Source organism: Nonomuraea sp. NPDC050556, assembly GCF_044457355.1.
GTDB lineage: Bacteria > Actinomycetota > Actinomycetes > Streptosporangiales > Streptosporangiaceae > Nonomuraea.
Genome location: NZ_JBITGU010000004.1, coordinates 110,573 through 165,093 on the forward strand (window position 1 = coordinate 110,573; position 54,521 = coordinate 165,093).

A 54,521-nucleotide genomic window follows, 5' to 3' on the forward strand; every position below is an offset into this window, starting at 1 on the left:
TTTCGCGGTTTTCGTGTTTCACCGCCTGGTTGTTCGGGTTGCGGTGGTGGGTGGGATTCTCATTTCCCCCGGGGGGGGGGGGCCGGCCGGCCCGCCCCCCCCCCGGCGACGGGCCCGTCGAACCCCTCGGCGGCGGCCGCGATCGACTCCTCCTCCGAGACGCCGGGCTGCAGGTGGGTCAGCAACAGGCTGCCGACCCCGGCCCGTGCCGCGTCCCGCCCCGCCTGCCTGGCCGAGGACAGGTATCCGGCGTTCTCCTCTGGCACCTCGACGGGAAAGGTCGCCTCAGCCAGGTAGATGTCCGCGTCCCTGGCCAGCTCCCACAGCTCGGGCGCCGGGCCCGTGTCGCCCGTGTACGCCAGCACCTTCCCGCCGCCGCTGAGCCGCAGGCCCAGGTTGGGCCGGTGGTGCGGCAGCAGCCACGTCTCCAGGTCGAAGGGCCCTATCCGGTACGGCTCGCGCGGCGCCATGGAGTGCAGCACCAGCCCGGACGTGAACGCCCCAGGCCGGTCCAGCGCCAGCACGGCGTCGAGCGCGCCCGGCGGCGCGTAGACCGGCAGGGGCGGGCACGCCGTGTCGCCCCAGACCCGCGCCCGCAGCAGCGGGTTCAGATCGGCGCAGTGGTCGGGGTGCCCGTGGGTGACCAGAACCGCGTCCAGCGTCTCGACGTCGACCAGCGGCATCGTGCCGTAGCCCGGGTCGATGAGGACGCGGAAACCTTCCAGCTCGACCAGGTAACCGCTGCACGCCCGGTCGGCCGTGGGCCAGGCGCCGCTGCCGCCGAGCGTCGTGAGCTTCATGCGCGGATCCCGTCGAAGACGATACGCAGCGCTTCAGGCGCGCGCGAGACTCCCACGATCAAGGCGATCAGCTCCTCCACGGTGACGTCCTGGCGCACCTCGCCCGCCTCCTGGGCCCGGCGGAGCAGCCTGCCGAAGGCCTCGGGCAGCATGCCCCGCCCTTCCTCCAGCGCGTTCTCGACGTCGACGCCGGCGGAGGTCAGCGCGTCGACGTAGGCCATCTTGGTCGCGGACACCCGCACCAGAGTCTCCATGAACGTGCGCAGCGCCGCTCCCGGATCGTCCGCGGCGAGCAATTCGTCCGCCTGGTCGACGAAGCCCTTCATGAGCGCCACCAGGACCGCCCCTACCAGCGCCTCCTTGGTCGGGAAGTGCCGGAAGACGGTGGCGATGCCGACGCCCGCCGCCCTTGCGACGTCCTCGGTCCTGGCCGAGACGCCCTGCTCGGCGAAGACGGACTGCGCGGCGGCGAGCACCTTCTCGCGGTTCCTGGCCGCGTCGGCGCGCATCATGCGTTGACAAACGGAGTCGCCGCTCCGTATTTTCTAATCGGAGTCACAACTCCGATTCTACGCAGAGGAGCCTTCCCATGTCAGATGCCAGAGCGGTCGTCGAGCAGTTCTTCAGGGCCGGGGTGACCAGCGACAGGAAGGGGCGCGCCGACCTGTTCACCGAGGACGGCGTGGTCGAGTTCCCGTTCGCGCCCGCCGGGATGCGCGCCCGCTACCAGGGCAGGGAGGCGATCGAGTGGCTGTTCACCACGCTCGGCCGCCGGGCGGACGAGGCCAATCTCAAGATCGACGAGAGCGGCAGCACGATGACGCTGCACGAGACGACCGACCCCGAGGTGGTCATCGCCGAGTTGGACCTGAAGCTCGATGCCGACACCCGGCTGCCCTATATCCAGGTATTTCATGTAACAAATGGCCAGATTTCACTCTTCCGGGACTACTGGGGCCCCATCACGGCAGATTTCACGGCATCATCGCTGGCGTGATGCTGCTGACCCAGACCGAGGTGGAGCGCCTGCTCGACGCGGCCGCGTACATCGACCTCATCGAGCGGGCCTTCGCCAGGACCGACAACCTGCCCAGCCGCCTGGCCCACCTCGACAGCCCGCCGGGCGAGTTCCACATCAAGGCGAGCGGGCACGGCGGCGTGGTGGGCGTCAAGATCGGCGCCTGCTTCTACGACCGGCCCAGGACGCTGGGGCTGCCGAGCATCGTCGGGGTGATCGCGCTTTTCGACGGCGAGAACGGCCAGCCGCTGCTGTTCCTGGAGTCGGCCACGGTGACCCGGCTGCGCACGGCGGCCGCCACCGCGGTAGCCGTACGCCACCTCGCCCTTGAGGGCGCGGCCACGCTCGCGGTCATCGGAACGGGGGCCCAGGCCGCCAGCCACATCGCGGCGATCCGCGAGGTCCGCCCGATCGGCGAGGTCCTGGTCTGGTCCCGCGACCCCGACAAGACCCGAAGTTTCGCCAAAAATCACGATGTACGGCCAGCCGCAACCGTGGCTGATGCCACGAAAAATGCGAACATCGTGGTGACGCTCACTCCCTCCACCACCCCCTACCTGGGCCTCGACGCCGTCCGGCCAGGCGCCCTGGTCGCCGCGGTGGGCTCGGACGCCCCGGACAAGCGCGAGCTGCACGACGACCTCCTCGCGGGCTCCGCGCTGGTCACCGACGTCACCCACCAGTGCGCCGAGGTCGGCGAGCTGCACCACCGCCCGGACACCCCGGTCAGGGCGGAACTCGGCGACGTCATCCGCGGCGTCAAGCCGGGCAGGCTGAGCCCCGACGAGATCATCGTGTTCGACTCCACCGGCACCGCCATCCAGGACGTCGCCGCCGCCGAGGCCCTCTACCAGTCAGCCCTCAGGGCAGGCGTCGGCCGCACCCTCCCCCTCTGGGACTGAGCGCGCACTCAACACGTCCTCAACACGACCGGATGCACCCTCGGGTCAACAACAACCACGAAGGGGTGCACATGAACGCACGCACACTGGTCGTCGTCGGAGCCGCTCTCATGATCCCCCTGGTCGGAGCAACAGCCGCCCAGGCCACCACCACCCAGCGGGGTGGGTACGGCCAGCAGATCGCGGTCTCCACCCACTACTCGGACGAGGTGGAGATCTGCGGCCGCAACCAGCGGCTGGAGTGGAAGTGCAGCCCCCACTTCAGGACCCCGGGCAAGGGCTACACCAAGCTGCGCGGCTGGTGGTGGCGCGGCCCGGTGACGATCAAGGGCTACAACGACAACAGCTCCAAGGTCCGCACCATGAAGTGCTGGGTCCCGCAGGAGAGCCGGAGCGACTGGAAGGAATGCGACGGCCGCAGCGGCAAGCGTCTCTAACCGAGCTCGGCATAGGCCAGGGAGAGCAGCCCGCGGAGCAGCGCGCCGCCCACCCGGTCGTGCTCGCCCTCCACGGGCAGCCCCTCGGCCACCCTGGCCCGGTAGATCTCCCGCTCCCGCTCGTCCGGGTACGGCTGCGCGGTCAGCGCCGCGACCACCCTGACGTCCGCGCCCTTGCCCGGCACGACGGCGACGGCGTGGGTGCGCAGGCAGATCTCGTCCGCCCCGCCGAACCAGCCGCACTTGACCCCGGCGCCCGGCGCGCCGATCGCCTCCCGCGCGCCGTACGTCTGGTCGGCCGGCACCTCGGTCATCCACGTCAGGACCGTCTCAGCAGTACGGTCACCCGCCAGCGCCGCCTGCGCGAACACCGCGTAGACCTGCGCCACCTCGGCCGCCGACACCTCGACCGAGCCGAACCGCGACGGGTCGCCGTTGGGCGGCGACCAGCGCACGCCGGTGCGCGCGGCGAGCGTGTCGAGCAGCACGCCGGGCCCGACCGAGAGCCACAGCGCGATGGTGTCGGTGTTGGACGACACCAGCACGGCGGGCTCGGCGTGCTCGCGCCAGAACCCCGCGTCGCCCACGTGCTCGGCGGCCGCCCACGCGTAGAGGGGCTTGAGCAGCGAAGCGCACCGCATCCTGGCCACGCCCGAGCCCGCGCCGACGGTGCGGTGCGCTGGCGAGCCGTAGCCGCGGCTGATTCCCGCGACCTGCGCGCTCGCACCCGACTGGAGACCGCTCAGCAACTGGTCGAAACTCACGGTAGTCAGGGTACGGGCCACCGGGCGCGGCCAGCACAATAGGCGCATGGCTCCACGACCCTGCCCATGCGGGCTGCAGAAGACCTACGCCGACTGCTGCGGGCGTTTCCACCGGGGCGAGGCAGCCGCCACCACGGCGGAGCTGCTCATGCGCTCGCGCTACAGCGCCTTCAGCGTCGGCGATGAGGCCTACCTGCTGCGCACCTGGCATCCCGACGTCCGCCCGCAGCGGGTGGGCCTGGACAGGAAGGTGCGCTGGACCGGCCTGGAGGTGCTGGAGACCACGGGCGGCAGCCCCTTCCACACCGAGGGCACCGTGCACTTCCGCGCCCACTCCAGCGACGGCGTCGTGGAGGAGAACAGCAAGTTCACCCGATTCCAGGGCGCGTGGGTTTATTGCGGAACGTAGTCTTCCTCATTGGGGTTTAGCGTGGGTGTCATGCAGAAGATGACCTGGTCCCAGGTGTGTGCGCGCCGCCTCCAACGGCACTTCCTCGACGTACCGGCAGAGAAGGCTCCGGCGGACGTCGTCAGGGCCATGGCGGCCACGCACGCCCAGGTGATGTCGGCCGCCGAGCTCGGCGTCGGGCTGCGCATCGAGGGCGCCACCCGCCAGGACCTGCGCGACGCGCTGTGGCGCGACGAGACCGTGGTCAAGACGTTCGGCCCGCGCGGCACCGTGCACCTGGTGCCGTCGGCGGACCTGCCGATGTGGCTGGGCGCGCTGACCGAGGCGCCGTCGCCCCACCCCATCACCTTCATGACGCCCGAGCAGGCCGACGAGGTCGTCGAGGCGGTGCGCGACGCGCTGCTGGACGACGAGCTGACCATCGACGAGCTGGACGACGCCGTGGTGGGGCGCACAGGGGCGTGGGCGGGCGAGCGGGTCATGCCCGCGTTCCAAACCTACTGGCCGCGCTGGCGCCAGGTCATGCACCTGGCCGCGCACCGGGGCGCGCTGCGCTTCGGCGCGGGCAGAGGGCGCAAGGTGACCTACCGCGGCCTGCCCGGCTTCGCGCCGATGGAGGGGCGGGCCGCGCTCCGGGCGCTGGTCCCCCACTACCTCAACGCGTACGGCCCGGCCACGCCCGAGATGTTCGCCCACTGGCTGAACGCCCCGCGCCCCTGGGCCAGGGAGCTGTTCGCCGAGGTGGACCTGCACCAGGTCGAGGTGGAGGGCGTCGCCGCGTACAGCACCGACCTGGAGGTCACCGACGCCGAGCCGCGCGGCGTCCGGCTGCTGCCGTACTTCGACAACTACTCCTACGTCGTCGGCAACCACCCGCGCGAGCTGCTCTACCCGGGCGCGGCGACCGAGCGGCTGCGCGGCAACTTCCAGGTGCTGCTGGTCGACGGCGTGGCCGCGGGCCTGTGGCACCACAAGCGGTCGGGCAGGAAGATGACGGTCGTCGTCGAGCCGCTGCGCTCGGTGGACATGGACCAGCTCGACGCCCAGGTGACCCGGGTCGGCGAGATCCTGGAGGCCGTCCCGACGTGGTCGATCGGCGAGGTGACCGTGGGCGGGCACGCTTAGTGGTCATATGACAACATAGGGTGATGATTGCTATCCCGCCCCCACCGCCAGCGGTGGAAACGTGCATCGCCTCCTACTTCGACGGCAAAGGAGGAGGTACGGCCAGCGGTGAGATATCCGACCCGACGTCGATGACCACGGCACACAAGACGCTGCCCTTCGACACCCTGGTCAAGGTCTCCAGGGCGAACGATCCCCTGCACCGCTCGGTCGTCGTGCGGGTCAACGAACGTTTCAGCAACCCGGCGCACTGCCTCGTGCTGTCCAAGGCGGCCTTCGAGAAGCTCGCCCCGATCAGCATGGGTCTGGTGAAGGTGACCCTGTCCGTGGTCCCCGCCGGGAAGGCGGGGGCAGGCACTACCACCGATACGCCGGACGACCTCATCGAGGAAGAGCCCGCCGCTTCCTAGCCTGAGCCCATGATTGCCTTATGGGGCGTCCTGACGTACGCCCTCACCATCGCGGGGATCCTGTGGCTCAGGGCCACGGGACAGGGGCCGCAGGACCTCTCCCCCGCCGTCGTCCTCATCGCGATCTCGCCCTCGGTGGCCGCCGTGATCGTCACGGCGGCCACCGGACAGCTGCGCTCGCTCGCTTCTCGCCGGGCAGCACTGGGCTGGTACGCCCTCGTCCTGGTGGTCCCCGTCGGCCTGGCGCTGACCTTCTGCGTGGTGTCCGGCCAGGGCGTGCAGGCGATCGAGCTGGCCATGCTGGGCCCGCTGCTCACCGGGGCGCTGGGCGAGGAGCTCGGCTGGCGCGGGTTCGGCCAGCCGAGGCTCCAGAGCCGGTACGGCCCGCTGTACGCGGCCCTGGTCGTCGGCGCGCTGTGGACGGTGTGGCACCTGTGGCCCACGCTCTCCGGCATGGAGGCGTTCTCCGCCGCCGACGTCGCGTCGAGCGCGGTGCGCCTGATGGCCGCCTCGGTGGTCTACGCCTGGCTCTACAACCGCGCGGGACTGCTGGTCGTCATCGCCGCGCACGTCGGCCACAACCTGGCCGTCGACCTGGTGCCGCCGCAGCCGGCGCTGGGGACCGTACTGGCTCTGCTCTACCTGGCGGCGGCGGTCGCCGTCGTTCCCTCGCTGACCCGTCAGAGGGCCCTGTCGGCGGGGCCGTCGTAGTTGTCCGGGCCCTGCATGGCCAGGTCGAGCGGCTGCACCATGTGCGAGTTGGTCGAGGCGCGCCAGCCCTTCTCGCGGGTCATCTCCTCGATCGAGTGCGCGCACAGCGACAGCGAGCGGCACACGATGAACAGCGCCTTGAGCTGGAGCGGCTCGTAGCCCATGTCCAGGCCGATGCAGCCCATCGAGCCAGGGCCGTTGATCCAGATGCGGCGGCCGAAGACCTCCTCGGTCGCGTCCTCCATCGCGCGGGCGATCTTGACGTAGCGGCCGGTGACGCCGAGCTTGTCCGACAGCTCCATCAGGCGGACGGTGCGCGGGTCGCGGATGTGCTGGGCGTGGTGGAATCCGGGCATGCGCTCCTTGACGGCGCGCATCTCCGCCACGGTCAGCCGGGCCGCCTCCTGGTCGCTGATGCCCTCCTCGTCGGCGCGCTTGGCGACCGCGAGGAACAGCTCGGCCGGGCGGTCGGCGGTGCCGTGCAGCTTGCCGATGCCCGCGACACCGGCCGCGACGGCCGAGTTGAGCTCGGCGCCGCCGGAGGTCGCGAAGCGGACCGTGGCCGACGAGGGGGACATGGCGTGCTCGGCCATGTTCACCATGATCGCGTCGGTCATCCTCCCGACCTCGGGGGTCGGCAGCTCGCCCTTGAGCACCAGGTGGAAGTGCTCGGCGAAGGAGATGTTGCCGGTCAGCTCGTTGACGTCATAGCCGCGGACGACGATGCGGTCCTTGTTCTTCCACGCGATCGCGGTTTCCCAGGCGAACGGCTTCTTCTCGGTCAACGGGATTTCCTTTCGGGAAAGTACACGCACGCCGGGTCGATCTCCTCGCGCAGGAGGCGGATCTCTTCCGGGTCCGGGAGAACGACAGTGTCCAGTGAGTCACGAAATTTCGGCGTAAAGCCGGTGTTGGCCAGCACGTCTTCGACGGACGCGCCCGGCATGAGGGCGGTGACCTCCAGCGCGGAGTCCGCCGCCTCCATCACGCACAGGTTGGTGATGACCTTGACCCGCAGCGGCCCGAGCCCGGCCTTGGCCCGCTCGCCGGGCCCGCCGAGGAACCCGGGGCTGGTGACGTACTCGCAGCGGGCAGGGAAGCGCCGCCGCTCGTGGTCGGTCAGGATGACGACCTGCCCGCAGTGGCTGGCGATGTCATTGGCCCCGCCGCTGCCGGGCAGCCGCTTCCCGGCCACCCACGTCGAGTTGATGTTGCCGTACTCGTCGACCTGGGCCCCGCCCAGGAAGCCGGTACGCACCAGCCCGCGCTGCACGAGCCCGCCGAGCGCCTCGAACAGCGAGCCGTGCCTGGCCGCCCCGTGCATGAGCCGCGGGTCGACCACCGAGACCGGCGTCGGCATCACCTTGGGGAAGATCACGCCGGACTCGATCACCAGCTTGGCGTCCGGCGCGTGCGTCTTCTGCGCCAGCGTCGCCGCCAGCAGCGGCAGCCCGGTGCCGACGATGACCAGGTCACCGTCGCGGATCTGCCGCGCGCCTTCGACCACCAGCAGCTCGCGAGGGAGCGCAGCGTTCATACCAGCCTCCCCATCTGCTCGACCAGCGCCTCGCGCAGCGCCCCCGAGGCGTCGCGGTTCTTCAGGTACTCCTCGAAGGAGCCGCCGAGGTTGGCGGAGATCCACTCGCGCAGCGCCTCGTCGGAGACGCGCCCCAGCGCCTGGTACTCCTTGATCTCCGACTCGGCGAAGTCGTAGGCGCGGTAGACCGAGGTCGGAAAGGCCCCGAACGGCTGCTCCACCAGGGCCGTGACGTACGCCTCAGGGATGGTCACCTGCTCGGGCCGGTCGGCGAAAGCTCCAGCGGGCAGGATCTCCTCCGCGGACACGATGGTCACCCGGGCGGCGCGGACCATGTCCACCTCGTGCGAGGTGACCCCCTCAATGACGATATTTCCGCTTAAGTCGGCGCGGTTCGCGTGGATCAGCGCCACGTCGGGAACCATCGCCTTGAGCTGCACCACCGGCTTGTTCTCGAACGGATCCACCGCCTCGACCGCGACCCCCGCCTCGACCATGTCGCTCAGCAGGTCGCTGCCCAGCAGGCTCCGCGTCGGCAGGTACGGCAGGCCCAGCGCCCCTGCGGCGAACCGGGTGGCCATCGCCAGGTGCGAGTGGTCGCCCACGGTCACCGTGCCCCGCTCGACCGCCCGCCGCCAGGCGAACAGCGTGCCGTACCGCTCCAGGTTGCCGGTGCCCTGCTCGGTGCGGGCGACCAGCCCGGCGGCGACCAGCATGTCCAGCGGCAGCGACAGGTTGCAGCCGACCACGGTCAGCCCGCCGATCCCCTGCCTGATCACCTCGTGGACCAGCGTCATCGGGCACCGGTTGATGTTCTGCCCGCCCATCCCGACCACCGCCCCTGCCCCGACATGGCGGGACACGGCCTCGGCGGCGGTCAGTAGCTTATGCACGCGGACCGCCACTCGGTGTAGAAGTCCCAGACCTGCGGCGAGCACTCCGGTGGCCCGAACTGCGAGAGCTTGGCCCCCATGTGCGGCAGGTGCGAGTAGGCGCCCACACCCGGCCGGTTGACGTGCAACATCCCGGCCTCGAACTGGTCGATCGCCTCGAAGATGCGCGCGGGGTCCTGCGTGAAGATCGTGCCGCTCATGCCGTACTTCACCGAGTTCGAGATGCGCATCGCCTCGTCGAACCCGTCGCAGTCGATCACCGAAAGCACCGGGCCGAAGATCTCCTCCTGGGCGATCTCGCAGTCCCAGGGCACGTCGCGCAGCACGGTCGGCTCGACGTAGAAGCCGTTGCCTGGAGCGCGCCCGCCGCCGACGGCGACCTTGGCGCCGACCTCCTGGGCCGCCTTGATCGCGTCCAGGCAGGCGTTCATGCGCGCCTCGTTGATCACCGGCCCGATCTCGGAGTGCGCCCGGCCCACCTCGACGATCAGCAGGGAGAGGAACTCCTCCTTGACCGAGCGGTCCACGACCACCCGCGAGGTGGCGCTGCACCGCTGGCCAGACTGGCCGAACGCGCCGAAGGCGGCTGCCTTGGCCGCCTTCTCCAGGTCGGCGTCGGCCAGCACCAGCACCGCGTTCTTGCCGCCCAGTTCGAGCTGGGTGCGCATGAGCCGGGGCGCGCCGGCCGTGTGGATGTTCAGGCCCACGGGCAGCGACCCGGTGAAGCTGATCCCGGCCACGCGCGGGTGCGCGACCAGTGCCTCGCCCGCGGCGATGTCGCCCTGGACCAGGTTGAGCACGCCGGCGGGCACGCCCGCGTCCACGAACGCCTCCACCAGCAGCGCCGAGGTCAGCGGGGTCAGCGGCGACGGCTTGAGCACCGCGCCGCACCCGGCCAGCAGCGCGGGGGCCACCTTCCACATCGGGATCGCGAGGGGGAAGTTCCACGGCGTGATCAGGCCGACGACGCCGATCGGCGCGCGGAAGGTGTAGGAGAACGTGCGCGGCTCCTCGGCCGGCAGCGTCTCCCCCTTCAGCCGCCTGCCCTCGCCCGCGGTGAAGTCGAGAATGGCCAGCGCGCGCTTGACCTCGCCGCGCGCCTCCTTCAGCAGCTTGCCCTGCTCGCGGGTGATCGCCTGGGCGAAGTCCTCCGCCCGCTCCTCGATGAGCCGCTCGGCGGCGCGCAGGTACTCGGCGCGCTTGATGGGCCCGAGCGCCTTCCACGCGGGCATGGCGGCCGACGCGGCCTCCACTGCCAGCTCTACGTCCGCTCCACCGGACTCGGCGAAGTCCCCGAGGTGGTCGGAGAGGTCGCCGGGGTTGATGTTCGGCCGGGTCTGCCCGCTCTCGGGGGCACGCCATTCGCCGCCGATGTGGTTGAGCAGGTAGCGACTCGGGATCGTCGCCATCGAGTTCCTTCCAGTCATGTTCGTGGTACGGCAAAGCCTCACCGTTAGGCACGTATCGGACAAGTGGGATAACGCCGATGGGCCCGATAGGCAGCCCCTATATGGGTTTGCCTATACCCGCGATAGACAACTCACGCATTGGCCCCGCCACATGCCTGCACTAGACATGCCGGGAACAGACCTGCAGGCAGCGCCGCCGGAGTTCGCTTCGAGTTAACCCGATGGAAACCATCAAGGGCCACTATTCGGTGCGAAATCACGCGAGAAGGGTCATTTAATGAAAAACCTCCGTTTCGGGGTCATAGCGGTCGCATCCCTCTTCGCCCTCACCGCCTGTGGCGGCTCCGGCGCCGGCGACTACGACTGGAAGGCCGCCCCGGACGCGGCCAAGATCGCCGAGCAGGGCAAGGACCTCCCGACCTACGGCCTGGCCCCCGACTGGGCCAACTACGGCGAGGTCGTCAAGGCCTTCTGCGCCAAGAACAACGCGACCTGCGACCACAAGGACACCGACATGTCCTCGGCCGAGGAGATCGTCAAGTTCGACGCGGAGAAGGACAAGCCGGTCGGCACCGCCAGCGACATCGGCCTGATGTGGGGCCCGATCGCCGAGCAGAAGGGCGTCGTGCCCGAGTACCTGCCCCCGTCGGCGAGCAAGCTCAAGGACTGGCAGAAGGGCAAGGGCGGCTGGGTCGCCACGTTCGTCGGCGCCCCCTCCTTCGTCGTCAACACCGACAAGGTGCCCAACCCGCCCAAGAGCTGGGCCGACCTGCTCAAGCCTGAGTACAAGGGCCTGATCGCCACCAAGAACCCGGCCTCCTCGGGCACCGGCCAGGCCATGGTCGTGGCCGCCGCGATCGCCAACGGCGGCAGCGTCGACAACCTCGCCCCCGCCTACGACTACTTCAAGAAGATGAAGGACGCGGGCAACATCAGCGCGGCCAAGATGAGCGAGGAGACGCTGGAGAAGGGCGAGGCCCCGATCCAGATCAACTACGACTTCAACGGCATCGCGCAGAAGGCGGCGCTGAAGGCCAAGAACGTCAACGTCGAGGTCATCATCCCGTCCGACGGCTCCGTCTGGTCGCCGTCCGGCCTGATCATCAACAAGTACAACACCGCCAAGGGCGACTTCCTCAAGGGCTTCATCGACTACGTCCTGAGCGACGAGGCGCAGATCCTGTTCGCCAAGTTCGGCGCCAGGCCGATCCGCGCGCTCAACGGCGACCTCCAGGTCCCGGCGGACGCCAAGGCCAACTGGCTGCCCGACGCCTCCTACGCGCCAGTCAAGGAGATCGAGATCACGAAGATCAACGTGGAGTCGATCGTCGCCGACTGGGAGGCCAAGGTCCTCGCGTGACGACTCGTACCACCAGAGCGGGCAGGTTCCTCACGAACTGGGGGCCTGCCCTGCCCCTGCTCGTCTTCGCCTTCGTCATGCTGGTCCTGCCCGCGCTGCGCCTGGTGCACGACACCTTCGCGCTGCGCGACGGCAGCTACGGGCTGGGCAACATCACCAAGGTGATCGACAACCCGGTCGACAGGCAGAGCATCGTCGGCTCGCTGGCGCTCGGCTTCGTGCAGGCCACCATCGCCACCGCGATCGGCGCTCCCGCCGCCTGGCTGATCACCCGCATGAAGCTGGGCGGCCGGGCGTTCTGGCTGTCGCTGATGAACGTCGCCTCCAACTTCGCCGGCATCGGCCTGGCCTTCGGCTTCGTGGCACTGATCGGCTCGACCGGCATGCTCACGCTGCTCACCGGACTGGAGTTCCCCTCCGTGGGCTCCTTCAGCGGGATGAACATCGTCTACCTCTACTTCAACGTGCCGATGTTCGTGCTGCTCACGCTGCCCGCCCTGTCGGTGCTGAAGGACGACTGGCAGGAGGCGGCCGCCGTCTGCCACGCCAGCCGCTGGCAGTTCTGGCGCCACGTGGGCATCCCGGTGCTCTCGCCGTTCGTGGTGGCCGGGTGGCTGCTCATCTTCACCTGGACGATCGGGGTGTACGCCGTGGCGTACGCGCTGGCCTCCTCCCCCGGTTCGCAGAAGCTCATCACGCTGCAGATCGGCACCACGCTGGAGTCGTCGGTGTTCGGCCTGGAGCGCGCGGCCGTGCTGTCGGTGCTGCTGATGATCCTGGCGATCGGCTCGACCGTGCTCTACCGCCTGTCGCTCAGGCGCGCTGCGAGGTGGCTGTGAAAAGGACCTTCCTGGGGCTGCTGGCCGTCTACTTCGGCCTGCCGCTGCTGGCCGCCCTGCTCTACTCGATCGCGACCCGCTGGACCGACACCCCGCTGCCCGACGGCTACACCCTGGAGCACTGGGGCAAGCTGGTGAGCAAGCCGGACGTCGCAGGGGCGCTCGGCCGCTCCCTGCTGCTGTCGCTCGTGGTCGTGGCCATCGACATCGTGCTCGTCGTGCCCGCCGCCTACTGGTCGGTGGTGCACAACCCGCGCATCGGCTCGGTGGTGCAGACGGTCGCGGTGATCCCGTTCGCCATCCCGTGGGTGGTGGTCGGCGCGGGCATCCAGCTCGTCACAGGGTCGCTGGTGCCGCAACTCGGGCAGACCTTCCTTCTGCTGGCCCTGTCGACGGCGGCGATCGCGTTCCCGTTCATGTACTGGGCGGTGGAGAGCTCGCTGGTGGCGGCGGGAGCCGTACAGCTGAGTGAGGCCGCGTCCACGTGCGGCGCGAGCCCCGCGCAGACGCTGGTCAGGGTGATCCTGCCGGCCATCCGCGGCGGCGTGATCTCCGGCTCGCTGCTCGTCGTCGCCACCGCCATGAACGAGTTCGCGCTCGCCAAGATCCTCGTCGGCGTCAACTACGAGACGCTGCCGCTGTGGTCGGCCCGCCAGTTCGTCTCGCGGACGCTCAGCGACCCCAACGCCCTCGCCGTCATCACCGTCTTCACCTTCGGCTTCCTGTTCGCCATGTCAGCACTGGTCGTGCGTCTCGGGCGGGGCCGGGTCAGCACGATCGGAAGGACCCTTCGATGAGCCACGTCGTCCTCAAGGGCATCACCAAGCGCTACGCCGGGCACAACGCGCTCAACGGCGTGGACGTCAGCGTCGAGCAGGGCGAGATGCTGGCCCTGCTCGGCCCGTCCGGCTGCGGCAAGACGACGCTGCTGCGGTGCATCGCGGGCCTGACCGAGTTCGACAGCGGCACGCTGTCGATCGGCGGCGTCGACATGACCGGCGTGCCGGTGCGCAAGCGGCCCATCGGCATGGTCTTCCAGTCCTACGCGCTCTTCCCCAACCTGACCGTGCGCGGCAACATCGCCTTCCCGCTGACCGTGCGCAAGCAGCCCAGCGAGGAGCGGGTGGCGGAGATGCTCGACCTGGTCGGCCTGTCCGAGCTCGGCGACCGGCTGCCCAACCAGCTCTCCGGCGGCCAGCAGCAGCGCGTCGCCCTGGCCCGCGCGCTGTCGCCGCGCCCCGAGGTGCTGCTGCTCGACGAGCCGCTGTCGGCTCTGGACGCCCAGGTACGGCACCGCCTGCGCGACGAGGTGCGCCGCATCCAGCACCAGATCGGCATCACCACCGTCTTCGTCACCCACGACCAGGCCGAGGCGCTGGCGATCTCCGACCGGGTGGCGGTGATGAACGCGGGCAACATCGAGCAGTGCGCCCCGCCCGCCGAGATCTACACCGCGCCCTCCACCCGGTTCGCCGCCGGATTCGTCGGCAACCGCAACACCCTGGAGCTCGGTGCGGTCAATGGCCGGGTGACAGCGGGCGGCGCGTTCGACGTGGAAGCGCCGAGCGAGCGGGTGCTGTGCATGTTCCGCCCCGAGGACGTGGAGCTGTCCACCGACGGGCCAGGGGCGAAGGCGGTGGTCGACGTCACCGTGTTCCTCGGCGCGACGACCCGCGTCTACCTGCACTCGCAGCTCAACGGGCATCCGGCGTCGGTGTTCGCGGACATCTCCTCGCGGGCGGCGGCCAAGCTCGCCCCCGGCGACGAGGTGCGGGTCAGGGTCGCCGACGACCACGTGCAGGTCTTCCCCGCCTAGAGCCCGTATCTGAACCACACGAGGGCGAGCGCCACCGGCAGCAGGCTGACCAGCCCGAGCCCGGTGGCCAGCCGTCGTTTCCCCGAGGCGCTCTCGCTGGTGAGGTAGGCCGCGATCGCGCCCGCCGTGGCGAAGGCCGTGCACGCGGCCAGGACCTCCACGACCCGCGACGGCCAGGACGGCAGCGCCTCGCCCGCCGCTCTGATCACCAGGAGGACCGCCGCCGCGACCACAGCCGTGCGCACGCTCTTGACCAGCGGGATCGCCGCAGCGAGCACGGCAAGGGTGACGATCGCCTGGAGGCCGACGGAGTAGGCGAGGCAGTCCCAGTCACCACAGCCGACGGCCCGCCTGGTCAGCCGTACGGCAGGCCACCAGAGCAGGCCGAGTCCCGCATACACCCCCACAACCCGCCAGACCCCCATCCATCCATCATGCGTCAGCGGGCGCGGGATTCGTCCTCCAGCGCCTCCGCCTCCCTCCCCAGGGCGCGCAGGGCGACGGCCCGGTTGCCGTACAGGTCGGGGTGGGGGTCGAGGTCGATCGCCCGGGTCAGATCGTCGATCGCGCCCAGCGGGTCACCCAGCTCGAACCGCGCCGCCGCCCGCCCCGCCCACGCGGCGACCATCTCGGGCGCGGCATCGAGGACCTGGTCGAACACGGCGACCGCCTGGGCGCCGCTCTCCAACTGCCCGAGCACGGCCAGCAGGTGGGGGTTGCCCGGCGCCTGTCCAAGCCCGGTGGCCACGTCCGCGCGCGCCTCCTCGTCGCGGCCCTGACCGGCCAGCAGCCCCGCCCGGTTGATGCGGGCGTCCAGGTAGGAGGGGTCCAGGTCGAGCACGTGCGTCAGGTCGGCCAGCGCCCCCTCCACGTCGTCGACGGCGATCCGCAGCTCGGCGCGGTTGTAGTACGCCTCGGGCAGCGGCGGCCCCACCCGCATCGCGCTCTCGTAGTCGGCCAGCGCCTCGTCGGTCATGCCGAGCTTGAGCCAGATGTTCCCCCTGTCCAGGTAGTGGTCGGGGAACATCGGGTCGATCGCGATCGCGGCCCCGAAGTCGTCCAGCGCCTCCTTGGTGTGCCCCATCGCCGCCAGCAGCTGCGCCCGGTTGGCCAGCAGCACCATCCGGTGCACGGGATGGCGCTCCCCCAGCTCGGCGGCCAGGTCCAGCGCGGACTCCACCAGCTCCAGCGCCCGGTCCAGCCGCCCGCGGCGCATCTCGATCAGCGCCAGCGCGTTGCGGTCGAAGCCCAGCTTGAAGGCGCGCACGGCCGGGTCCGGCAGCAGGGTGGAGATGGCGATCGCCTCGTTGATCCAGCCCGTCGCCCGGCCCAGGTCGCGCTGCGCCGGGTCGGGGTGGCGGGCGTCCAGCATGGCCGTGCCGTACGCGGAAGCGGCGTGCATCGCGGGGTCCTGGCTGGCCCGCCGTACCTGCTCCCAGAGGGCGGCCGCCTCGTCGCGGCGGCCGAGCCCGCCCAGGGCGGTGGCCGTGCGCTGGGCGAAGCGCCACCACGGCTCGGTGCCCGGCTCGGTCCTGGCCAGGCCGAGCCGGCCCAGCTCGGCCACCGCGTGCAGGAACCCCTCCCGCACGCAGCGGTCGACCGCGGTCCACAACTGTTCGGCGCCCCTGGTGTCCTCGGGGTGCTCGGGGCCGCCGTCGTAGACGGTGATTTCCAACCGCTCGGGCGGGATCCTGCGCATGAGCACCCGCAGCAGCTCGACGTCCGTGGGATCGGCGGCGGCCGCGTTCATCACGACCAGCGCCCTGCCCCAGGGCACCGCGGCGGCGACGAACTCGGCCAGCCCGTTGGCCAGCCGCAGCGTCCTGCGCGGCGCCGGGACGAGGATGCGCTCGTCCTCGGGCAGGTGGGCGTCGACGGTCACCCGGACGGCCGGCACCCGGTCACGCAGGCCGGGTGCGGCCGCTCTGATCTCGATGTCGTGAGCTCTCACGAGATCCGGGGAACGTTCCAAGGCCGCTGGAACCAGGTGGCGGAGGAGCTCCGCTCCGACGGTGTAAGGACCGTCGATGCGCCGATGAGCGTCGATCACCGGCGCGAGCAGCCTGGTGGCCTCATGGAGGGCTGGCGGCTCTCCGTGAACCCACTGATGCGACCTGGCGGTCACCCCTTGTGGATGACGCTTGCCGTTCCAGTGAGCTTTGCCGTTCCGGGTTTGCGGACGACGATCCTCTTCATGGTGTTACCTTTTTCCCTCGGGTAATTCACCATTATTCGGACATGCCAACGAATATCAAGATTTAGACTGAATAAGTCAGTAACCGGACAGGCTGAATTGCGTTTGCGGTAACGGATTTATGGGGTCCGAAACCGGGACATCGCCGGAGATCTTTCCTCCATCAGCGCACAGAGGCACTTGACGTGACAGCAGCCGTCCTGCTTCTTGGATCGCACGATGCGCGTCGCCCGATCCATCATCCGGTCGAAGGTCGGCTCCTTGACCGACTTGGGCTCCTTCCACGGGCAGTCGACGACGTCGGCGCAGGCGCTCCTGGCGACGACGGGCAACGGCAGGGCGTCGGCGCACTGCACCTGGTCGTCGCGCTTGTCGCGCAGATCGGCCAGGCGCCTGCGGGTCAGCTCCAGCAGCCTCCTGTTGGCCTCCGGCGGCGGCCCGCTCAGCGGGACCTCGGAGGACGGCGGCGAGGCGCCTCCTTTCGACGGTACGGCCAGCAGCATCGCCGCCGCCATGAGCCCGCCGCCCACGAACAGGCTCCAGCCGAGCGGCTCGTGGAAGAAGACCACCGCGATGGCCGCCACCCACAGTGGCTGCGACGACATCAGCACCGCGCTCGGCACTGCGGGCACGTGCGCCTGGCCGAAGGACCTGGCCAGGAAGCCGAGCGCGCACGAGACGACCGACAGGTGCGCCAGGATCACCCAGTCACCCAACGAGCCCGGCGTGCTGATGCCGCCGGGCAGCGCCATGAAACCGGTCAGGACGCCGATCGTGCCGAGCTGGACGACGGTGACGGAGTAGGGGTTGTACTGGTGGCTCCGCGAGCGCGTCATGCGCGCCAGGAGGATGGTGTGGCCGGAGTAGAGGGCCGCTGCCGTCAGCGTGCCGCCCAGGGCCACGAGCGAGATGTGGTGGTCCTCCACGCCTTTCAGCAGCGTGAACATCGTCATGCCGGCGAGGGCGAGAATCACGCCCGCCCAGACGCGGACCGGCACCTTGACCTTGAACAGGAACAGCGCCATGACCGGGGTGATGATGACATTGCACCCGACGGCGAATCCGGAGACCGAGGAGGGCAGATCGGACAGGGCCAGCGCCTGTGCCGTCTGACCGACCCCGAACATGACCCCCAGCAGAACCCCGTTGAACCAGGTGCCCCGTGAAAGCCCCCGAAGACTGCGCGGGCGGATCAGCCAGAGGGTGAGCGCCGCGATGAGGTAACGCTCAGCGAGCAGATCCTCGACGGGTAAGCGGTGGATGAGATCTTTCATCAGCGGGAAAGCCGACCCCCAGGCGGCGCTGACGAACAACAGAAGCACTGCTCCCGTGAGGGGTCTGGGAGCGTGGACTACTGCCATGCAACGAGCATCCCACTACAATTCGCAGCCACCGGAGCACCGTGAGGAGCCGGAGAGGATCCTCTACCACTCGGAGGGAAGGGGCTCACTCACGGGGTCGCACAGCCCCTACCGGCACCAACACCGAATCGGCCATTCCCACCAAATCGCCACCATCCCGTTGGCACTCCTTACTACCGGTAACACCGGATTGTTGCAGAACAACCGGCGGCCTCTCCCTCCTCACGATGCCCATCCGTCGCGTCCTTCCGGGTGCGGCGAACCGCAGCCGGGGCCCGTCCACGGTTCGCCGTTGCGGACAGCAAAACGCCCAGAAGTGGTCAAGCCGCTTCTGGGCGCGCCGTTACGGTGAGTTAGCGGGGAGCTCGGTGAGCGTCTCCCTGGATGGAGGGGACCACGGACGGCGGGTGGCGCTTCTGCCGGCTCCGCCGTACAGAAATCGCTTGGTTACACGCGGTAAGGGGTGGCGGTTACGTTGAGCCGTTTCTCGCCGTAAACGACGACGAGATCCCCCACCTGCTCGCGCGAGATCTCCCGCCACCCATGGCGCTCGTACAGCGCCAGGGCCGCGTTCTGGTTGAGCGTCGTGTCGCCGCGCACGCTGTGGAAGCCGAGCGCCACCGCCCGCCCCTCCAGCGCCGTCAGCATCTGCGCGCCGAACCCGCGCCGCTGGAACTCCGGGTGCACCCGCAACCGGCACATCTCAGCCACACCGGGCGCCACGGGCTTGATCCCGCCCATCGCCACCACGCGCGAGGCCAGCTCGCCCACGAGGAAGTCTCCCCCGCACGCCAGGTAGATCTCGTTGATGCGCGGGAAATCGTCGTCGTAGTAGACCCCGTCGCCGGGGAACAGCCCCACCTCGGCAAGACAGATCTGATGAAGCGCGAGGATCGCGTCGAGATCAGACCAGCGATACCGGCGGATCTTCAGACTCATGCACCGCCACTCCCTTCCTGCATGACCGGACGACGGTTGAGCTGCTCCCGGTAGAGCGGCAGCCCAGGGTGATGGCGATTGCTCGCCATGATCGCCTGCTCCAGTGCGAGCGCGGGTCGCATGATGAAGTCGGTGAGATATTCGGGTCCGAGCAGTTCCAGCGCGGCGACGCCCATCTTGACCGCCTCGTCGAGGTCGCCCTCGATGACCCGGCACTGGGCCCGGTCGAGGCGGATGAGCGTCTGGTCCAGGATGTGGTCGGAGTATTTGTCGAGCGCCTGGTCGAGCACGACCTCCGCCTCGAGCGTCTGGCCCAGCTTGGTGAGCACGTCGCCCTGGTAGAAGTAGAGCTGCTTCTCCGTGTAGCCGAACGCGACGTCTTCCTGCTCGTTCGACTTCATGTGCGAGAAGGCGTTGCGCGCCCGCGCCAGGGCGCGTTTGGCCTGGTCGACGACTTCCTTCTTGCTGTCGGTGCCCGACAGCATGGCCAGCGCGCGCGCCTCGACGACCGGCGCCATCGCCTGCGCGGCGCACGGCACCGCGCCGGCCAGGTCGCGGCTCTTCTTCGCCAGGTTGAGCGCCTCGCGGGCGTCGCCGTAGTAGAGCGGCACCAGCGCCTCGCGCGCGGTCACCCACGCGCGCAGCGCCCGGTCGCCGGTCTCGTCGGCGGCCGTGCGTCCGGTGCGGAAGAACGAGCGGGCCAGGCGGTGGTCGCCCAGGTTGATCATGATCATGCCGCTCAGCCCGGACAGCTGGGCGGCCATGCGGCAAAGCCGTTCCTGGAGGTCGATGGGCTGGCGCCGCGACATCGCGTTGCGCACGGCGCTCAGTTCGAGCAGGACGTCGCACAGCAGGCGCAGCGGCGCCGTCGTGGTGTATTGGCGGCCGAAGCTGAGCGTCGCCTCCTCCCACTGGTCGAGCATGGCGGCGGAGACCGTCGCCGAGATCAGCGTGTCGTCCATGCGCCGCCTGATGCCCTCGACGGCGCCGAGCACCTGGCCGTTGAGCCTGGCGTCCTGGTTGTTGGCGAGAAGCTGTAACAACGTCCTGCGCAGGACGTTCTCGTCCTCCTCGCCCGCCGCGCCCCCGGGCTGTTCACCGCCCTTCGGCGGGATCCACAGTTCTCGCGACACCAGGCCCAGGTCGGTGCGGTCAGGTGTGTCGTTGCCGCGCACCACCCCCGGCATCCGGTGGCCGTGGCCGCAGATGCACGGTCCGTCGAGGCCGAGCGAGTTGGGCTCGACGCGGTAGACGGAGCAGAGGTAGTGGAGGTATTCGGGCCCCGGGCGCTTGAGGCCGCTCTCGTAGGCGGAGAGCAGCGTCTCGCCGATGCCGGGCGCCGGCTTCTGGTCGCGCTCGAAGAGCGCGCGCACCTGCTCGATGACGTCGGCCAGCGCGATGCCGTACGACAGCCGATGGCTCTTGATCTTCGTCGTGCCGAACTGCGGACCGCATGCCTCGTGAATCTCGTCAGCGATCTGGGCACTCGTCCGCCCGGCGGCCAGGCCCTTGGCCCGAATCCGCCGCGCTATCTCGGTTTCCCTGTGCTGCCTGCCGGACATTCCCGGCCCCTCTCACACACATGTCCCGATCGGTCCGCAACCGCTGACGCAGCGTAGCCCCAAGGTAGCACTGCGCCTACCTAGAACTATGGACCATTGATGACAGGTTGAAAACGTGCAGTTGAAGCTTACGGATAAGGATCGTCCTCCGGCGGACTGTTTCTTACAACCTCCGTGGCAGATTGCGACTCCCCGTAAGCGTATGTAGCGCGTTGACCGCGCTCCGTTAGTGAGTCATCTTTGGCCCACCAGCAACGAGTCAAGGGAGGAACGAGGTGGGGGACGACTTCGGACACCTAGAACGTTTGGTGTCAGAGCTCGACGCTAGAGGACTGCTCGCCCGCGTGGTGCGATCGCAGTCAGGCAGGCTGTTCGTACGCGTCATCAATCCGCACGCCACCAGCCTTACCGAAAGCGTCACCGTCCGGCCTACAGCTGTCCCCGACGTTCCTGACTGGTGGTTCTGCTGGTCGTGGGGCGAACGGATGCACAAGGCCGACGATCCAGCCGGCGCTGCGACCAAGGTCGCCCGCGTTCTCGCCGCGGTGGGGGAGTGACGAGGCGGTGAACCGGGTGGAGCGCAGCCACCACGGCTCACCGCACCCACGGCGGCCTCACGGAGCCGGCGGGGTGACCGGTGCGGAGGGCGTCCGCTCCGGCGGATTCCCTGGGCACCTCGCCGGCTCTGATTTTCGCGATCTTTACGACTTCTACGTTCTTTGCGCAGACGCCCTCCTCGTGGAGGGGTTCGTCCAGAAAGACGTGACGGGACATGCTTCCGGGTGTGTGTCCCGTCCGAGCCGTCCGTCACCGGAGCGCACGGACCCACCCTCCGCGGCCCTGGGTCCCGCGTCCCCGTCTTCCCCGGCGTGATGTGACGGCGGCCGGTTCGGTCGGCAGTATGTATGGGGTCAAATTGCCCCAGACACCACTGCCGACCGAACCGCTTTCCGGAGGACTCACCCCGTGCGCTTGCTCGCCAGCCCCGACCTCAACAGTCTGATCAACAGCGCGATGGACGCCTGTACAAAGGACGGGTTCGTCTGCTCTACCCTGGCCAGCATGTTCCCCAATGCCTGGTGGGCCCCACTTGTGGCCAGCGTGATCACGATCCTGCTGATCATGGTGCTCGCCGTCGTTGTCCGGAACGTCGCCCACCGCCTGATCACCCGGGTCGTCAACCGCGCAGCCAGCGGCTCGTCCATCACCGGCCGCCTCCGCAGGAACGCCCCCGCGACCGACAGCATCGACGTCCTCCTCAACGAGCGCCGCAAGCAGCGCGCCGAGACGATGGGCTCGGTCCTGCGCCACGTGGCCTCGATCGTCATCATGGGCACCGCCATCCTGACCGTCCTCGAACGGCTCACCGTGCCGATCGCCCCCCTGCTGACCAGCGTCGGCATCCTCGGCGTCGCCATCGGTTTCGGCGCCCAGGAGCTTGTCAAGGACTTCATCGCCGGAATGTTCATGCTGCTCGAAGACCAGTACGGCGTGGGCGACGTGGTGGACGTCGGCACCGCCACGGGCACCGTGGAGGCCGTCACCCTCCGCATCACCCGCCTGCGCGACACCGACGGCCGCGTCTGGTACGTGCGCAACGGCACCATCGCCCGCGTGGGCAACGAGTCCCAGGGCTGGTCGCGCGCCTATCTCGACGTCCCCGTGGCGTACAACACCGACATCGTCGTCGTCCGCGACACCCTCAAGCAGGTGGCCGAGGACCTGTGGAGCGACCCCGAGTACCGCGAGACCCTCATCGTCGAGGAGCCGGACGTGTTCGGCGTCGAGCAGATGTCCGACGCCTCGCTCGTCTTCCGCATCTCCGCCAAGACGCTGCCGGCCAGGCAGGCGCAGGTGGCGCGCGAGCTCAGGCTCCGCGTCAAGGCCGCGCTGGACGCCGCGGGAATAGCCATCGTCGCCTAGACCTTAGGGTTATATCGTGACTGAGACTTCCTTCTACGACGCCGTCGGGGGCGAGGAGACCTTCCGGCGCCTCGTGCACCGTTTCTACGAGGGAGTCAAGGGCGACGAGCTGCTCCGCCCCATGTATCCCGAGGAAGACCTGACAGGCGCCGAAGACCGGCTGCGCGGGTTCCTCATCCAATACTGGGGCGGTCCCACCACCTACAGCCAGGAACGCGGCCACCCGCGCCTGCGCATGCGGCACGCGCCGTTCGTGGTGAACGAGGCGGCTCGGGACGCCTGGCTCAAGCACATGCACGACGCCGTGCAGTCGCTGGAGCTCCCCCAGGACCTGGAGACCAGGCTGTGGGACTACCTCGTCTACGCGGCCCACAGCATGGTGAACGCTCCCGCCTGATCATTACCACCTGGGGTGGCTGGAGTCTCCCGCGGTGCATGATTCTTCACCTGCACCTCGCTGACCTCGTCTGACCCTGCAGCGTTTCTTCACCCGTCGTAACCGATCGACGACCTAGGGTGGGCATCATGAAATTTCTCCTCATGATGCCCCTGGTCGCTCTGTCGATCGCCGCAGCGGCCAACGGCCCCTGCGCCTGCTCCCTCGGCAAGCTCTGCTCCTGGTCGGGCACCGACTACTCCGGCTCGCACGAGGAGTACGCCATCGGCGACCCAGGCGAGGGCGGGGTCAGCCGGTCGCTGCTGAACAAGACCCTGCTGCCCGTCGTGGTGTCCGGCACCGTCAAGGGGAAGGCGGCGAGTTTCTGCCTGGACCCGGGCCTGGGCAACGAGGACACGGGAGACTTCATCGTCACCCAGGTGGCAGAATCCCCCACCCCCTGCCCCTAGAACCTCCCAACAGAATGACCCTCATCCCGAGCGCGCTCACGACCCTCCGGGGAGGAGCCCCTCCTTGCGAGAGGAGAGATTCGTGCGGGCGGTCATTCCGTTAGGAGCTTTTAGCGCCCTTCCCGCTCGACGGATTTGACGCCGGGCAGCCCGCCGATCGCGTCGCTGACCCGCTGGGCCGCGCCCCTGAGGTCCTTCTGCTGGACGAGCTTGACGTGGAACTGCTCGTTGGGATCGTCGGCCCGATCCTGCCAGTCGCCCGACATGCCGTCCTTGAGGTAGTTCCTCGCCTCGTCCTCGACGAAGTTGCGATCGGCCACATAGACCTCGGCCACGTCCGGCAGGTTGCGCAGCCGTTCGTAGATCGCGTCCTTCTGCTCGTCAGTGGCCGACGTCTGGGCGCCCGGGTCGCCGCACTGGGTGAGCGACATCTTCGGCCCGCACAGCTCGATCCTCACCTCGGTCCTGCCCTGCCAGAACGAGACCGGCCGCGCCGTGACCCCAGCCACCCCGCGCATCCCCTCGAACGAGGCCCTCAGCGCGGGGAAGGCGCCGCGATCGGCGAGCTGCCCGACCACCAGCGCCCCGGCCGAGGTGACGCCGGTGAGGGACCCCAGCCGACCGACGACGGCCCGCCTGTCCTCCTTGGTGGCCACGCCCCGTCCCTCGCACTCCGCGTACGGAGAGTCCTTCTCGCAGAGCGTGACCTGCACGGTCGCGCTCAGGGGACGGGGCACGTCCGGTGGAGAAAGCGGGCCGTGGCCGGCTGAGGCCCACACCCATGTGCCTCCGGCCACGATCGCCGCAGCGCCGACCACGACCCACACCTTGTGCACGAGGAGGACGCTAGCGACGACCGCTATATTTTCGATTTAAGCCCTGCCGCGCTCGTCGCCCAGCGGGATGACCGGGATCGACAGTACGGCGCAGCCCAGGCCGACCGCGAACCCCGCCCAGAACCCCACGTGCACGATCACCAGCCCGACCAGGGGCGCGGCGACCAGCGCGACCACGTTCTGCACGCTGTTGTGCGCCCCGAGCACCCGCCCCGCCCAGCCGGGACCGGCCAGTTCCCCGGCGGCGAGGTAGGCCAGGCCGTTCCCCGCGACGGTGATGACGGCGGCGAGCGCGAGCATCACCGGCCCCAGCCAGGACCCCGTGTACTGCCCCACGACCAGCAACCCCAGCACCGCCACGGCGGCGAAGGTCAGCGACCGCAGCGGCGCCATCCGCTGCCCGCTCCGGTCCGACCAGCGCCCGACCGCGATCCTGACCACGGCCCCGCCGATCGCCGCGACCCCGAACAACTGCCCCGCCCCGACCCCATCCCAGCCATAACCACTGACCAGGCAGGTGACCCCGTAGGTGGTCACGACGATCTGCGGCACGACCTGGAGCGCGCTGGTGGCATGCACCCGCCAGAGCTCCATTTTCTTGTACGGCGAGCCGCCCCGAGCCGCCACCACCGCCACAGAACGCGGCGGCTCCGCCAGGAACACCGCCGCCAGCACGGCCGCGACCAGCGCCAGCCCCGCACAGACGAACAACACCCCGGGAATCCCGTAAGCGAGCGCGACAGGCGGCAGAGCAAACGACGCGACAGCCATACCCAGGGTGTAGGAAACCTGCCGGAGCCCCATCGCGACGCCCCGCTCGCGCGGCTCGAACCAGCGCAACACGATCCTGCCGCCACCCACCACAGCCGCCGCCCCAGCAGCCCCCGCGACCGCCAGCAGGGTGATGACCAGCCAAGCCTCGGTAGCCAGCGCAGCCCCGGCGAAGGCCACAGCAGCCAGCCCCACCCCAACCCCGAGGACGAGCCGCTCCCCCCGCCGATCAGCGAGCGCCCCCCAGGCCACCAGCGATAAGAGCACCCCAACCCCAGGCGCATTGGCGATGACCCCAGCGACCGGCAGGGACACCCCGAAGTGCCGCACGATATCCGGCATCACCAGCGGCAACCCGAACAACCCCAAGGTGACACTGGTATGAGCATTGACCCCGAGCCCCAGCATCACCCACCGCTTGGCACTCACCCCGCCGCCAGATACCGCCGCAGGTAGGCACTCTCATCCCGCCCGAGCCGACGCGGCGCCGACCGCTCAACGTCGTAGGCCACCAGCACGGATCTGGCGGAGACGTAGACATCCTCATCATCCAGAATCTCGTACTCGAGCGTGAACCGGACCGCCCGTAGCTCGGTCACCCAGGTCTCCACCCGCACCGGCTCCGCCCGGAACGTGAGCGGCCGCCGATAGTCGATCTCATGCCGAGCGACAACAAGCCCCTTGAAAGGCGCATCCCCCGCCTTGTAGGGATCAATATGCAACATCCCCAGCCGAGCGTCCTCCAGGTAGTCGAAGAACCGCACGTTGTTCACATGCCCTTGGGAATCGATATCGGCGAAGCGCACCATTCGAGGAAAGACATGCCGCTGAGCCAGGGATTGTTCCACCACACCCCTCAACCTACCGACCCTCCCCCACCCACCCCCGCCCGGGCTGTGCGGCTGGCCATCTACGGAGACTCCTACACCGTGGGTAGAGGAACCTCTGACCCATGCCTGCGCTGGTCCACCCTGCTCTGCCACCGACACGGCTGGGAGGAGCTCAACGAGGGCATCAACGGCCTCGGCTTCGTCAGAAAGCGCCAGGACCGCAACGGCCACTCCGAGGGCGTCGAACGCATCGTCGCCGCGAAGGCGGACGTGGTCCTGGTGTCGCTGGGAACCAACGACACGGTCATGTTCGACGACCACGCCGACGCGATAGCAGCCAACATCACGGCAGACCTCAGGGACCTGAGCACCGGCCTCCCCGGAAGCCGCATCCTCGTCATGGAACCGTTCTGGGCGTACACCGAGATCCCGCCGAAGGTAGCCACCATCCGCTTCTGGCTCAAACAGGCCGCGGAGGCGATCGGGGTGGACTACATCGAGAACACCTCGACCTCCTTCGCGGGCAGGCCGGACCTACTCGCCCCCGACGGCCTGCACGCCAACGACATCGGCCACCGCCTGATCGCCCAGTTCATGGAAGAAGCCCTGACCACCCGAGGAGTATTGCCGCAGGCCGGATCAGGTAGATGATCAACGCACCGCCCCACAGCCTGAGCTCCTTCACCTCCTCAGAAGCGGCAGGCCTTACGGGAAGGTCCTCCAGCTACTTCCCAGCATGGCGAGCAGGGGGTGGTCAGGCCACCAGGGGTCTGCTTCGGAAGAGCCCATCAGGGCATGACCTCGCGGAATCAGCACTGCTATTGACCAGTCCCCAACGGACGGGAACTGCCAGAGGTCGCCAGCCACAGCAGGACCGGGGGCGGGTGGGTGGGAAGCTGTGTCCCGGGAAAAAGCGAAAGCCCCGCCGGAGCGGGGCTTTCTGGTTAGTCGCGGTGGAGCTTGCGGTACGTGACCCGGTGCGGCCGAGCCGCATCAGCCCCGAGGCGTTCGATCTTGTTCTTCTCGTAGTCCGCGAAGTTGCCCTCGAACCAGAACCAGCTCGACCCCTCCTCCCACGCCAGGATGTGCGTGGCGATGCGGTCGAGGAACCACCGGTCGTGGGACGTGATCACCGCGCACCCCGGGAAGTCGAGCAGCGCGTTCTCCAGCGACGACAACGTCTCCGTGTCCAGGTCGTTGGTCGGCTCGTCGAGGAGCAGCACGTTGCCGCCCTGCTTGAGGGTCAGCGCCAGGTTGAGCCTGTTGCGCTCGCCACCCGACAGCACGCCCGCCTTCTTCTGCTGGTCCGGCCCCTTGAAGCCGAACGCCGCGATGTAGGCCCGCGACGGCACCTCGACCTGCCCGACCTTGATGAAGTCGAGCCCGTCGGAGACGACCTCCCAGACGTTCTTGTTCGGGTCGATCCCCCCGCGCGACTGGTCGGCGTAGGAGATCTTGACCGTGTCACCGACGATGATCGCGCCCGAGTCGGGCGTCTCGCTGCCAGTGATCATGCGGAACAGCGTGGTCTTGCCGACGCCGTTGGGGCCGATGATGCCGACGATGCCGTTGCGCGGCAGGTCGAACGACAGGTTGTCCATCAGCACCCGGTCCTCGAACCCCTTGGTGAGGTGCTCGGCGCGGATGACGGTGGTGCCCAGGCGCGGGCCCGGCGGGATCTGGATCTCTTCGAAGTCGAGCTTGCGGTGCTTGTCCGCCTCCGCAGCCATCTCCTCGTAGCGCTGCAGACGCGCCTTGCTCTTGGTCTGGCGGGCCTTCGGGTTGGACCGCACCCACTCGAGCTCGTCCTCGAGGCGCTTCTTGCGCTTGGCGTCCTTCTGCCCCTCGACCTTCAGGCGCTGGGCCTTGGCCTCGAGGTAGGTGGAGTAGTTGCCCTCGTAGGGGTAGCAGCGGCCGCGGTCGAGCTCGAGGATCCAGTTGGCCACGTTGTCCAGGAAGTACCTGTCGTGGGTGACGGCGAGCACGGTGCCCGCGTACTTCTCCAGGTGCGACTCCAGCCACTGCACGCTCTCGGCGTCGAGGTGGTTGGTGGGCTCGTCGAGCAGCAGCAGGTCGGGCGCCTCGAGCAGCAGCTTGCACAGCGCTACGCGGCGGCGCTCACCACCGGACAGGGTGGTCACGTCGGCGTCCGGCGGCGGGCAGCGCAGGGCGTCCATCGCCTGCTCCAGCTGGGAGTCGAGGTCCCACGCGTTGCGGTGGTCGAGCTCGTCCTGCAGCTTGCCCATCTCTTCGAGCAGGGCGTCGCTGTAGTCGGTCGCCATCAGCTCGGCGATCTCGTTGAACCGGTCGAGCATCGCCTTGGTCTCGGCGACGCCCTCCTCGACGTTGCCGAGCACGGTCTTGGACTCGTTGAGCGGGGGCTCCTGCTGCAGCATGCCGACGGTGAAGCCGGGCATCAGCCTGGCGTCGCCGTTGGAGGGCTGCTCCAGGCCTGCCATCATGCGCAGCAGCGTCGACTTGCCCGTGCCGTTGGGGCCCAGCACACCGATCTTCGCGCCCGGCAGGAACGACAGCGTGACGTCGTTGAGGACAACCTTGTCGCCGTGCGCCTTGCGGACGCGCTGCATTGTGTAGATGTACTCGGCCATGGCATCTAGCTTAGGGCCTTCACGGGGGCCCGGCGGACGGCCAGGCTCGCGGCGAACAGGGCCAGGCAGACCGGCGTGTAGACCAGGTTCAGCCAGTAGAACGGCGTCGAGGTGTCCGCGCCGATGCCGAGCATCCACCCGACGCCGACGACCCCGCGCACCAGCGTCCCCGCGGCGACGGCCAGCGTGGCCAGCCTGCCGTACCGGCTGTCCGCGGTCAGCATCGCCCAGGCCCCGGCCAGCAGCACCGCCGCCAGCGGCAGCAGGACGCGCGGCGTGAAGGGGACTTCCATGTTGAGTACGGCGAGCGAGAGGTCGCGCGCGTTGTCCGCCGGCCAGGTCGCGCCGGTCGCCCAGTAGAGGTGTGCCAGCGCGTCAGTGGTGAGCACGGCCGCCGCTGCGACCCCGATACGTTGTCTCATCATGACCGTGAAGAGGCTGCTCCCCCGCCGGAGGTTCCTGTGACGGTCATCACAGGAACCTTCTGGAACGGCGGCGCCTCTTGAGTGACGTGGACCTGTCAGATCTGGTGATCGCGGCGCAGCGTGGCGACACGATGGCGATGAACGACCTGCTCGACGAGCTGTCGCCGTACGTCTCCCGCCTCTGCGGCGCCATCGCGCTCCAGCACGGGGCCGACGCGGCGCAGGAGACGCTGATCGCCGTCTTCCGCAATCTGGGACGGCTGCGCGAGCCTTCCGCCCTCTACGGGTGGGTTCGGGCGATCGCGGCGCGCGAAGCCGTACGGACCGCCCATCGGTTCGCGCCGGGGCTGGAACTGGCGGAAATGGCCGCGGGCGGCGACGTCGAGCTGGCGGTCGACGTGCGCGACGCGCTCGACAGGCTGTCGCCCGAGCATCGGGCCGTGCTGGTGCTGCGCGACCTCGAAGGCATGGACGAGCAGCAGGCGGCGGCCGTCCTCGACGTACCGCAAGGAACCGTGAAATCGCGCCTGCACCGGGCCAGATCCAGCTTCAGAAAGGCATGGGGGCGATGACGGACTTGGACCCCGTACGCAAGATGCGGGTGATGGCCGCGGCGACACCCGGTTCCGCACTGGTCGAACGGGTCATTCCCGCGCCGTTCTCGGCCGTTTGGGCGGTGATGGCCGATCTTGAGGGGGAGATGCCGCACTACCAGCCCGCCGTCAAACGCGTCCAGGTGGACGAGAGGGACGGTGACCGGCTGCGCGTCATCGCGTACGGCAGGGCGGCGTGGTTGCGCGCCGACTTCGAGGCGGTGTTGCGCCCCGGGTGGTGCTGGATGCAGAGCCGCAACGTCACTTTCGGCCTGGCCGCTGTACCTGTCTCCGGCGGGACGCTCGTGGCCCGCGCGGGTTCGTCGCGGCGTCCGCTGGTGGGACGGCTCGCCGCGCCCCTGCTGCGCGCCGGTTTCGCCGGGGAGCTCGCCCGCCTGGAACGGCGGGCGCTGGCCCGCTAGATGAATGAGTCCAAGGGGTCGCCTGCGGAAATAGGGCGAGGGCGTCCAAGGTCATTGTGTGACGAACAACCTGAACACCCTCGCCACCGCAATCTATGTGAAGATCGATGACGCGTTGAGGGCTTCGCCGGATCTGGCTCCCTGGCGTCCAAAGGTGGGCATCGCGCCCACGCTCAGTGATGGCGAACTGGTCACCCAGGCGGTGATGTCGGCGTTGCTGGGCTTCACCTCCGAGCGACGCTGGCTACGGTATGCCCACGCCGAGCTGGGCGGCATGTTCCCGTATCTGCCTGGGCAGTCCGGCTACGGCAAGCGGCTGCGCAAGGCATCCGGCCTGGTCCTGCACATGATCAGGATTTTGGCGATGGACACCTCGCTGTGGAGCGACGATGTGTGGGTGGTCGATTCCACGCCGGTGGAGTGCGGCCGGTCCCGGGAGACAGCCAAGCGCAGCGACCTGGCAGGGTGGGCGGAGTACGGCTACTGCGCCAGTCACTCACGCTTCTTTTGGGGGCTGCGGCTGCATCTGCTGTGCACCCTGGGCGGGCTGCCCATCGCCTTCGCGCTCACCGGCGCCAAGGCCGATGAGCGCGAGGTCTTGCTGGGGATGTTCGACGACGCTCCCGCCTTGGTGGCCACCCATCCCGATCAGACGATCATCGCGGATAAGAACTACTACGGCCGCGCCTTCGAGCACGGTGTCACCGTGCGTGACCTGACCCTGCTGCGCCCGGCCCGCAAGGGTGAGCGTGAACGGGCCGGAGCACAGCTGTTCAAGCCCCTACGCCAAACCATCGAGTCCATCAACCAGACCTTCAAAGGTCAGCTTGACCTGGAACGCCACGCAGGTCGTACACGCGCCGGGGTCGTCATCCGCGTCCTGACCCGCATCCTCGCCTTGACCGCCGCGATCTGGCACAACGATAAGACCGGACAACCGGTGAAACGCTCCCTCACCGCCTTCGACCACTGATAGCAACCAGACCCCTTGGACTCAATCATCTAGGCGGCTGCCTCGGCGCGTTCGTGGAAGGTCCGCCGGTACGCCGAGGGCGACACCCCCACGATCCTGGCGAAGTGCGCACGCAGGCTGGCCGATCCGCCGAAACCGCACCTGTCGGCGATCCAGCCGATCGGCCGGTCGCCGGTCTCCAGGTACTGCTGCGCCCGCCGTACGCGCTGCTGCAACAGCCATTGCAGCGGCGACATCCCGAGCACCTCGGCGAACCGGCGTTCCACGGTGCGCACGCTGACGTTGGCCTGGGCCGCCAGGTCGGCGTTGGACAGCGGCAGATGCAGGTGCTCGCCCGCCCAGTCGAGGAGTACGGCCAGCCAGTCCTCACGCACGGCGGGAGCGCTGAGCCGCTGGTACTGCGCCTGCCCGCCATCCCGGTGCGGCGGCGTGACCAGGCGGCGGGCCAGCTCGGCCGCCACCGCCGCGCCGTGGTCGACGCGCACCACGTGGAGGCAGGCGTCGATCCCGGCCACCGTACCCGCCGAGGTGATCACGTTGTCGTCCTCCACATACAGGACGGACGGGTCGACCCGGACGGCCGGATAGCGGCGGCTCAGCTCCTCCGCGTGCAGCCAGTGCGTGGTGGCGCGGCGCCCGTCGAGCACCCCGGCAGCGGCCAGGATGAACGCACCGGAGCAGATGGACAGGATTCTGATCCCGCGCTCGTACGCCTCCCGCACGAGCTGCACCAGCTCGGCCGGCGGGTCGTCGTGCACGTTCGTGTGGGCCGGGACGACGAGCGTGTCCGTGGTGTCCAGGCTCCAGTCCTGCGCGGCGGGGTCGAGGGTGAACCCGGGGCTCAGCCGTACGGGACCCTTGCCGATCGGGACGACCGAGAACCGGTACCACGGGTCGGCCAGGTGCGGCCGGTCGATGCCGAAGATCTGGCAGGGGACGGCCGCTTCGAAGATCGGCATGTCGTCGGTGACGGCAACGACGACGTGGTGGGCACGCATGACGCGAATCTAGCGCAGGTTGTCGTGACCTGGAGTGGCGCCCCACGACACCTCTGACCAGGATCTAAGGCAGTCACTACTGCTTGAGGAGACCTGATGAGCGTTGTCGCGGTGTTCGGTGCTTACGGACACACTGCCCGCTTTGTCACCGCGGAGTTGCTGTCGCGCGGGCACACGCCGGTGCTGTCCGGGCGTGACGCGGCGAAGCTGGAGTTCGCCGCTCCCCCCGGGGTGGAGACGCGGGTCGCCACGGTCGACGACCCGGACTCGCTCGACCGCGCGCTCGCCGGGGCCGACGTGGTGATCAACTGCGCGGGGCCGTTCGCCGAGACGGCCCCGGCGCTGATCGAGGCGGCGTTGCGCGCCGGGATCCACTACCTGGACGTCACCGGGGAGACGATCGTCGCGCTCGACACGTTCGGCACGTATGGGGACGACCAGCGGATCAAGGACGCGGGGATCGTGGTGGCGCCGGTGATGGCGTTCTACGGCGCGCTCGGCGACCTGCTGGCGACGGTCGCGATGGGCGACTGGACGACGGCGGACGACATCTCGATCGCGGTGGCGCTGGACAGCTGGCAGCCGACCCGGGGAACGCTGCTGGCTGGGGCGCGGCGAGCGGGGCGTCGAGTGGTCTTCCGCGACCGGCAGTTGGAGGTCGTGCCCGCCGAAGAGCCCGCCCCGCACGCGTCGTGGACCTTCGGGGCACCGTTCGGCGTGCAGGAGGTAGTGGGCCAGTTCTCCACAACGGACGTGATCACCATCTCCCGCCACCTGGACACGCCGCAGGTCAACGCATATCTCAACCTGACGCCACTGAAGGACCTGAGCGACCCGTCGCCTGACGGCCCGCAGGCGACGGACGCCAGCGGCCGGTCGGCGCAGGTCTTCCTGGTGGAGGTCGCGGTACGGCGGGGCGACGAGGAGCGACGGGCGTCGGCACAGGGCCAGGACATCTACGCATTTACCGCCCCGATCGTGGTGGAAGCCGTGGACCGCATCCTCTCTGGCCGAACCCGCGCCGGGGGCGTCGTGACCGCGGGCGAGATCTTCGACCCCGAAGACTTCCTCCGCGCCCTGCCCTTCGACAACCTCTCCCTGAGCTAACCCCCCATCTGCCCTGCTACCGAGCCCCAACCGCTCCCCACAGCCGCCCACCCACACCTCACCACGCCCACCCCACGCCTGCGCGGGATGGACGGCGCGAGAAGAGCCAAGGTCCACTTGGAAGGACACACAGCGGAGCAGGCCGGGCGCTCAGGGCGGGCCAGGGGTCGGGCCTTTCCGAGCCATGAGGGCGAAGTAGGCCGAGCTCAGCGCTGAGGGGTCAGCGCGGAGAGGTCAGGCTGAGCAGCGCGGGCAGGTCGGGGCCGGCGTCCCGAGCCGGGCGGTCTCGAGCGAGGCCACACCGAGGGGGGTCCCTGCGGCGCGGTGGCGAGGGCGCGGTGCCGAGCGGTGGGCTAGGTCGGGTGTGCCGAAGGGGAAGGTGGGGCGCGGTCGGGCGGCGCGGTGCCGAGGGGTGGGTGGGCGGTTCAGGCGGGCGGTTCGGGCGGGCTGCACCGAAGGGACGAAGGCGTGTGGGTTAGGCGGGGGTGGTGTCTGGGGTTGGGTTGGGGGGTGGGGATTGGGTGGCGGGGAGGCAGATGCGGTCGCGGCCCAGTTCCTTGGCGCGGTACAACGCCAGGTCCGCAGCGGCCAGTAGCTCTATCAGGTCGTTCCCGTGCATGCTCATGATCGCCACCCCCGCCGAGATCGTGACGGTGATCATGGCGTCGTCCGCCGGGACGGCCATCCGGCCGACCCTGGTGCGCAGGCGTTCGGCCACCCGCCTGGCCTCCGCCACGTCGGCGCGCGGCAGCAGGACCACGAACTCCTCCCCGCCGAACCGCCCCACCACGTCGTAGTCGCGCAGCTGCGTCCTGAGCGTCGCCGCCACGCCCGCCAGCACCTGGTCGCCCACCAGATGGCCGTAAGTGTCGTTGACGCGCTTGAAATGGTCGATGTCGACGATCAGCAGCGCCAGCGTCTCACCGGTACGGCGGGCCCTGACGATCTCGGTGTCCGCCTCCCGCTGCCAGGCCGCCGCGTTGAGCAGGCCCGTCTTCGGGTCGGTACGCGCTGCCGCCTGCAACTGGGCGTGCAACAGGCTCCGTTGCAGCAACACCACCGGCGGCAGCGCCAGGACCAGCAGCGCCAGGTTGAGCCCGCAGGCGATCGCGACGGTCACGCCGAGGCAGAGCTCGACGACGTCGAGCAGCGCGCTCTCCCTGTCCCACAACACGTCGCGCCAGCGGGTGTCCGGGTCGGCGGTGTGCGCGGCGATCGCGATCAGCGCCGTGTTGAGCAGGGCGAAGAGGGTGGCGCAGCCCACCGCGTAGACGATCGGCGCCGCCGTACCCCTGGACAGGACGGACGCGTCGGGCACGGCCGCGTGGAACACCACGGACGCCGTGCACCCCGCCAGGCCGATCGCCGCCGAGCTGAACACCCTCCGGTAGAGAACGGTGGCCCTGACCCGGAGCTGCAGCAGCACCTGGAGAAAGATCGGTGCGAACAGGGCATAGACCGGCGGCAGCAGCAGGGCCACCGGGAGCCACCACGCGGACAGCAGGTCGCGGGAGACTCCTGCGGGCATGCCGAGCCTGCGCGTCGCCTCGATGCACGCGGCCCCGCACCCCATCAGAGCTGCGAACGTCAGCAGATCCGACCACCGGAATTCGGTAGATGTCGCAAAGAACCCAATCGCGATGACATCCAGGGTTACGATCCCGCTGAGGTAGGCGACGAGCGCGCGACGTTGCCCGAGCAGCGGCCACCGGCCGGCGAGCGGGGACATGGCGTCGCGAGGCTTGACCGAGGTGTCACCCGACGCCACCATCTCGCCTCCTCCTTGACTAACGATGTGTAACACAATAGTTGCGGAGTGTGCGTTGCGCGACGGGAACCGCTACCTTTGGCAACATGGCCACTCGCGTCAAGTGGCCTGGCGAATGGAAACCACTCACTCCGCGAGTGGGCCGTGCGGGAAAGGAGCAGCCATGGTGCGGGGCGTGACCTGGACCTGACAGGGGCTCTGGCCAGCTGGCACGGGTAATTCCATCGGCTCGCCCTGAGGGGCGCGAGGGCACCGACCTTCGATCAGCCGATGCCCCCCTCCACTTCCGCCACCCTCCTCAGGCGGCCACCCGCTCCTCCACGGGACCCTCGGCACCCTCCGCCGACTCGCCATCCGACGCTGCCCCGAGAACCCTCACCAGACCGGCGTCCTTCGCGGCCTTCACCGAACCGGGGCCGCTCTCGCCCTTCTTTCCTGCGCGCCCCTTGGTCACGTGGCTGACCTCGCGATCCGTTGCCGCCGGGCCGCCATCGCTTCCTGCGCTCCCGGGCTCGATGACGTCGGCGTCGGTGATGTCGGCACTCCCAGCGGCACCCAGCGGGGCGAGACCGCTGGCAGGGGGCGTGGAGGGCTCGCCGGGGTTGAGCAGGAGGCTGCTGGCCCTGGGGAAGAGGCGGACGGGCTCCTCCGACGTGAGCGGCTCGTCGAACGGCGAGGCTGCCGCGGCCGCGGGCTTGGTGCTCATCGCCCAGTCCTGGGTCTCCTCGTCCAGGCGGTCGCGCATCTCGGCGCTCACGGAGCCCGTGCTGGCCAGGCGGTCGGGCTTGGAGAAGGCGCCGACGCCCCATCGGAGGTCGTGGCCCACCGAGCTGGCCTCCACCTCGGCGGCGAACCTCCGGTCGCCCTCCTGGCCGAACTCCCTGATGCGGAGCCTGCCGGACACCACGACCGGGTGGCCGACCTGGATGGACTGGGCGACGTTGTCGGCGAGGGCGCGCCAGCACCTGACGACGAAGCACACCGTGTCCCCGTCGGCCCACATGCCGGTCTTCTTGTCGAAGTAGCGGTGGTTGGTGAGGACGCGGAGCGAGGTGACGCGGGCGCCGTCGCCGAAGGTGTGCTGGCGCGGTTCTGCGGCGACCCTGCCGGTGAGCGTGACGTGGATGTCGTTCATCGTTGCCTCCCAAGTGGCGGGCCGGCTTGCCCGCATGGGCGACAACGATGGCCTCGGCGGGGTTCACGAGAACGGACCGAACGACGCTCTGGGGACAGAGGATGGCGACAGGGTGTCCCCTGTGGATCAGGGAGTCTGGAGGCCGTTCAAGGCGGTGAAGAAGTCGCGGTGCCGGACCAGTTCTCGTTCCACGGGCTCCACGACCATGGAGTCCGCCACCGCGCCCACGCGCCGCCGCATCTCCCGCTCCAACCGCTCCCTCTCCTTGGAAGCCCCCAGCACCACGAAGTTGCGCGAAGCCACAGCAGACAGCACCCCGAGCCCCAGAACGGACGCCATCATCAACCCCACCCAAGGCAACGTCGTACGGTCACCAAAGACCCCGAAAGACCCAGGGAAGAACAAACCGCACAGCAGCCAGGCAACCCCGGCGGCAAACGCGAGCACCAGCCCGTACTGCCAAGCCCGAAGCAACCGCCACCACCCGGGCACCCGGTCCACAGAGGGAGCGACCTCGGTCAGCTCGTCGGAAAGAGCCTCGGGAAGCTGCTTGACCCGCGACCGAGCCGCGTGGTTCACGCTGGCCCGCCACACCTCGTGCATCCCCCCGGTGAGCCCGTCCGCCAGCGCCTGCACCGCGTTGTCCACCTCGGCGCCCTGCGCGGTCACCGCTCCCCCGGCCATCCCGCTGATCTCAGCGTGCAGGTCCCCGAGGTTGAGGCTCTTGAGCGGATCCGGCCGCAACCGCGACACCCACCGGGAAGGCGGCCAGCCCACCCAGACCGTGGACCGCTCGGCGTAGATGTTCTCCATCGCCTCACCCACAGCGGGCACGCCCACGGCGTCGCACAGCGCGTCGGTCAGCCCGACCCTGCGCGCCGCGTCCACCGACGACGGCGCCGACAGCGCGGCCCCCACGGGCATCGACGAGGCCAGGCGCTGCTGCAGCCGGTCCAGGTCGGCCTCGAGCCGCTGGATCGCCGCCCTGCGCCTGGTCACGGCCTCCGACAGCACCGACTTGAGGCTGTCGACGCCGCGGCCGGTCACGGCTGAGGTGGGCACCACGGACGGGGAGTGGACGCCTTCGCGCCGCAGCAGGTCGTTGAGGTCGATGACCAGCTCGGCCAGCTCCTCGGTGGACAGCTTGTCCGCCTGGTTCAGGGCGAAGACGGTGACGGCGTCGTGCCCGGCCAGCTCGGTGACGTAGCGGCGGTGCGTGGACGCGTCGGCGTACTTCTGCGGGTCGAGCACCCACACCACCAGGTCGGCCAGCCCGATGAGCCGGTCGGCCTCCGGGTCGGTGAGCGCCCTGATCGAGTCGTGGTCGGGCAGATCGAGCAGGATCAGTCCGTGAAGCTGTGATTCGCCCTTGTCGAGCGCGGATGCCCTGGCGAAGCGGTGCCGCCACTGGATCTGCAGCCAGTCGAGCAGCGGTCCCGCGCCTTCGAGCCCCCACACGCAGGCGTGCGTGCGCGCCGTGGTGGGCCTGCGCACGCCGGTCGGCGACAGCTCCAGCCCGGAGATCGCGTTGAACAGCGACGACTTGCCGCTGCCCGTGCCTCCGGCCAGCGCGACGACGGTGTGCTCGGACGACAGCTTGAGCCGGTCGCCCGCGCGCAGCAGCAGCGAGCCCGCGTCGGTCAGCAGCCGCTGGTCGAGCCGCCCTGGTCCGAGCTCCACGACCCTGGTGAGCGCGGAGAGCCTGGGGCCGAGGCCCTGCCGTCCAGTCATGGTGGTCATCGTGCGACCTCGAGGTTGTACGTGGCCTGGTAAAGGCGGGTCGCGGAGGCTTCGTCCGGAATTCCGGCCGCGTCGAGCGCCTGGACGTACCTCATGGACTCCTCGTCGAACAACATGCTGAGCCTGGCCCGCAGGTCGCTGATCGCCCTGGCGCCGATGCCGCGCAGCGACTCGGCCCCGAGCAGCGCCTTCAGCAGCCGTTGCGGCAGCGACTCCGCGCCCGTGTATCCGAACAGTCCGACCATGAAGATCAGCGCCATCGAGTCCACGTCGAACGAGATCACCTTGGAGACCGAGCGCTTGGCCACGCCGTCGGTGCGGATCAGCTCGGTCAGGTGCTCCTGCCAGGCGACGACGGCGCGGTTGGCCCGCCGTACCAGCTCCTCGGACGGCCGGTCGAGGCCGGTCGCGAGCGTGGCGCCCAGCTCGGAGCGCTGACGCCAGCGCGCGGCGACCTCCTCGGCCGCCCGATGGGCGGCCGAGATGATGACCGACTCCATGCCGACCCTGAGCGCGGCCTTGAAGGCCATGATCCGCTCAGGGGTCTGTACGGCTCTGCCCCGCTTGCGCAGTTGGAGGGTACGCATCAGATCGCCGGACCCGGCGAAGTCCTGCCAGCGGGCCAGCACCTCGCCCCGCATGAGGGAGCCGCCGCGCATCGACTGGTCGATCTCGGCGAGCGCGCCCATGTAGGCGGCCTCGACGTCGGTGCGCAGCTCGGCGCGGAAGGCGACCTGCCCCTCCAGATGCCTGGCCAGCGCGGGGACGCGCGTGCGGAAGCTGTCGAGCACGCCGCTCAGCGTCTCCGCGACGGCCCGCGCCCTGCGCTCCTCGTCGACGGACAGCTCGGCCAGCCACATCCGCAGGTCGGTGACCTCGTTGTCGGGCAGCCTGCCCTCGGTGACCTTGGACTCGTTGATCACGAACCGGTCGACGTCGCCCAGGCCGTACTCGGTCAGCATGCGGACGAAGTGCTTGAGCACGACCTCCTGCGACCTCGGCTGCACCCGGGACAGCACGATGGCCAGCCGCGCGCCGCGCTCCTTGGCCAGGCGAAGCAGCTTCCAGGCCGGCGCGTCCGCGTAGCGGGCCGCGGTGGTGACGAAGATCCACAGGTCGGCCGCGTCGAGCATGCGGTGCGCGATCTCGTGGTGCTCCTCGACGACGGAGTCGATGTCGGGGGTGTCGAGCAGCGCCACGCCCTGGGGCAGCTTCTCGGTGGGCACGACGACGAGGGAGCCGACGCCGGCCTCGACGGACGGCTTCTCCAGGCGTTCCAGGCCGCCGAGCAGCTCGCCCTCGGCGAACCACTTCTGGTCCTCGGGGTGGCAGGCGAGCACGGGGGTGCCGGTGGTGGGACGGCGTACGCCGGTGCGGCTGACGTTCTTCTCGGCGAGGGTGTTGACCAGGGTGGATTTGCCGGCGCCTGTGGAGCCTGCGACCACGATGAGCGCGGGCGCGCTGTTCGTGCGAACGCGTGGTAGTACGTAGTCTTCGAGCTGTGCGAGCAGCTCTGCCTGGGCTTGCCGGGCTTCTGCCGCTCCGGGCAGATCGAGGCTGAACCGCAGGTCGACGACGCTCTCCCGGAGCGCGCCGAGCGCAGCGGTCAGCGCCTCGGCGGCCGCGTCGGGTAGCTCCTCCTCGGGTTCCGGCTCCTCTTCCTGTACGGCTTCCGCCTCGTCGACAGGCTCCTCAGCCTCTTCTTCGACAGGCTCGTCGGAGGGGTCGTCGGCAGGCGTGTCATAAGACTCGTCGGAAGGAGGGTCGTCGGACGGGGCGTCCTCAGACGCGACCACGACATCGTCAGCGGGGGCGGGAGGTTCGGGGTCGTCCTGGAACGCGCGGAAGCTCAGCGTCTGCTCCCCCGCCGACTCCGCCTCGCTCCGGTTCACGGGACCCGCTCCGCTCGTACCATCTCGACCTCCTGGCCGACCCTGACGACGTCGCCGACGATGACGATCGCCGGTGGCCGTATCCCAGCCGCGGACACGCGGTCGGCCACAGTGGACAGCGAGGCGCTAACGGCCCGCTGGGTGGGAAGAGTACCGTCCTGTACCACCATTACGGGAGTTTCCGGCGAACGTCCGTCTCGAAGGAGACTTTCGACTATCTTCGGCAACCGTTCGACAGCCATCATGAGCACCAACGTGCCCTTCGAGCGCGCCAGCGCCGGCCAGTCGACCGTCGAAGCGGGATCGTCCGGCGCCACGTGCACCGAGATGACGTGGAACTCCTGACTCACCCCGCGATGCGTCACCGGCACCCCGGCGGCGGCGGGAACCGCGACCGAGCTGGTGATTCCGGGCACGACCAGCACCGGGATGCCCTCGCGCGCGCACGCCAGCATCTCCTCGCCGCCCCTGCCGAACACGAAGGGGTCGCCGCCCTTGAGCCGCACCACGAACTTGCCCTGCTTGGCCCGGTCGATGAGCAGCTCGTTGATCTTGTCTTGGGAAAGTGACCTACCGTAAGGCACTTTGGCCGCGTCGACGAGCTCGACGTCGGGCGCGAGCTCGTCCAGCAGGGCGCGGGGCGCGAGCCGGTCGGCCACGACCACGTCGGCCTGGGCCAGGAGCTGCCGCCCGCGCACGGTGATCAGGCCGGGGTCGCCAGGACCGCCGCCGACGAGCGCGACGCCGACCGGTTTGGTGCGGTTGCGCCGGGCGTCGACGGTGCCGTCGCGGAGCGCGTCCACGACCGCGTCCCTGATGCCCGCGGCTCTGCGCGGGTCGCCGCCAGCCGTGACGGCGACGCTGATCTCGTCGACCCGTCCCGTGGCGGGGGTCCAGGCGGCGGTGGCGTCCTTGTCGTCGGCCCGTACGCACCAGATCCGCTTCGACTCGGCCTCCGCCGCGACGGCGGTGTTGGCCGCGGCGTTGGAGGTGCATGCCTGCACGAGCCAGGCGCCGTCGCAGTCGCCCACCTCGTAGCGCCTGGCCTCCCAGGTGATGCGGCCGGCTTCGATGAGATCGTCCAGTGCGGGGGTGACGCTCGGTGACACGACGGTGACCACCGCGCCCGCTTCGAGCAGCGCGGGAACCCGGCGCTGCGCGACGCGCCCGCCGCCCACGACGAGCACCCGGCGGCCGGAAAGCCGCAGGCCAAGCAGGTAGGGGCCCATGACGGCGAATCTCCCGTTCGCGATGTTTGGCGTGTTAAGAGGTAAACCTACCGGGTCCTAACGAGAGAGTCGCGGCCCGTGTGTCAACGGCGGTCAAGCCGGTACCGTTTCGTCACGCGCCGTTACACGGGTTTGTCGGTGACTCCTGCCGAGTCGAACGTCGCCACCTCGTGCATCACGCGTACGGCCGAGCAGACCAGCGGATACGCCAGCAGCCCCCCGGTGCCCTCGCCGAGGCGCAGCTCCAGGTCCACCAGCGGGCGCAGCCCGAGATGGTCCAGCGCGGCGGCGTGGCCGGGCTCAGCCGACCGGTGCCCGGCGACGCAGTGGTCGATCGAAGCGGGAGAGAGCGCCGCGGCCACCAGAGCCGCCGCCCCCGCGATGACCCCGTCCAGGATGACCGGCACCCGCAGTGCCGCCCCGCCGATGATGAACCCGGCGATCGCCGCGTGCTCGAACCCGCCCACGGCGGCCAGCACGTCCATGGGCTCCTCGGGCAGCGCGGCCGTGGCCCGCCGCACGACGGAGACCTTGTGCGCGTGCATCTCGTCGTCGATCCCGGTGCCGCGGCCGGTCACCTCGGCAGCGTCCCTGCCGGTGAAGGCGCAGATCAGCGCGGCGGAAGCGGTGGTGTTGGCGATGCCCATGTCACCGGTGATCAGGCAGCGCGCTCCCTGGGCGACCAGCGAGGAGGCGACCGAGATGCCCGCCTCCAGCGCCTCGACGACCTGCGCCGACGTCATGGCCGGGCCGAGCGAGAGGTCGGCCGTGCCGTACCCGATCTTGTGGTGGACCAGGCCTGGCGCGTCGGCGAGGTCGGCGGCGACACCGACGTCGACCACCGTCACGGACGCTCCCACCTGCGCAGCGAAGGCGTTGGCCACCGCGCCACCGGCCAGGAAGTTGGCCACCATCTGCACCGTGACCTCCTGCGGCCACGGGGTGACGCCCTGGGCGTGCACGCCGTGGTCGGCCGCGAAGATCGCGAGCGCCGCTGGGGTGGGCATGGGCGGCGGGCAGACGCCCGCCGCACCGGCCAGCCGTACCGCGACCTCCTCGAGGACCCCGAGCGAGCCGCGCGGCTTGGTGAGACGGTCCTGGTGCGCCCTGGCCTCGGCCAGGGCGGAGGCGGAGGCCTCGGAGACGGAGGGCAGCATCAGTGCACCAGCTGGAGGGCTTCTTCGTACCGCTCGATGACCACGTCTGCCAGCGAGTCGCAGTCGCCGATCACCTCGGCGCAGCGGATGTCGAGGTCGGGGTGGCCCGCGCCGTACGCCAGGGCCTGCGCCCACACCCGCTCCAGCAGCCCGCCCGCGAACAGCAGGTAGGGCAGCACGATGACGCGCTTGGCGCCGAGCCTGCGGCAACGCTCCAGCCCACCGGGCACGCCGGGCGGGGTGACGGAGACGAAAGCGGTTTCAACGGTCATGAAGTCATAGGCGTGCGTCTCCCAGAACAACCTGGACACGCGGTGCACCTCGGCGTTGGCCGCCGGGTCCGTCGAGCCCTCGCCGACCAGCACGACGGCGGTCTCGGACAGCTCGATGTGCTGGACGGGCTCCTCGACGGGCACCGAGGTGACCGCCCTGAGCCTGGGGAACTCCTGGATCGGCTCAAGCTCGACGGCGGCCTCGTTGAGCCGCTCGGCCAGCAGCGCGAGCACGCGGGGGTCTGGGCCTAGGGGGCGGCCGTAGTCGTACATCAAGGTGGGGTGCCTCTCCTGTTCGAGCGCCATGGCGGCGGGCAGCTCCTCGCCGACCCTGCTGAGGCTGAGCGGGAGCGCCACCAGCCGGTGGTGTCCGCGCGCCACGAGCGAGGCGACGGTGTCGCTGAGCCGTGGTTTGGCTATGTCGAGGTAGCCGCCGGAGACGTCGGCCGCGTTTTGGTCAAGGCGGCAACGCAGACGGTGCACGAACCTGCCGAACTCGGCGGAACCGGCGTCATCGTTCGAGCCATGCCCGATGAGCAGCAGCGGGGGCTTCATAAAGAGGGTCTCCGGGGGTACGAAAGACAGACACGCGAGGATAACCGATCGGCATGGGTATTGGACAGGTCACTGTGCGTGCGTCGGCACTGCGTGAACGATGAAAACGGGGTCGGCGGCGCTCAGCGCGTGCGCGCCGGAAGCCAGCGTGACCAGGCGTGACGCCTGGATCTGGGTGCCTTGAGCGTGGTAGCCGTGCTCGCGCAGCCGGTCGAGTACGGCGGGCACCTGCTCCAGCGATTTGACCGTGCACACCAGCGACCTGGGGTTGCGCGCGGCGCACGCCACGATCACGTCGGGCCCGCCGCCGCCCACGAAGACGGCGTCCGGGTCGGGCAGCGGTTCGAGCGCGGGCGGCGCCTGCCCGCGGGTGAGCGCGACCTTGACGCCCAGGTCGATGACCTTGGCGCGCAGGCGGGCGCAGGCCTCCTCGTCGCGTTCGACGGCCACGACGGCCGCGCCGAACCTGGCGCACTCGACGGCGATGTCCCCCGAGCCCGCGCCGACGTCCCAGACGAGGTCGCCCAGTCGCGGCCCGAGCTTGGCCAGGATGAACGCGCGCACCTCGGGCGGCGTGTCGCCGGGCAGCGCCCACTCCTCGGGCCCGGTGCGCCCGCCGGCCAGCCAGGCGCGCCCCTGCGGCCGGTAGAGCGGGTCGAGGACGAGGACGACGTCGGGGTCCTTCCACGGCCTGGTGGTCGCCTCGCCCATGCGGCTGTGCGAGACGCGCTCGTCGGGCCCGCCCAGGTCCTCGAAGACGATGAGGGCGCGCGGCGTGGTGGGCGCCAGCTCCCTGGCGACCTCGGCGGGCCCGACGCCTGGCGCGACGATCAGCGCGACCTTGGGGTGGGCGCGGCAGACGTTGACGACCTTGGCCAGCTGTTCCGCGCCAGCCGGGGCCACGACGAGGGCGTCCTCCCAGTTGAGCCCGGCGCGCGCGAAGGCCTGCGCCACGAGCGAGGTGGCGGGCAGCACCTCGGGCTTGACGCCGTGCGCGCGCAGGTCGCGCACCACGCCGAAGAAGCCGGGGTCGCCTCCCGCGAGCAGGACGGCCTCGCCCTCGCCGCGCTCCAGGTGCTCGTCGAGCAGCGCGAGCGGGTCGTCGGTGGCTACGGCGTCGCCGAGCCGCAACTGCCGCACGATCCGGCCGGGGCCTGCGACCAGGGCGGCCTGCCGCAGCAGGTCCTGCGCCCTGGGCGAAAGCTCGGACCCGTCCCACCCGATGACCGTCACCATGCCTTCAGGATGACTGCGTCAGGTGCTTATGACCACCTCGAGGTTGCGCGGGCCGTGCACGCCTTCGACCCGGTTGAGCTCGATGTCGCTCGTGGCCGACGGGCCGCTGATCCAGGTGAGCGGGCGGGTGGGGTCGAGCCTGGCGAGCGCTTCCGCGACGGTGGCCACGATCTGGCCGGAGCGCACCACGCACAGGTGGTAGTCGGGCACCAGCGTCTGCGCCCTGTCCCCCTGGCCCGGCCCGGTGTCCAGGACGATCGTGCCGGTCTCGGCGATCGCCACGGCGCACCCGGTGATCACGCCGTCGGCGCTGAAGAGGTCGTCGGACGCCGTGACCACCCACTCCTCGGGCAGCCCGTCCGGGACGATCATCCGCCTGCCCTCGGCGAGCTCGGCGATCTTCCCGACGAGCCCGGCCTCCGGCACGACGTGCACCACGGCCCGGTAGTCGTCGACGCGCTCGGCGAACAGGGCAACCACGTCGTCGTACGGCACAGCCGTCCGGTAGGCGCGCACGATCTCCACGTCCGGAGCACCGACGACGGCCTTCCTGATCCTGTCCAGGATCACCTCACGCGCGCTCATTGCGCTCCCACCAGTCTCTGAACGATTCTTCCGGAATGTCGGGCAGGTCCCTGGTGTCGGTCCACGCGGACAGCGGGCCAGGGAGGCGCTTGGGAACCAGCTTGCGGAAACGCACCGCGAGCCGTTGCGCCCTGGCCAGCCGTACGTCCTTGGCCAGGACCCACCCGGCGACCTTCATGCCCGCGCGCTCCGCCGGGGCGTGCTTGACCTTGGCGCGCAGGTCGACCAGCACTTCCGGGATGTCGATCGCGACCGGGCAGGCCTCGAAGCACGCGCCGCACAACGACGAGGCGTACGGGAGCGAGGCGTCCAGGTCGGAGCCCATGCCGCGCAGTTGCGGGGTGAGGATCGCACCGATCGGCCCGGGATAGACCGATCCGTAGGCGTGGCCACCGGCCCGCTCGTAGACCGGGCACACGTTCAGGCAGGCCGAGCAGCGGATGCAGCGCAGCGCCTGCCGTCCCACCTCGTCGGCCAGCACGTTGGTGCGGCCGTTGTCGAGCAGGACCAGGTGGAAGTCCTGGCCCTCGGTCGCCCCCGTCCACATGCTCGTGTACGGGTTCATCCGCTCGGCCGTCGAGCTGCGCGGCAACAGTTGGAGGAAGACCTCCAGGTCGCGCCAGGACGGCAGCAGCTTCTCGATGCCGACCACGCTGATCAGCGTGCGCGGCAGCGTCAGGCACATGCGCCCGTTGCCCTCCGACTCCAGCACGACCAGGGTGCCGGTTTCGGCGATCATGAAGTTGGCGCCGGAGATGGCGACCTTGGTCTTGAGGAAACGTTCGCGCAGGTGAAGCCGGGCGGCGTCGGCCAGCGCCGAGGGTTCGTCGGTGAGGTCGTCGGGCGCCGGTCGCCCCCATTCGGCCATCTTCTCGGTGAAGATCTCGCGGATCTCCGACCTGTTGCGGTGGATGGCCGGGACCAGGATGTGGCTCGGGAAGTCGTCGCCGAGCTGCACGATGAGCTCGGCCAGATCGGACTCGTAGGCGGTGATGCCCTGCTTGGCCAGGTGCTCGTTGAGCCCGATCTCCTGGGTGGCCATCGACTTGACCTTGACGACCTCGGTCTCGCCCGTCGCCTGGACCAGTTCGGTGACGATGCGGTTGGCTTCGTCCGCGTCGCGCGCCCAGTGCACGTGACCGCCCGCCTTCGTCACCGCTTCCTCCATCTGGAGCAGGTAGCGGTCGAGATGGCGGAGCGTGTGGTCCTTGATGGTCTTTCCCGCCGCGCGCAGCTCCTGCCAGTCGGGCAGCTCGGCCACGGCTTTGAGCCGCTTGCCGCGGATGGTGTGGGTGGCTTTGCGGAGGTTGTAGCGAAGCTGGGAGTCCTGTACGGCTACCGCCGCGTTCTGCGGGAAGGTCCCCGGCATACCAAGAAAAGTCATGATGTGGCCGCCAGGATCTCCGCGAGGTGCATGATCCGCACCCCTGACTGCTGCCGCCTGAGGGTGCCGCCGATGTGCATCAGGCAGGAGTTGTCCGCCGCGCAGAGCACCTCGGCGCCGGTGTCGAGCACGTTGCGCACCTTGTCGCCGCACATGGCAGCGGAGATCGCCGGGTTCTTCACCGCGAACGTGCCGCCGAAGCCGCAGCACTCGTCGGCCGCCTCCAGCGGAACCAGCTCCAGGCCGCGGACCTTCCGCAGGAGCCTGGTCGGCTTGTCTCCCAGGTGCAGGCCGCGGAGCGAGTGACACGTCGGATGGTAGGTCACCTTGTGCGGGAAATATGCGCCCACGTCGTCCACCTTGAGGACGTCGATCAGGAACTCCGACAGTTCATACACCTTGAGCTGCTCTATTTGAGCGGCTCCAGGACTGCCCGGTTTGACCAGCTTCGGGTACTGCTCGCGGACCATCGCCGCGCACGAGCCCGACGGCGCGACCACCGCGTCATATCCGCCGAAGACCTCGGTGAAGTGGCGGGCCAGCCGTACACCCTCCTCGCGGTAGCCGGTGTTGACGTGCATCTGGCCGCAGCAGGTCTGGGCGGAGGGGAAGTCGACGTCGCAGCCGAGCCTGCGCAGCAGCGACACCACGGCTTTCCCGGTGCCGGGAAAGAGCGTGTCGTTGACGCACGTGATGAACAGGGCGACTTTCATGGTCAGACCATACTATGGTCAGACCATATGGGGACAAGGAAGTTCGAGGGCGTTATCGCCCAGATCGAGCAGCGCATCCTGGACGACGGGCTGACGGTCGGCGACCGGCTGCCCGGCGAGCGGCAACTGGCCGAGGAGCTGCGGGTGGGGCGCTCCTCGGTACGCGAGGCACTACGCGTGCTCGAATCGCTCGGCGTGGTGTCCTCGCAGGTGGGACGGGGTCCCGACGCGGGAGCCGTACTCACCTCGCGGCCGGATACGGCGCTCACGGACCTGCTCAGGCTGCACCTGGGGCTGGCCAGCCTGGAGCTGTGGGAGGTCATCGACGCGCGGCTGATGATCGAGCGCTGGGCGGCATCGCACGCTGCCGCTTCGCGGGCGGACACCACGGAGCTCGCGCGGCATCTCGCGGCCATGGACCAGGCGACCACCGCCGAGGAGTTCGTGGAGCACGACACGGCTTTCCACTGCGCGATCGCCGAGGCGTCCGGGAACCGGCTGATCTCAGCGATCATGCGGTCTTTGCGGGACTCCGTGCGACGTTATGCCGTGGAGGCGGTGGAACGGCTGGGCGACCCGTCGACACTCCGCCCCGACCACGTCCGGATTTTTCACGCTATCCGGGACGGTGACCCGGTCGAGGCGGTCAATGCGGTGACCGACCACCTCGCCCACGCCTATCCGTCGCTATGACCGAGTGTCTGCTTCGCGGCAGTTGGCCGCCGAGCAGGTGCGCATCATGAGCAGCCGCGACTGCAGCCGGAGCAGCAGCGCCGGATCGGCCGTCGCGGCGATGTTGTGGAGCTGGTGCGGGTCGGCGGCCAGGTCGTAGAGCTGCGTCTCCCCCGTTTCGTACCGCACGTAGGTGTAGTCCTCGGTGCGCAGCGCCTGGTAGGCGGGGACCGGCGTCTGCTTGGCCGACGCCTTGTTGAGCGGCCGGTTGAACTCCACCAGCACGTTCTTGCGCCAGTGCGTCGGCTTCCTGCCGTTGAGCAGCGGCACCAGCGAACGCCCCTCCACGAACGGCGGCACGGCCGCCCCGCCCAGTTCGGCGAACGTGGGCGCCAGGTCGACGGTGGCCGTCATGTCGTTGACCGTCGAGCCAGGCGCGATGCCCGGCCCCCTGACCACCAGCGGCACCCTGATCGCCTCCTCGAAGGGGGTGGTCTTGCCCTGCTTGATGCGGTGCGTGCCGAGATGGAAGCCGTTGTCCGAGGCGAAGAAGATGTAGGTGTTGTCGAGCTTGCCCGCCTGGCGCAGCGTCTCGACCACGCTGCCGACCAGGTCGTCCGCGCCGAGCATCGCGCGCATCCTGTCCCGGTAGCGCTCGTCTATCCGGTCGATGCCCTTCTGCTTGATCGTGGGCAGGTTCCTGAGCCAGCGCGGCTCGTCTTTGACGTCCTCCTGGTTGAAGGACTTCGGCCTCGGCGCTCTGACGCCGGAGAAGGCGTTGGCGTGCCGTACGGCGGGGTTGCTGGGGTTGTGCGGGGCGATCGGGGCCAGGTAGAGGAAGAACGGGTCCTTGGAGGCGGTCATGAACGTGCGCGCCTTTCCGGCCAGCACGTCGGACAGGTAGTCGCGCTCCGACCAGCCGTAGTCGGCCAGCTTGCCGTTCTCGTTGAGCGTGTAGCCATACTCCTCGTAGAGGTTCTTTACCGGGACGTCCCATTCGTTCCAGCCGGGTGGCACGTGGGTGGCCTCGGTGGAGGTGCCCGGGTAGTGGTTGAGGAACTTGCCCATCAGCGCGGTGCGATACCCGGCGGACTGCATCCAGGTTCCCACTGTGGAACGTTCCAGACCATTGGCGTAGAAGCGGTCGAAGCCGCCTTCAGGCGCGGTGTTGGTCAGGACGCCATGACTGTGGACGTACTGCGAGCGCAGGATCGACGTGCGCGAGGGGCAGCACCAGGAGTTCGTCACGAAGAACCGCTCGAACGAGGCGCCCTGCCGTACGAGCTGCTTGGAGATGTTGGGGAAGTTGCGAAGGACTCCGGCCTCCAGGTCGTCCACCAGCACGAACACGATGTTCGGCCGGGCTTGAGCCGTCTCGCCGGACGCTGGAGGGAGCGAGAAGGCGAGCGGAAGCAACAGCAGGACACAGGCGAGACGACACAGACCCTTCACCACAGATGTCACTTTCCCCCGGAGATCATGCATTGACACCCAAGGACCTGCCCTGGGCTAATAGAACGTGTTCTCATTTCTGTGAAGGAGGGCCCGCATGAAGCTCGGTCTGAACCTCGGCTATTGGCAGCGCAACGCCGATGACGCGACCGAGGTCGTGCGGACCGCCGAGCGGCTCGGATACGACTCCGTGTGGACGGCCGAGGCGTACGGCAGCGACGCTTTCACCCCGCTGGCCTGGTACGGAGCACGGACATCTCGTATCAAGCTTGGCACATCGGTCGCACAGATCTCGGCAAGGACCCCGGTTGCCACCGCTATGACCGCGATGACGCTGGACCATCTGACCGGGGGGCGGCTGCTGTTAGGGGTCGGCGCGTCGGGGCCGCAGGTGGTCGAGGGCTGGTACGGCCAGCCGTTCGCCAAGCCGCTGGCTCGGACTCGGGAGTACGTCGACATCATGCGCAAGGTGTGGCGGCGGGAGGAGCCGGTCACCAGCGACGGGCCGCACTATCCACTGCCGTTGCCTGGCGAGCTGGGCAAACCCCTCAAGCTCATCACTCACCCTTTGCGGCGGGAGATTCCCGTTTACCTGGGTGCTGAGGGGCCGCGGAACGTGGCGTTGTCCGCGGAGATCGCGGACGGGTGGCTGCCGCTGTTCGCGTTCCCTTCCAAGATCGAGGAGATGTACGGGGCTTCGCTGGCTGGGCGGCCTGCTGACTTCGACATCGCGGCGATGGTCATGGTGATCATCTCTGATGATGTGGCGGGGGCGTTGAACGTGGTGAAGATGATGCTGACGCTGTATATCGGGGGGATGGGCGCCAAGCAGCGCAACTTCCACGCGGACATCATCGGACGGATGGGGTTCGCGGAGGCTGCTGAGCATATTCAGGCGCTTTATCTGGCGGGGAAGCGGGATGAGGCTTTTGCTGCCATCCCGGATGAGCTGGCGGATGGGATCTCGCTGGTGGGGCCGGTGGGGCGGATCAAGGAGCGGTTGGAGTTGTGGCGCGCCAGCCCGGTCACGAACCTGCTGGTCATGGGTCCTCGTGATGAGCAGTCCCTGACGACGATCCGCGACCTTGTGCTTGGTTAAGACCTTTAACTCTTTTTGAGGCTTTTGTCTTCTCTGAGGGGCGCGCACGGCATGGGCCTTCGGGATGGGGCGCGCTTCGCGCGAATTTCCCTCCGGGTTGGTCTTATTGGGGGGCCGAGCCCCCCAAGACCCCCAGCCGGGCGGCCTACCGGCCCCCGGACCCCCGAGGTCTCAGGCCTCTCGGGAATCGCAGAATCCATCACCCCGTGGGACGACGATCTCGGAGAGTTCAACGCTGTCCGTTGGCGCGCATTCCTCTTCCCAACACTCACCGGGTGCACCTCGGGAGGGCTACGGACCGCCTTCGCCTTCGTGGTCGCCGACGTAGCAGTTGGTGCAGTTGGCCTTGGAGGCTGCTGGTGCGTCGCTGGGCCACCGGTCGTCCAGGACGCGGAACCCTTCTGAGCGCTGGGCAGACGTCCTCTCGCTTCGCTGGATCGTGGGTGGCACGTCAGGCCGCGGATTGTGCAACCGGCGCGGCCGATCGCAGGTCGAAGACCCTGACGATGAGCTGATGAGCCAGCACGAAGGGCTGTCACAGCGCGGATCTATGCTCGTCGCCATGTCGATCTCCGCCACCCCCGCATCCCTGTCCTATGCCGACGCCGACGCCCGTCTGAGCGGCGCGTTGTCCGCCGCGTTCCAGAGTGAAGGAGAGTCGTCCGACTATGACAGCGTGCTGTTCTTCGACGGCGATCTCGCGGTCGACGGGGACTTCCTGGACGCCGTCAATGCCCTGCGAAGCGGGGACGACGAGGACGACGTCGAGCTGATCGTGATCACCGGAAATCTGACGGTCAACGGCCCGATCGCGCTCTATGAGGACCAGCCCGGACTCTACGTCGGCGGTCGCACCGAGGCCGAGACCCTGGAGGCCGGCGACTGCGCGATCTACATCCACGACGGCGCCTTCACGCACCTCGTCTACGGCTACTACAACCACGGCTGGCTACGGACCGGGACCGTCGAGACCCCTTGGGTGATCGTCTTCGACCACGCCATGGACATGCACGCCGTCGGCGGGCGCTGGGTGGACAACCTCGGCGACGCCAAGGACGCCGACTACACCAAGCCGGGCATTTCCGAGGCGTTCGTGCCGGAGGTCGTCAACGCGGAGGACCGCTGTCTGGACGTCAATGCGTTCCTGGACCGGCTGCGGGCCGGGCTGCCGGTCCTGCGGCCCGGAGCCCGGACGGCGGGCGAGTCGGCCGAAGCCGACGTGTCCCAGTCCCGGGCCGACCGGGTGGAGCACCTCGACCTGACCAATCGCAAGCTCAAGGAGTTTCCCGCCGAGGTGCTCCAGATGCCGTGGCTCCGTACCCTGATCCTGGACGACAACCCGATCGGCGAGCTGCCCGACGCGCTCGGGACGCTCACCCGGCTGGAGCACCTGTCGGTGCGCAACTGCGAGCTGACCGCCCTGCCGGAATCGATCGGCGACCTGGCCGCGCTCCGGGTGCTGTGCGTCGCCGGCAACCGGGACACCGACCTGGACACGGTCGAGTTCACCCTGCCGGCCGCCATCGGCCGGCTCACTGCCCTGGAGGAACTCGACATCTCCTACCTGTCCGTCTCCGTCGACACGGAGTCGGGGTCGGAGTGGAACCTGCCGGAGGTGACGCGGTTCGTCCTGCCGGACACCTTCGGCGACCTGGTCGCGCTGCGCAAGCTGGTCGCCGACGGGACCAACGTCGTGTTCCCCGACTCCGCGCACGGGCTGGCCGCCGTCGAGGAGGTGTCGATATCCGGCGGGAGCCACTACTTCCTGCGGACCTTCCCCGAGGCCGTCACTACCTTCCCGAACCTGCGCCGGCTCGATCTGAGCGGCAACTACTTCGACACCGTCCCCGACAGCCTGCTGCGGTTGACCCGCCTCGAAGACCTCGACCTCGGCGACAGCCTCGGTCTGCTGCGCGACCCGCTGCCCGACCTCGGCCGCCTGCCCGCGCTGCGGGTCCTCGGCTTCGGCGGACAAAGCCGCCGCGCTGGCACGCCTCTGCCGTCGCACGATTTCCTGCGGGCGCTGTTCGCCATGGAGCTGCCCGGACTGGAGGAGCTCCGGATCAGCCGATGGCAGCGAACACCAAGCGCCTCAAGCTCAAGCCCGAGCACTTGGCCGGGATCGGGACGTTTCGTCGGCTGCGGATCGTCGACCTGAGGTTCAATCAGCTCAACGACCTGCCGGCGGATTTCGACACGCTCCCCGATCTGGAAGTGGCCAACCTGTACGGCAACCTGTTCCCGAGGGCGGTCCGCGACCGGATCACCGCCGCACACCCGACCGCCCAGATCGACTTCGAGTAGGCGTTCGAGGTCGGCATGACAGCGGAGCCGGTCGCCGGGGATCACGGTCCCTCACCAATCGTCGCAATCTGTACGGTGGCCAAGGAGTGGACGGCGAGCTCGTCCTATCGGGTGGCCACGGGCCCGGTGCCGCTTGAGCTGGTTGATCCCGCACTCCACGGCGTGCCGCAGCTTGTAGTCCTCCCGGTCGACCGCCGGCGCTGCCGCGATGTTTCCACCCGACGATCTGGTCGCGGCGCTCCGGGATCGTGGCCCGGACGCCCCGACGTCGCAGGTAGACGCGGTTGGCCTTCGAGCAGTACTCCTCGTCGGCCCGATCCGGGCGGCAGCGGTGACGACCAGGGACCAACAGGCGCTGTCCGTGTTCGCAGGCCAGCCCTCACGGTAGGTATCGGGGCACTTGGGTGGGCCCTCGGGGCCCACCCAGAAAGCGTGCACGGCTGGGGCGGCCCGGAGCCCATTCGCGCGAGGCGTGCAACTCAGCGAAGGCCCGTGCCGCGCGGCAACGGAAGACACGACCAAGCGGTGCCTAGCTGCAGAACACCTCGTTGATGAGCCGCTGTGTGGCCTGCTGGAACGCCGCACCCAAAGACAACCCCGCATCGTCCACATAGTTCAACGCAGCGGTCAAAGTCCTGCTCCCATCACGCGTGCTGTACATCAGCGCCGCATGCCCCGCGATCCCCCCGTTGTGCGTGATCACCGTCCCCCCGCACTCCGTAGGCTGCACGAACACCCCCAGCCCATAACCCACCTTGGCCTCCGGGGTGAACATCTCCTCCAGCAACGACGCGGGCAGCAGCTTGCCGCCCACCAATGCCGAGATGAAAGTCTGCAGGTCAGCAGTGGTCGAGATCATGTCACCCCCGCTGGAGATCCACGACGGATTCTGCTCGGTGACGTCCACGGTCGTCTCGTCGTACCGGTAATACGCGTGCGCGTGCGGCTCGGGAATCCCCGTCTGGGTGGTCGGCGCCACGGTGTCCGACAGGCCGAGCGGCCCGAGGATCCCCCGCTCCATCTCCTCTGCGTACGACCGACCGGTGACCTTCTCGATCAGCAACCTGAGCACCACGTAGTTGGTGTTGGCGTAGCTCCAGTCTGCCCCCGGCTCGAACCGCGCAGGCTTGGACAGCGCCAGCCGTACCAGCTCCTCCGGCTCGTAGGTCCTGAACCGGTTGTCCACCCACTCCTGGCCCTGCCAGGGGATCCCCGGCGCGACCGTCCCGTCCTCGAAATACTCGCCGGTGAAGTTGAACACCCCGCTGGTGTGCTGCAACAGCATCCGCACCGTGATGCGCCGGTCCAGGCCGAGCTCGGGCAGGTAGTCGTCCGCCGGGGTGTCCAGCTCGACCTTGCCCTCGGCCACCAGCTGCAGCACCAGGGTCGCGGTGAAGGTCTTGGTGTTGCTGCCGATCCGGACATGTCCGTTCACGGGTGGCGCGCCGGGCTCGCCCAGCTTGCTCACCCCGGCGCTGCCTACCCATTCGCCGCGCTCGTCGCGCACCCGTAGCTGCACCCCGGTGAAACCGGAGTCGACGATCTCCTGGATGACCTTCTGCAGTTCGTTCATGTCAGATTCCCTGGTAGACGGTGGTCCAGAAGTCCTGGACGAGTCGCGCCGGAGCCGGGACGGACAGCCCGACCTGCGTGAGCAGCACTCCGGTGAGCTGGTTGTGTGGGTCGGAGTAGACGCTGGTGCCGGTCCCGCCGTCCCAGCCGAACTGGCCGATGGGCGCGTAGTCACCGCGGTAGGTGCGCACGGCCATGCCGAAGCCCCAGCCGCCCTGCTGTCCCTGGCCGAACGACACGTGGACGCTGTTGCGCGCCAGCGCGCTGCGAGTGGCCTCCTGCTCGGGCGTGAGGCAGTTGGTGGTCATCAGCTCCACGGCCGGCCGGGACAGGATGCGCTCGTTCCCGTGCATTCCGCCGTTCAGGAGCATCTGGAAGTAGGCGTGGTAGTCGTCCGCGGTGGAGACCAGCCCGCCGCCGCCGGACTGGAACGCCGGGGGCTTGCTGACCCGTCCGCCCTCCGCCTCGTCCCACACCACGAACTCGCCGGTCTGCGGGTCGGGGGCGTAGCTGGGCGGCAGCCGTTCCATCTTGTCGGCAGGCACGTGGAAACCGGTGTCCTTCATGCCCAGCGGTTCGAAGATCCGCTCGCGAAGGAAGGTCTCGAACGGCCGGCCGGTGACCCGGGCGACGAGCACGCCGAGCACGTCGTGGCTGATGTGGTACTGCCACTGCTCGCCGGGCTGGTGCATGAGCGGGAGCGTGCCGAGGCGGCGCATCCACTCGTCCTGCTCGGGCGTGTCCCCGTGACCGGTGAGCTCAAGCCCGAAGACCGCGCCCATGATGGGAGCGCCCATCGCGGTCAGGTCCATGCCGAGCCCGAACGTGGAGGTCACCAGGTCCCGCACGGTGATCGGGCGCCGCGCCGGGACGGTGTCGCCCAGCGGGGCATCCGGCCGCTTCAGCACCTTGCGGTCGGCCAGCTCCGGCAGCCACT

The 54,521-nt window shown here is 69.3% G+C and carries 56 protein-coding genes (1 of these 56 cut by a window edge); 24 read left to right on the forward strand and 32 right to left on the reverse strand.

Going from position 1 to position 54,521, the window contains the following annotated elements:
• Positions 1-59: 59 nt before the first annotated feature.
• Both ACIBG8_RS37555 and ACIBG8_RS37560 read right to left on the reverse strand, forming a co-directional pair.
• Positions 60-800, reverse strand: a complete 741-nt coding sequence (locus ACIBG8_RS37555; protein WP_397347953.1) for an MBL fold metallo-hydrolase — start codon at positions 798-800, stop codon at positions 60-62.
• Positions 797-1,312: a TetR/AcrR family transcriptional regulator gene (locus ACIBG8_RS37560; RefSeq protein ID WP_397347954.1), complete on the reverse strand. Its 516-nt coding sequence runs from the start codon at positions 1,310-1,312 to the stop codon at positions 797-799. Before ACIBG8_RS37560 ends, ACIBG8_RS37555 begins: the two co-directional genes overlap by 4 nt.
• A 77-nt stretch (positions 1,313-1,389) precedes the next feature.
• Here ACIBG8_RS37560 and ACIBG8_RS37565 point away from each other — a divergent pair, with 77 nt between their 5' ends.
• The 3 genes from ACIBG8_RS37565 to ACIBG8_RS37575 all read left to right on the forward strand — a co-directional run bounded on the left by ACIBG8_RS37565 (position 1,390) and on the right by ACIBG8_RS37575 (position 3,157).
• Positions 1,390-1,797 (forward strand): nuclear transport factor 2 family protein, encoded by a 408-nt coding sequence (locus tag ACIBG8_RS37565; protein ID WP_397347955.1) that lies wholly within the window; start codon positions 1,390-1,392, stop codon positions 1,795-1,797.
• Positions 1,797-2,720 carry an ornithine cyclodeaminase family protein gene (locus tag ACIBG8_RS37570; RefSeq protein WP_397348863.1) on the forward strand — a complete coding sequence of 308 codons (924 nt, stop codon included), beginning with the start codon at positions 1,797-1,799 and terminating at the stop codon, positions 2,718-2,720. Before ACIBG8_RS37565 ends, ACIBG8_RS37570 begins: the two co-directional genes overlap by 1 nt.
• Positions 2,721-2,791: 71 nt before the next feature.
• Complete coding sequence (locus ACIBG8_RS37575; protein WP_397347956.1) at positions 2,792-3,157, forward strand: hypothetical protein; 366 nt, start codon at positions 2,792-2,794, stop codon at positions 3,155-3,157.
• Here the strand turns inward: ACIBG8_RS37575 and ACIBG8_RS37580 are convergent.
• Positions 3,154-3,921 (reverse strand): hypothetical protein, encoded by a 768-nt coding sequence (locus ACIBG8_RS37580; protein WP_397347957.1) that lies wholly within the window; start codon positions 3,919-3,921, stop codon positions 3,154-3,156. The two genes, ACIBG8_RS37575 and ACIBG8_RS37580, sit on opposite strands and share 4 nt — an antisense overlap.
• 46 nt (positions 3,922-3,967) lie before the next feature.
• Between ACIBG8_RS37580 and ACIBG8_RS37585 the strand changes: the two genes are divergently transcribed.
• From ACIBG8_RS37585 to ACIBG8_RS37600, 4 genes are read left to right on the forward strand one after another with little or no spacing between them, the layout of a single operon-like run.
• Positions 3,968-4,330 carry a YchJ family protein gene (locus ACIBG8_RS37585; RefSeq protein ID WP_397347958.1) on the forward strand — a complete coding sequence of 121 codons (363 nt, stop codon included), beginning with the start codon at positions 3,968-3,970 and terminating at the stop codon, positions 4,328-4,330.
• Positions 4,331-4,360: 30 nt separating this feature from the next.
• Positions 4,361-5,455, forward strand: coding sequence for a winged helix DNA-binding domain-containing protein (locus ACIBG8_RS37590; RefSeq protein WP_397347959.1), 1,095 nt, complete (start codon positions 4,361-4,363; stop codon positions 5,453-5,455).
• A gap of 23 nt (positions 5,456-5,478) precedes the next feature.
• A complete protein-coding gene (locus ACIBG8_RS37595) occupies positions 5,479-5,865 on the forward strand; it encodes a septal ring lytic transglycosylase RlpA family protein (RefSeq protein ID WP_397347960.1) in 387 nt (128 codons plus the stop codon).
• Between the two features lie 9 nt (positions 5,866-5,874).
• A complete protein-coding gene (locus ACIBG8_RS37600; protein ID WP_397347961.1) occupies positions 5,875-6,576 on the forward strand; it encodes a lysostaphin resistance A-like protein in 702 nt (233 codons plus the stop codon).
• On the opposite strand, the gene ACIBG8_RS37605 is transcribed toward ACIBG8_RS37600, so the two are convergent.
• Genes ACIBG8_RS37605 through ACIBG8_RS37620 form a run of 4 tightly spaced genes read right to left on the reverse strand, consistent with a single transcriptional unit; the run spans position 6,546 to position 10,415 of the window.
• Positions 6,546-7,361, reverse strand: a complete 816-nt coding sequence (locus tag ACIBG8_RS37605) for a citrate/2-methylcitrate synthase (RefSeq protein WP_397347962.1) — start codon at positions 7,359-7,361, stop codon at positions 6,546-6,548. The two genes, ACIBG8_RS37600 and ACIBG8_RS37605, sit on opposite strands and share 31 nt — an antisense overlap.
• Entirely contained in the window at positions 7,358-8,113 is a 756-nt protein-coding gene (locus ACIBG8_RS37610; protein ID WP_397347963.1) for a CoA-transferase subunit beta, read from the reverse strand. Before ACIBG8_RS37610 ends, ACIBG8_RS37605 begins: the two co-directional genes overlap by 4 nt.
• The gene (locus tag ACIBG8_RS37615) at positions 8,110-9,006 is read right to left on the reverse strand and encodes a CoA transferase subunit A (RefSeq protein ID WP_397347964.1); all 897 of its coding nucleotides are present in this window, start codon (positions 9,004-9,006) and stop codon (positions 8,110-8,112) included. The genes ACIBG8_RS37610 and ACIBG8_RS37615 overlap by 4 nt, the downstream gene beginning before the upstream one ends.
• Positions 8,991-10,415: an aldehyde dehydrogenase family protein gene (locus tag ACIBG8_RS37620; RefSeq protein WP_397347965.1), complete on the reverse strand. Its 1,425-nt coding sequence runs from the start codon at positions 10,413-10,415 to the stop codon at positions 8,991-8,993. Before ACIBG8_RS37620 ends, ACIBG8_RS37615 begins: the two co-directional genes overlap by 16 nt.
• Before the next feature lie 277 nt (positions 10,416-10,692).
• Between ACIBG8_RS37620 and ACIBG8_RS37625 the strand changes: the two genes are divergently transcribed.
• The 4 genes from ACIBG8_RS37625 to ACIBG8_RS37640 are packed head-to-tail and all read left to right on the forward strand — an operon-like array spanning position 10,693 to position 14,430.
• Complete coding sequence (locus ACIBG8_RS37625) at positions 10,693-11,775, forward strand: extracellular solute-binding protein (protein WP_397347966.1); 1,083 nt, start codon at positions 10,693-10,695, stop codon at positions 11,773-11,775.
• Positions 11,772-12,614, forward strand: coding sequence for an ABC transporter permease (locus ACIBG8_RS37630; protein WP_397347967.1), 843 nt, complete (start codon positions 11,772-11,774; stop codon positions 12,612-12,614). Before ACIBG8_RS37625 ends, ACIBG8_RS37630 begins: the two co-directional genes overlap by 4 nt.
• The gene (locus ACIBG8_RS37635; RefSeq protein WP_397347968.1) at positions 12,611-13,411 is read left to right on the forward strand and encodes an ABC transporter permease; all 801 of its coding nucleotides are present in this window, start codon (positions 12,611-12,613) and stop codon (positions 13,409-13,411) included. Before ACIBG8_RS37630 ends, ACIBG8_RS37635 begins: the two co-directional genes overlap by 4 nt.
• Positions 13,408-14,430, forward strand: coding sequence for an ABC transporter ATP-binding protein (locus ACIBG8_RS37640; protein ID WP_397347969.1), 1,023 nt, complete (start codon positions 13,408-13,410; stop codon positions 14,428-14,430). Before ACIBG8_RS37635 ends, ACIBG8_RS37640 begins: the two co-directional genes overlap by 4 nt.
• Here the strand turns inward: ACIBG8_RS37640 and ACIBG8_RS37645 are convergent.
• The 5 genes from ACIBG8_RS37645 to ACIBG8_RS37665 form a co-directional block, all read right to left on the reverse strand.
• Positions 14,427-14,855, reverse strand: coding sequence for a hypothetical protein (locus tag ACIBG8_RS37645; RefSeq protein ID WP_397347970.1), 429 nt, complete (start codon positions 14,853-14,855; stop codon positions 14,427-14,429). The two genes, ACIBG8_RS37640 and ACIBG8_RS37645, sit on opposite strands and share 4 nt — an antisense overlap.
• A 14-nt stretch (positions 14,856-14,869) precedes the next feature.
• The gene (locus tag ACIBG8_RS37650; protein ID WP_397347971.1) at positions 14,870-16,381 is read right to left on the reverse strand and encodes a tetratricopeptide repeat protein; all 1,512 of its coding nucleotides are present in this window, start codon (positions 16,379-16,381) and stop codon (positions 14,870-14,872) included.
• 362 nt (positions 16,382-16,743) lie between these two features.
• On the reverse strand, positions 16,744-17,985 hold the full coding sequence (locus ACIBG8_RS37655) for a DMT family transporter (protein WP_397347972.1): 1,242 nt from the start codon (positions 17,983-17,985) through the stop codon (positions 16,744-16,746).
• A 447-nt stretch (positions 17,986-18,432) separates the two neighbouring features.
• Positions 18,433-18,924: a GNAT family N-acetyltransferase gene (locus tag ACIBG8_RS37660; RefSeq protein ID WP_397347973.1), complete on the reverse strand. Its 492-nt coding sequence runs from the start codon at positions 18,922-18,924 to the stop codon at positions 18,433-18,435.
• Positions 18,921-20,486, reverse strand: coding sequence for an XRE family transcriptional regulator (locus ACIBG8_RS37665; RefSeq protein WP_397347974.1), 1,566 nt, complete (start codon positions 20,484-20,486; stop codon positions 18,921-18,923). Before ACIBG8_RS37665 ends, ACIBG8_RS37660 begins: the two co-directional genes overlap by 4 nt.
• A 275-nt stretch (positions 20,487-20,761) precedes the next feature.
• Between ACIBG8_RS37665 and ACIBG8_RS37670 the strand changes: the two genes are divergently transcribed.
• The 4 genes from ACIBG8_RS37670 (at position 20,762) to ACIBG8_RS37685 (ending at position 23,255) form a co-directional block, all read left to right on the forward strand.
• Entirely contained in the window at positions 20,762-21,043 is a 282-nt protein-coding gene (locus tag ACIBG8_RS37670) for a hypothetical protein (RefSeq protein ID WP_397347975.1), read from the forward strand.
• A gap of 409 nt (positions 21,044-21,452) precedes the next feature.
• Positions 21,453-22,409 carry a mechanosensitive ion channel family protein gene (locus ACIBG8_RS37675; RefSeq protein ID WP_397347976.1) on the forward strand — a complete coding sequence of 319 codons (957 nt, stop codon included), beginning with the start codon at positions 21,453-21,455 and terminating at the stop codon, positions 22,407-22,409.
• Between the two features lie 16 nt (positions 22,410-22,425).
• Positions 22,426-22,806, forward strand: coding sequence for a globin (locus ACIBG8_RS37680; protein ID WP_397347977.1), 381 nt, complete (start codon positions 22,426-22,428; stop codon positions 22,804-22,806).
• A gap of 128 nt (positions 22,807-22,934) precedes the next feature.
• Entirely contained in the window at positions 22,935-23,255 is a 321-nt protein-coding gene (locus tag ACIBG8_RS37685) for a peptidase inhibitor family I36 protein (protein ID WP_397347978.1), read from the forward strand.
• Positions 23,256-23,365: 110 nt separating this feature from the next.
• On the opposite strand, the gene ACIBG8_RS37690 is transcribed toward ACIBG8_RS37685, so the two are convergent.
• Genes ACIBG8_RS37690 through ACIBG8_RS37700 form a run of 3 tightly spaced genes read right to left on the reverse strand, consistent with a single transcriptional unit; the run spans position 23,366 to position 25,671 of the window.
• Positions 23,366-24,091 carry a permease-like cell division protein FtsX gene (locus ACIBG8_RS37690; protein WP_397347979.1) on the reverse strand — a complete coding sequence of 242 codons (726 nt, stop codon included), beginning with the start codon at positions 24,089-24,091 and terminating at the stop codon, positions 23,366-23,368.
• A gap of 36 nt (positions 24,092-24,127) precedes the next feature.
• Positions 24,128-25,270 (reverse strand): MFS transporter, encoded by a 1,143-nt coding sequence (locus ACIBG8_RS37695; protein ID WP_397348864.1) that lies wholly within the window; start codon positions 25,268-25,270, stop codon positions 24,128-24,130.
• A gap of 17 nt (positions 25,271-25,287) precedes the next feature.
• Positions 25,288-25,671, reverse strand: coding sequence for an acyl-CoA thioesterase (locus tag ACIBG8_RS37700; RefSeq protein ID WP_397347980.1), 384 nt, complete (start codon positions 25,669-25,671; stop codon positions 25,288-25,290).
• Between the two features lie 12 nt (positions 25,672-25,683).
• Between ACIBG8_RS37700 and ACIBG8_RS37705 the strand changes: the two genes are divergently transcribed.
• Positions 25,684-26,343 carry an SGNH/GDSL hydrolase family protein gene (locus ACIBG8_RS37705; protein WP_397347981.1) on the forward strand — a complete coding sequence of 220 codons (660 nt, stop codon included), beginning with the start codon at positions 25,684-25,686 and terminating at the stop codon, positions 26,341-26,343.
• A gap of 293 nt (positions 26,344-26,636) precedes the next feature.
• Here ACIBG8_RS37705 and ettA read toward each other — a convergent pair whose 3' ends face one another.
• Positions 26,637-28,301 carry an energy-dependent translational throttle protein EttA gene (ettA, locus tag ACIBG8_RS37710; protein ID WP_397347982.1) on the reverse strand — a complete coding sequence of 555 codons (1,665 nt, stop codon included), beginning with the start codon at positions 28,299-28,301 and terminating at the stop codon, positions 26,637-26,639.
• Positions 28,302-28,306: 5 nt separating this feature from the next.
• A complete protein-coding gene (locus ACIBG8_RS37715; RefSeq protein ID WP_397347983.1) occupies positions 28,307-28,726 on the reverse strand; it encodes a DUF3995 domain-containing protein in 420 nt (139 codons plus the stop codon).
• Positions 28,727-28,812: 86 nt separating this feature from the next.
• On the opposite strand from ACIBG8_RS37715, the gene ACIBG8_RS37720 reads away from it, so the two are divergent.
• From ACIBG8_RS37720 to ACIBG8_RS37730, 3 genes are read left to right on the forward strand one after another with little or no spacing between them, the layout of a single operon-like run.
• Positions 28,813-29,298 (forward strand): RNA polymerase sigma factor, encoded by a 486-nt coding sequence (locus ACIBG8_RS37720; protein ID WP_397347984.1) that lies wholly within the window; start codon positions 28,813-28,815, stop codon positions 29,296-29,298.
• Positions 29,295-29,741, forward strand: coding sequence for an SRPBCC family protein (locus ACIBG8_RS37725; protein WP_397347985.1), 447 nt, complete (start codon positions 29,295-29,297; stop codon positions 29,739-29,741). The genes ACIBG8_RS37720 and ACIBG8_RS37725 overlap by 4 nt, the downstream gene beginning before the upstream one ends.
• 58 nt (positions 29,742-29,799) lie before the next feature.
• On the forward strand, positions 29,800-30,714 hold the full coding sequence (locus ACIBG8_RS37730) for an IS982 family transposase (RefSeq protein ID WP_397347986.1): 915 nt from the start codon (positions 29,800-29,802) through the stop codon (positions 30,712-30,714).
• Positions 30,715-30,743: 29 nt separating this feature from the next.
• Here the strand turns inward: ACIBG8_RS37730 and ACIBG8_RS37735 are convergent, their stop codons facing one another.
• Positions 30,744-31,712, reverse strand: a complete 969-nt coding sequence (locus tag ACIBG8_RS37735; protein WP_397347987.1) for a helix-turn-helix domain-containing protein — start codon at positions 31,710-31,712, stop codon at positions 30,744-30,746.
• Positions 31,713-31,808: 96 nt separating this feature from the next.
• Between ACIBG8_RS37735 and ACIBG8_RS37740 the strand changes: the two genes are divergently transcribed.
• Positions 31,809-32,819, forward strand: a complete 1,011-nt coding sequence (locus ACIBG8_RS37740) for a saccharopine dehydrogenase family protein (RefSeq protein WP_397347988.1) — start codon at positions 31,809-31,811, stop codon at positions 32,817-32,819.
• 475 nt (positions 32,820-33,294) lie between these two features.
• On the opposite strand, the gene ACIBG8_RS37745 is transcribed toward ACIBG8_RS37740, so the two are convergent.
• From ACIBG8_RS37745 to ACIBG8_RS37795, 11 genes are all read right to left on the reverse strand, one after another.
• The gene (locus ACIBG8_RS37745; RefSeq protein WP_397347989.1) at positions 33,295-34,590 is read right to left on the reverse strand and encodes a GGDEF domain-containing protein; all 1,296 of its coding nucleotides are present in this window, start codon (positions 34,588-34,590) and stop codon (positions 33,295-33,297) included.
• 295 nt (positions 34,591-34,885) lie between these two features.
• Positions 34,886-35,722 carry a single-stranded DNA-binding protein gene (locus tag ACIBG8_RS37750; protein ID WP_397347990.1) on the reverse strand — a complete coding sequence of 279 codons (837 nt, stop codon included), beginning with the start codon at positions 35,720-35,722 and terminating at the stop codon, positions 34,886-34,888.
• A 126-nt stretch (positions 35,723-35,848) separates the two neighbouring features.
• Positions 35,849-37,462 carry an ABC transporter gene (locus tag ACIBG8_RS37755; protein ID WP_397347991.1) on the reverse strand — a complete coding sequence of 538 codons (1,614 nt, stop codon included), beginning with the start codon at positions 37,460-37,462 and terminating at the stop codon, positions 35,849-35,851.
• On the reverse strand, positions 37,459-39,354 hold the full coding sequence (locus ACIBG8_RS37760; RefSeq protein ID WP_397347992.1) for a GTPase: 1,896 nt from the start codon (positions 39,352-39,354) through the stop codon (positions 37,459-37,461). Before ACIBG8_RS37760 ends, ACIBG8_RS37755 begins: the two co-directional genes overlap by 4 nt.
• Positions 39,351-40,583, reverse strand: a complete 1,233-nt coding sequence (gene cobA / locus ACIBG8_RS37765; RefSeq protein ID WP_397347993.1) for a uroporphyrinogen-III C-methyltransferase — start codon at positions 40,581-40,583, stop codon at positions 39,351-39,353. The genes ACIBG8_RS37760 and cobA overlap by 4 nt, the downstream gene beginning before the upstream one ends.
• A 122-nt stretch (positions 40,584-40,705) precedes the next feature.
• The gene (cobT, locus tag ACIBG8_RS37770) at positions 40,706-41,740 is read right to left on the reverse strand and encodes a nicotinate-nucleotide--dimethylbenzimidazole phosphoribosyltransferase (RefSeq protein ID WP_397347994.1); all 1,035 of its coding nucleotides are present in this window, start codon (positions 41,738-41,740) and stop codon (positions 40,706-40,708) included.
• Positions 41,740-42,567 carry a sirohydrochlorin chelatase gene (locus tag ACIBG8_RS37775; RefSeq protein WP_397347995.1) on the reverse strand — a complete coding sequence of 276 codons (828 nt, stop codon included), beginning with the start codon at positions 42,565-42,567 and terminating at the stop codon, positions 41,740-41,742. The genes cobT and ACIBG8_RS37775 overlap by 1 nt, the downstream gene beginning before the upstream one ends.
• A 69-nt stretch (positions 42,568-42,636) precedes the next feature.
• Positions 42,637-43,803 (reverse strand): precorrin-6y C5,15-methyltransferase (decarboxylating) subunit CbiE, encoded by a 1,167-nt coding sequence (gene cbiE / locus ACIBG8_RS37780; RefSeq protein ID WP_397347996.1) that lies wholly within the window; start codon positions 43,801-43,803, stop codon positions 42,637-42,639.
• An 18-nt stretch (positions 43,804-43,821) separates the two neighbouring features.
• Positions 43,822-44,388: a lactate utilization protein C gene (locus tag ACIBG8_RS37785; RefSeq protein ID WP_397347997.1), complete on the reverse strand. Its 567-nt coding sequence runs from the start codon at positions 44,386-44,388 to the stop codon at positions 43,822-43,824.
• Complete coding sequence (locus ACIBG8_RS37790; RefSeq protein ID WP_397347998.1) at positions 44,375-45,757, reverse strand: lactate utilization protein B; 1,383 nt, start codon at positions 45,755-45,757, stop codon at positions 44,375-44,377. The genes ACIBG8_RS37785 and ACIBG8_RS37790 overlap by 14 nt, the downstream gene beginning before the upstream one ends.
• A gap of 11 nt (positions 45,758-45,768) precedes the next feature.
• Positions 45,769-46,485, reverse strand: a complete 717-nt coding sequence (locus ACIBG8_RS37795; protein WP_397347999.1) for a (Fe-S)-binding protein — start codon at positions 46,483-46,485, stop codon at positions 45,769-45,771.
• Positions 46,486-46,512: 27 nt separating this feature from the next.
• Between ACIBG8_RS37795 and ACIBG8_RS37800 the strand changes: the two genes are divergently transcribed.
• Complete coding sequence (locus ACIBG8_RS37800) at positions 46,513-47,178, forward strand: FadR/GntR family transcriptional regulator (protein WP_397348000.1); 666 nt, start codon at positions 46,513-46,515, stop codon at positions 47,176-47,178.
• Here ACIBG8_RS37800 and ACIBG8_RS37805 read toward each other — a convergent pair.
• Positions 47,173-48,612, reverse strand: coding sequence for a sulfatase (locus ACIBG8_RS37805; RefSeq protein ID WP_397348001.1), 1,440 nt, complete (start codon positions 48,610-48,612; stop codon positions 47,173-47,175). The genes ACIBG8_RS37800 and ACIBG8_RS37805 overlap by 6 nt on opposite strands.
• 94 nt (positions 48,613-48,706) lie before the next feature.
• On the opposite strand from ACIBG8_RS37805, the gene ACIBG8_RS37810 reads away from it, so the two are divergent.
• The 3 genes from ACIBG8_RS37810 (at position 48,707) to ACIBG8_RS37820 (ending at position 52,012) form a co-directional block, all read left to right on the forward strand.
• Complete coding sequence (locus ACIBG8_RS37810) at positions 48,707-49,708, forward strand: LLM class F420-dependent oxidoreductase (RefSeq protein WP_397348002.1); 1,002 nt, start codon at positions 48,707-48,709, stop codon at positions 49,706-49,708.
• A gap of 514 nt (positions 49,709-50,222) precedes the next feature.
• Positions 50,223-51,866, forward strand: a complete 1,644-nt coding sequence (locus ACIBG8_RS37815) for a leucine-rich repeat domain-containing protein (RefSeq protein ID WP_397348003.1) — start codon at positions 50,223-50,225, stop codon at positions 51,864-51,866.
• Positions 51,821-52,012, forward strand: a complete 192-nt coding sequence (locus tag ACIBG8_RS37820) for a hypothetical protein (protein WP_397348004.1) — start codon at positions 51,821-51,823, stop codon at positions 52,010-52,012. The genes ACIBG8_RS37815 and ACIBG8_RS37820 overlap by 46 nt, the downstream gene beginning before the upstream one ends.
• A 529-nt stretch (positions 52,013-52,541) precedes the next feature.
• Here ACIBG8_RS37820 and ACIBG8_RS37825 read toward each other — a convergent pair.
• Both ACIBG8_RS37825 and ACIBG8_RS37830 read right to left on the reverse strand, forming a co-directional pair.
• Positions 52,542-53,585, reverse strand: coding sequence for a serine hydrolase domain-containing protein (locus tag ACIBG8_RS37825; protein WP_397348005.1), 1,044 nt, complete (start codon positions 53,583-53,585; stop codon positions 52,542-52,544).
• A gap of 1 nt (position 53,586) precedes the next feature.
• Positions 53,587-54,521: the 3' portion of a serine hydrolase domain-containing protein gene (locus ACIBG8_RS37830; RefSeq protein ID WP_397348006.1), read on the reverse strand. The gene runs 247 nt beyond the window's last position; the window shows 935 of its 1,182 coding nt (coding positions 248-1,182); the start codon falls outside the window, past its right edge — the gene reads right to left on this strand; its stop codon occupies positions 53,587-53,589.

What these genes read in the sequence shown, in the direction of transcription:
- ACIBG8_RS37555 (WP_397347953.1), bottom strand. Translation starts at nt 800, where the DNA reads ATGAAGCTCACGACGCTCGGCGGCAGCGGCGCCTGGCCCACGGCCGAC.
- ACIBG8_RS37560 (WP_397347954.1), bottom strand. Translation starts at nt 1,312, where the DNA reads ATGATGCGCGCCGACGCGGCCAGGAACCGCGAGAAGGTGCTCGCCGCC.
- ACIBG8_RS37565 (WP_397347955.1), top strand. Translation starts at nt 1,390, where the DNA reads ATGTCAGATGCCAGAGCGGTCGTCGAGCAGTTCTTCAGGGCCGGGGTG.
- ACIBG8_RS37570 (WP_397348863.1), top strand. Translation starts at nt 1,797, where the DNA reads ATGCTGCTGACCCAGACCGAGGTGGAGCGCCTGCTCGACGCGGCCGCG.
- ACIBG8_RS37575 (WP_397347956.1), top strand. Translation starts at nt 2,792, where the DNA reads ATGAACGCACGCACACTGGTCGTCGTCGGAGCCGCTCTCATGATCCCC.
- ACIBG8_RS37585 (WP_397347958.1), top strand. Translation starts at nt 3,968, where the DNA reads ATGGCTCCACGACCCTGCCCATGCGGGCTGCAGAAGACCTACGCCGAC.
- ACIBG8_RS37590 (WP_397347959.1), top strand. Translation starts at nt 4,361, where the DNA reads ATGCAGAAGATGACCTGGTCCCAGGTGTGTGCGCGCCGCCTCCAACGG.
- ACIBG8_RS37595 (WP_397347960.1), top strand. Translation starts at nt 5,479, where the DNA reads ATGATTGCTATCCCGCCCCCACCGCCAGCGGTGGAAACGTGCATCGCC.
- ACIBG8_RS37600 (WP_397347961.1), top strand. Translation starts at nt 5,875, where the DNA reads ATGATTGCCTTATGGGGCGTCCTGACGTACGCCCTCACCATCGCGGGG.
- ACIBG8_RS37610 (WP_397347963.1), bottom strand. Translation starts at nt 8,113, where the DNA reads ATGAACGCTGCGCTCCCTCGCGAGCTGCTGGTGGTCGAAGGCGCGCGG.
- ACIBG8_RS37620 (WP_397347965.1), bottom strand. Translation starts at nt 10,415, where the DNA reads ATGGCGACGATCCCGAGTCGCTACCTGCTCAACCACATCGGCGGCGAA.
- ACIBG8_RS37625 (WP_397347966.1), top strand. Translation starts at nt 10,693, where the DNA reads ATGAAAAACCTCCGTTTCGGGGTCATAGCGGTCGCATCCCTCTTCGCC.
- ACIBG8_RS37640 (WP_397347969.1), top strand. Translation starts at nt 13,408, where the DNA reads ATGAGCCACGTCGTCCTCAAGGGCATCACCAAGCGCTACGCCGGGCAC.
- ACIBG8_RS37645 (WP_397347970.1), bottom strand. Translation starts at nt 14,855, where the DNA reads ATGGGGGTCTGGCGGGTTGTGGGGGTGTATGCGGGACTCGGCCTGCTC.
- ACIBG8_RS37655 (WP_397347972.1), bottom strand. Translation starts at nt 17,985, where the DNA reads ATGGCAGTAGTCCACGCTCCCAGACCCCTCACGGGAGCAGTGCTTCTG.
- ACIBG8_RS37660 (WP_397347973.1), bottom strand. Translation starts at nt 18,924, where the DNA reads ATGAGTCTGAAGATCCGCCGGTATCGCTGGTCTGATCTCGACGCGATC.
- ACIBG8_RS37665 (WP_397347974.1), bottom strand. Translation starts at nt 20,486, where the DNA reads ATGTCCGGCAGGCAGCACAGGGAAACCGAGATAGCGCGGCGGATTCGG.
- ACIBG8_RS37685 (WP_397347978.1), top strand. Translation starts at nt 22,935, where the DNA reads ATGAAATTTCTCCTCATGATGCCCCTGGTCGCTCTGTCGATCGCCGCA.
- ACIBG8_RS37695 (WP_397348864.1), bottom strand. Translation starts at nt 25,270, where the DNA reads ATGCTGGGGCTCGGGGTCAATGCTCATACCAGTGTCACCTTGGGGTTG.
- ACIBG8_RS37700 (WP_397347980.1), bottom strand. Translation starts at nt 25,671, where the DNA reads ATGGTGCGCTTCGCCGATATCGATTCCCAAGGGCATGTGAACAACGTG.
- ACIBG8_RS37705 (WP_397347981.1), top strand. Translation starts at nt 25,684, where the DNA reads ATGCCGCTGAGCCAGGGATTGTTCCACCACACCCCTCAACCTACCGAC.
- ettA (WP_397347982.1), bottom strand. Translation starts at nt 28,301, where the DNA reads ATGGCCGAGTACATCTACACAATGCAGCGCGTCCGCAAGGCGCACGGC.
- ACIBG8_RS37715 (WP_397347983.1), bottom strand. Translation starts at nt 28,726, where the DNA reads ATGATGAGACAACGTATCGGGGTCGCAGCGGCGGCCGTGCTCACCACT.
- ACIBG8_RS37725 (WP_397347985.1), top strand. Translation starts at nt 29,295, where the DNA reads ATGACGGACTTGGACCCCGTACGCAAGATGCGGGTGATGGCCGCGGCG.
- ACIBG8_RS37735 (WP_397347987.1), bottom strand. Translation starts at nt 31,712, where the DNA reads ATGCGTGCCCACCACGTCGTCGTTGCCGTCACCGACGACATGCCGATC.
- ACIBG8_RS37740 (WP_397347988.1), top strand. Translation starts at nt 31,809, where the DNA reads ATGAGCGTTGTCGCGGTGTTCGGTGCTTACGGACACACTGCCCGCTTT.
- ACIBG8_RS37745 (WP_397347989.1), bottom strand. Translation starts at nt 34,590, where the DNA reads ATGGTGGCGTCGGGTGACACCTCGGTCAAGCCTCGCGACGCCATGTCC.
- ACIBG8_RS37750 (WP_397347990.1), bottom strand. Translation starts at nt 35,722, where the DNA reads ATGAACGACATCCACGTCACGCTCACCGGCAGGGTCGCCGCAGAACCG.
- ACIBG8_RS37755 (WP_397347991.1), bottom strand. Translation starts at nt 37,462, where the DNA reads ATGACCACCATGACTGGACGGCAGGGCCTCGGCCCCAGGCTCTCCGCG.
- cobA (WP_397347993.1), bottom strand. Translation starts at nt 40,583, where the DNA reads ATGGGCCCCTACCTGCTTGGCCTGCGGCTTTCCGGCCGCCGGGTGCTC.
- cobT (WP_397347994.1), bottom strand. Translation starts at nt 41,740, where the DNA reads ATGCTGCCCTCCGTCTCCGAGGCCTCCGCCTCCGCCCTGGCCGAGGCC.
- ACIBG8_RS37775 (WP_397347995.1), bottom strand. Translation starts at nt 42,567, where the DNA reads ATGAAGCCCCCGCTGCTGCTCATCGGGCATGGCTCGAACGATGACGCC.
- cbiE (WP_397347996.1), bottom strand. Translation starts at nt 43,803, where the DNA reads ATGGTGACGGTCATCGGGTGGGACGGGTCCGAGCTTTCGCCCAGGGCG.
- ACIBG8_RS37785 (WP_397347997.1), bottom strand. Translation starts at nt 44,388, where the DNA reads ATGAGCGCGCGTGAGGTGATCCTGGACAGGATCAGGAAGGCCGTCGTC.
- ACIBG8_RS37790 (WP_397347998.1), bottom strand. Translation starts at nt 45,757, where the DNA reads ATGCCGGGGACCTTCCCGCAGAACGCGGCGGTAGCCGTACAGGACTCC.
- ACIBG8_RS37795 (WP_397347999.1), bottom strand. Translation starts at nt 46,485, where the DNA reads ATGAAAGTCGCCCTGTTCATCACGTGCGTCAACGACACGCTCTTTCCC.
- ACIBG8_RS37800 (WP_397348000.1), top strand. Translation starts at nt 46,513, where the DNA reads ATGGGGACAAGGAAGTTCGAGGGCGTTATCGCCCAGATCGAGCAGCGC.
- ACIBG8_RS37810 (WP_397348002.1), top strand. Translation starts at nt 48,707, where the DNA reads ATGAAGCTCGGTCTGAACCTCGGCTATTGGCAGCGCAACGCCGATGAC.
- ACIBG8_RS37815 (WP_397348003.1), top strand. Translation starts at nt 50,223, where the DNA reads ATGAGCCAGCACGAAGGGCTGTCACAGCGCGGATCTATGCTCGTCGCC.
- ACIBG8_RS37825 (WP_397348005.1), bottom strand. Translation starts at nt 53,585, where the DNA reads ATGAACGAACTGCAGAAGGTCATCCAGGAGATCGTCGACTCCGGTTTC.